Annotated in this window: 58 protein-coding genes and 3 pseudogenes (1 of these 61 running past the window's edge); 33 read left to right on the forward strand and 28 right to left on the reverse strand. The window is 72.9% G+C overall.

Annotated elements, in window-relative coordinates:
- Positions 1-93 precede the first annotated feature (93 nt).
- Positions 94-984: pseudogene (locus ABZX67_RS23185) on the forward strand (diacylglycerol kinase family protein); the annotation flags it as partial.
- Between the two features lie 19 nt (positions 985-1003).
- Here the strand turns inward: ABZX67_RS23185 and ABZX67_RS23190 are convergent.
- The 13 genes and pseudogenes from ABZX67_RS23190 to ABZX67_RS23250 all read right to left on the reverse strand — a co-directional run bounded on the left by ABZX67_RS23190 (position 1004) and on the right by ABZX67_RS23250 (position 10902).
- Entirely contained in the window at positions 1004-1774 is a 771-nt protein-coding gene (locus ABZX67_RS23190) for a hypothetical protein (RefSeq protein ID WP_355363132.1), read from the reverse strand.
- 264 nt (positions 1775-2038) lie between these two features.
- Positions 2039-2314 (reverse strand): gas vesicle protein K, encoded by a 276-nt coding sequence (locus tag ABZX67_RS23195; protein WP_355363134.1) that lies wholly within the window; start codon positions 2312-2314, stop codon positions 2039-2041.
- Positions 2311-2523, reverse strand: coding sequence for a gas vesicle protein (locus ABZX67_RS23200; protein WP_355363136.1), 213 nt, complete (start codon positions 2521-2523; stop codon positions 2311-2313). Before ABZX67_RS23200 ends, ABZX67_RS23195 begins: the two co-directional genes overlap by 4 nt.
- A complete protein-coding gene (locus ABZX67_RS23205) occupies positions 2523-3329 on the reverse strand; it encodes a GvpL/GvpF family gas vesicle protein (protein WP_355363138.1) in 807 nt (268 codons plus the stop codon). The genes ABZX67_RS23200 and ABZX67_RS23205 overlap by 1 nt, the downstream gene beginning before the upstream one ends.
- Positions 3326-3643, reverse strand: a complete 318-nt coding sequence (locus tag ABZX67_RS23210; RefSeq protein WP_355363140.1) for a gas vesicle protein — start codon at positions 3641-3643, stop codon at positions 3326-3328. The genes ABZX67_RS23205 and ABZX67_RS23210 overlap by 4 nt, the downstream gene beginning before the upstream one ends.
- A complete protein-coding gene (locus ABZX67_RS23215) occupies positions 3640-3876 on the reverse strand; it encodes a gas vesicle protein GvpG (RefSeq protein ID WP_355363142.1) in 237 nt (78 codons plus the stop codon). Before ABZX67_RS23215 ends, ABZX67_RS23210 begins: the two co-directional genes overlap by 4 nt.
- Positions 3877-3893: 17 nt before the next feature.
- Positions 3894-4610 carry a GvpL/GvpF family gas vesicle protein gene (locus tag ABZX67_RS23220; protein WP_355363144.1) on the reverse strand — a complete coding sequence of 239 codons (717 nt, stop codon included), beginning with the start codon at positions 4608-4610 and terminating at the stop codon, positions 3894-3896.
- Positions 4607-5008, reverse strand: a complete 402-nt coding sequence (locus tag ABZX67_RS23225; RefSeq protein WP_355363146.1) for a gas vesicle structural protein GvpA — start codon at positions 5006-5008, stop codon at positions 4607-4609. Before ABZX67_RS23225 ends, ABZX67_RS23220 begins: the two co-directional genes overlap by 4 nt.
- 26 nt (positions 5009-5034) lie before the next feature.
- Positions 5035-5280 (reverse strand): annotated as a pseudogene (locus tag ABZX67_RS23230) (gas vesicle protein); the annotation flags it as partial.
- Positions 5281-5377: 97 nt separating this feature from the next.
- Positions 5378-6295, reverse strand: coding sequence for a non-homologous end-joining DNA ligase (gene ligD, locus ABZX67_RS23235; protein ID WP_355363148.1), 918 nt, complete (start codon positions 6293-6295; stop codon positions 5378-5380).
- 91 nt (positions 6296-6386) lie between these two features.
- Positions 6387-8234 carry a transketolase gene (locus tag ABZX67_RS23240; protein ID WP_355363150.1) on the reverse strand — a complete coding sequence of 616 codons (1848 nt, stop codon included), beginning with the start codon at positions 8232-8234 and terminating at the stop codon, positions 6387-6389.
- Between the two features lies 1 nt (position 8235).
- Positions 8236-9633, reverse strand: a complete 1398-nt coding sequence (locus tag ABZX67_RS23245) for an NAD(P)/FAD-dependent oxidoreductase (RefSeq protein ID WP_355363152.1) — start codon at positions 9631-9633, stop codon at positions 8236-8238.
- A gap of 99 nt (positions 9634-9732) precedes the next feature.
- The gene (locus ABZX67_RS23250; RefSeq protein WP_355363154.1) at positions 9733-10902 is read right to left on the reverse strand and encodes an SDR family oxidoreductase; all 1170 of its coding nucleotides are present in this window, start codon (positions 10900-10902) and stop codon (positions 9733-9735) included.
- A gap of 54 nt (positions 10903-10956) precedes the next feature.
- On the opposite strand from ABZX67_RS23250, the gene ABZX67_RS23255 reads away from it, so the two are divergent.
- The 14 genes from ABZX67_RS23255 to ABZX67_RS23320 all read left to right on the forward strand — a co-directional run bounded on the left by ABZX67_RS23255 (position 10957) and on the right by ABZX67_RS23320 (position 18337).
- On the forward strand, positions 10957-11451 hold the full coding sequence (locus tag ABZX67_RS23255; RefSeq protein ID WP_355363156.1) for a hemerythrin domain-containing protein: 495 nt from the start codon (positions 10957-10959) through the stop codon (positions 11449-11451).
- A 63-nt stretch (positions 11452-11514) separates the two neighbouring features.
- On the forward strand, positions 11515-12318 hold the full coding sequence (locus ABZX67_RS23260) for a methyltransferase domain-containing protein (RefSeq protein WP_355363158.1): 804 nt from the start codon (positions 11515-11517) through the stop codon (positions 12316-12318).
- Between the two features lie 57 nt (positions 12319-12375).
- Positions 12376-12735, forward strand: a complete 360-nt coding sequence (locus tag ABZX67_RS23265; RefSeq protein ID WP_355363160.1) for a VOC family protein — start codon at positions 12376-12378, stop codon at positions 12733-12735.
- 129 nt (positions 12736-12864) lie between these two features.
- Entirely contained in the window at positions 12865-13236 is a 372-nt protein-coding gene (locus tag ABZX67_RS23270; RefSeq protein ID WP_355363162.1) for a gas vesicle protein, read from the forward strand.
- 9 nt (positions 13237-13245) lie between these two features.
- Positions 13246-13704, forward strand: coding sequence for a gas vesicle protein GvpJ (gvpJ, locus tag ABZX67_RS23275; protein WP_355363164.1), 459 nt, complete (start codon positions 13246-13248; stop codon positions 13702-13704).
- A gap of 5 nt (positions 13705-13709) precedes the next feature.
- Entirely contained in the window at positions 13710-14423 is a 714-nt protein-coding gene (locus tag ABZX67_RS23280; RefSeq protein WP_355363166.1) for a GvpL/GvpF family gas vesicle protein, read from the forward strand.
- 38 nt (positions 14424-14461) lie between these two features.
- A complete protein-coding gene (locus ABZX67_RS23285) occupies positions 14462-14710 on the forward strand; it encodes a gas vesicle protein GvpG (RefSeq protein ID WP_355363168.1) in 249 nt (82 codons plus the stop codon).
- The gene (locus ABZX67_RS23290) at positions 14707-15171 is read left to right on the forward strand and encodes a hypothetical protein (protein ID WP_355363170.1); all 465 of its coding nucleotides are present in this window, start codon (positions 14707-14709) and stop codon (positions 15169-15171) included. Before ABZX67_RS23285 ends, ABZX67_RS23290 begins: the two co-directional genes overlap by 4 nt.
- Entirely contained in the window at positions 15168-16175 is a 1008-nt protein-coding gene (locus ABZX67_RS23295) for an SRPBCC family protein (protein WP_355363172.1), read from the forward strand. Before ABZX67_RS23290 ends, ABZX67_RS23295 begins: the two co-directional genes overlap by 4 nt.
- A gap of 27 nt (positions 16176-16202) precedes the next feature.
- Positions 16203-16622, forward strand: coding sequence for a gas vesicle protein (locus tag ABZX67_RS23300; RefSeq protein WP_355363174.1), 420 nt, complete (start codon positions 16203-16205; stop codon positions 16620-16622).
- Positions 16622-17428, forward strand: coding sequence for a GvpL/GvpF family gas vesicle protein (locus ABZX67_RS23305; RefSeq protein ID WP_355363176.1), 807 nt, complete (start codon positions 16622-16624; stop codon positions 17426-17428). Before ABZX67_RS23300 ends, ABZX67_RS23305 begins: the two co-directional genes overlap by 1 nt.
- Positions 17425-17691: a gas vesicle protein gene (locus ABZX67_RS23310; RefSeq protein WP_355363178.1), complete on the forward strand. Its 267-nt coding sequence runs from the start codon at positions 17425-17427 to the stop codon at positions 17689-17691. Before ABZX67_RS23305 ends, ABZX67_RS23310 begins: the two co-directional genes overlap by 4 nt.
- Entirely contained in the window at positions 17681-18112 is a 432-nt protein-coding gene (locus tag ABZX67_RS23315; RefSeq protein WP_355363180.1) for a gas vesicle protein K, read from the forward strand. Before ABZX67_RS23310 ends, ABZX67_RS23315 begins: the two co-directional genes overlap by 11 nt.
- Positions 18113-18163: 51 nt before the next feature.
- A complete protein-coding gene (locus ABZX67_RS23320; RefSeq protein ID WP_355363182.1) occupies positions 18164-18337 on the forward strand; it encodes a CsbD family protein in 174 nt (57 codons plus the stop codon).
- 77 nt (positions 18338-18414) lie between these two features.
- Here ABZX67_RS23320 and ABZX67_RS23325 read toward each other — a convergent pair whose 3' ends face one another.
- Both ABZX67_RS23325 and ABZX67_RS23330 read right to left on the reverse strand, forming a co-directional pair.
- Positions 18415-18981, reverse strand: a complete 567-nt coding sequence (locus ABZX67_RS23325; RefSeq protein WP_355363184.1) for a GNAT family protein — start codon at positions 18979-18981, stop codon at positions 18415-18417.
- 150 nt (positions 18982-19131) lie between these two features.
- Positions 19132-20604, reverse strand: coding sequence for an MFS transporter (locus tag ABZX67_RS23330; RefSeq protein ID WP_355363186.1), 1473 nt, complete (start codon positions 20602-20604; stop codon positions 19132-19134).
- Between the two features lie 232 nt (positions 20605-20836).
- On the opposite strand from ABZX67_RS23330, the gene ABZX67_RS23335 reads away from it, so the two are divergent.
- From ABZX67_RS23335 to ABZX67_RS23345, 3 genes are all read left to right on the forward strand, one after another.
- Complete coding sequence (locus ABZX67_RS23335) at positions 20837-21586, forward strand: GntR family transcriptional regulator (protein ID WP_355363188.1); 750 nt, start codon at positions 20837-20839, stop codon at positions 21584-21586.
- 97 nt (positions 21587-21683) lie between these two features.
- Positions 21684-22769 carry an adenosine deaminase gene (locus ABZX67_RS23340; RefSeq protein WP_355363190.1) on the forward strand — a complete coding sequence of 362 codons (1086 nt, stop codon included), beginning with the start codon at positions 21684-21686 and terminating at the stop codon, positions 22767-22769.
- Between the two features lie 177 nt (positions 22770-22946).
- Positions 22947-23408: a MarR family transcriptional regulator gene (locus ABZX67_RS23345; RefSeq protein WP_355363192.1), complete on the forward strand. Its 462-nt coding sequence runs from the start codon at positions 22947-22949 to the stop codon at positions 23406-23408.
- 175 nt (positions 23409-23583) lie between these two features.
- On the opposite strand, the gene ABZX67_RS23350 is transcribed toward ABZX67_RS23345, so the two are convergent.
- From ABZX67_RS23350 to ABZX67_RS23385, 8 genes and pseudogenes are all read right to left on the reverse strand, one after another.
- Complete coding sequence (locus ABZX67_RS23350; protein WP_355363194.1) at positions 23584-24138, reverse strand: carboxymuconolactone decarboxylase family protein; 555 nt, start codon at positions 24136-24138, stop codon at positions 23584-23586.
- Entirely contained in the window at positions 24135-25367 is a 1233-nt protein-coding gene (locus ABZX67_RS23355) for a thioesterase domain-containing protein (protein ID WP_355363196.1), read from the reverse strand. Before ABZX67_RS23355 ends, ABZX67_RS23350 begins: the two co-directional genes overlap by 4 nt.
- A gap of 58 nt (positions 25368-25425) precedes the next feature.
- Positions 25426-26172: pseudogene (locus tag ABZX67_RS23360) on the reverse strand (beta-ketoacyl synthase N-terminal-like domain-containing protein); the annotation flags it as partial.
- A 217-nt stretch (positions 26173-26389) separates the two neighbouring features.
- Positions 26390-26674 carry a hypothetical protein gene (locus ABZX67_RS23365; protein WP_355363198.1) on the reverse strand — a complete coding sequence of 95 codons (285 nt, stop codon included), beginning with the start codon at positions 26672-26674 and terminating at the stop codon, positions 26390-26392.
- 79 nt (positions 26675-26753) lie between these two features.
- A complete protein-coding gene (locus tag ABZX67_RS23370) occupies positions 26754-27683 on the reverse strand; it encodes an LD-carboxypeptidase (protein ID WP_355363200.1) in 930 nt (309 codons plus the stop codon).
- Complete coding sequence (locus tag ABZX67_RS23375) at positions 27680-29659, reverse strand: prolyl oligopeptidase family serine peptidase (RefSeq protein ID WP_355363202.1); 1980 nt, start codon at positions 29657-29659, stop codon at positions 27680-27682. The genes ABZX67_RS23370 and ABZX67_RS23375 overlap by 4 nt, the downstream gene beginning before the upstream one ends.
- Before the next feature lie 27 nt (positions 29660-29686).
- Positions 29687-31048, reverse strand: a complete 1362-nt coding sequence (locus ABZX67_RS23380; RefSeq protein ID WP_355363204.1) for a M20/M25/M40 family metallo-hydrolase — start codon at positions 31046-31048, stop codon at positions 29687-29689.
- The gene (locus tag ABZX67_RS23385; RefSeq protein WP_355363206.1) at positions 31041-31874 is read right to left on the reverse strand and encodes a M55 family metallopeptidase; all 834 of its coding nucleotides are present in this window, start codon (positions 31872-31874) and stop codon (positions 31041-31043) included. The genes ABZX67_RS23380 and ABZX67_RS23385 overlap by 8 nt, the downstream gene beginning before the upstream one ends.
- Before the next feature lie 241 nt (positions 31875-32115).
- On the opposite strand from ABZX67_RS23385, the gene ABZX67_RS23390 reads away from it, so the two are divergent.
- From ABZX67_RS23390 to ABZX67_RS23400, 3 genes are read left to right on the forward strand one after another with little or no spacing between them, the layout of a single operon-like run.
- Positions 32116-32793 (forward strand): alpha/beta family hydrolase, encoded by a 678-nt coding sequence (locus tag ABZX67_RS23390; protein ID WP_355363208.1) that lies wholly within the window; start codon positions 32116-32118, stop codon positions 32791-32793.
- A gap of 16 nt (positions 32794-32809) precedes the next feature.
- Positions 32810-33490: a phosphoribosyltransferase gene (locus ABZX67_RS23395; RefSeq protein ID WP_355363210.1), complete on the forward strand. Its 681-nt coding sequence runs from the start codon at positions 32810-32812 to the stop codon at positions 33488-33490.
- Positions 33483-34232, forward strand: coding sequence for a 2OG-Fe dioxygenase family protein (locus ABZX67_RS23400; RefSeq protein WP_355363212.1), 750 nt, complete (start codon positions 33483-33485; stop codon positions 34230-34232). Before ABZX67_RS23395 ends, ABZX67_RS23400 begins: the two co-directional genes overlap by 8 nt.
- Positions 34233-34257: 25 nt before the next feature.
- Here ABZX67_RS23400 and ABZX67_RS23405 read toward each other — a convergent pair whose 3' ends face one another.
- Positions 34258-35385, reverse strand: coding sequence for a glutamate--cysteine ligase (locus ABZX67_RS23405; protein WP_355363214.1), 1128 nt, complete (start codon positions 35383-35385; stop codon positions 34258-34260).
- Between the two features lie 37 nt (positions 35386-35422).
- Positions 35423-35926, reverse strand: a complete 504-nt coding sequence (locus tag ABZX67_RS23410; protein ID WP_355363216.1) for a hypothetical protein — start codon at positions 35924-35926, stop codon at positions 35423-35425.
- A 118-nt stretch (positions 35927-36044) separates the two neighbouring features.
- On the opposite strand from ABZX67_RS23410, the gene ABZX67_RS23415 reads away from it, so the two are divergent.
- Positions 36045-36605, forward strand: a complete 561-nt coding sequence (locus ABZX67_RS23415; protein WP_355363218.1) for a hemerythrin domain-containing protein — start codon at positions 36045-36047, stop codon at positions 36603-36605.
- Between the two features lie 410 nt (positions 36606-37015).
- On the opposite strand, the gene ABZX67_RS23420 is transcribed toward ABZX67_RS23415, so the two are convergent.
- Together ABZX67_RS23420 and ABZX67_RS23425 are read right to left on the reverse strand one after the other, a co-directional pair.
- Positions 37016-39331, reverse strand: coding sequence for an MFS transporter (locus tag ABZX67_RS23420; protein WP_355363220.1), 2316 nt, complete (start codon positions 39329-39331; stop codon positions 37016-37018).
- 230 nt (positions 39332-39561) lie between these two features.
- Entirely contained in the window at positions 39562-40005 is a 444-nt protein-coding gene (locus tag ABZX67_RS23425) for an SRPBCC family protein (RefSeq protein WP_355363222.1), read from the reverse strand.
- Positions 40006-40125: 120 nt separating this feature from the next.
- Here ABZX67_RS23425 and ABZX67_RS23430 point away from each other — a divergent pair, with 120 nt between their 5' ends.
- Together ABZX67_RS23430 and ABZX67_RS23435 are read left to right on the forward strand one after the other, a co-directional pair.
- The gene (locus tag ABZX67_RS23430; protein ID WP_355363224.1) at positions 40126-41133 is read left to right on the forward strand and encodes an Rv2578c family radical SAM protein; all 1008 of its coding nucleotides are present in this window, start codon (positions 40126-40128) and stop codon (positions 41131-41133) included.
- Between the two features lie 115 nt (positions 41134-41248).
- Positions 41249-42838: an alpha/beta hydrolase gene (locus ABZX67_RS23435; protein WP_355363226.1), complete on the forward strand. Its 1590-nt coding sequence runs from the start codon at positions 41249-41251 to the stop codon at positions 42836-42838.
- Between the two features lie 21 nt (positions 42839-42859).
- Here ABZX67_RS23435 and ABZX67_RS23440 read toward each other — a convergent pair whose 3' ends face one another.
- Positions 42860-43447 carry an adenylosuccinate lyase gene (locus ABZX67_RS23440; protein WP_355363302.1) on the reverse strand — a complete coding sequence of 196 codons (588 nt, stop codon included), beginning with the start codon at positions 43445-43447 and terminating at the stop codon, positions 42860-42862.
- Positions 43448-43840: 393 nt separating this feature from the next.
- Here ABZX67_RS23440 and ABZX67_RS23445 point away from each other — a divergent pair, with 393 nt between their 5' ends.
- From ABZX67_RS23445 to pssA, 9 genes are all read left to right on the forward strand, one after another.
- Complete coding sequence (locus ABZX67_RS23445) at positions 43841-45622, forward strand: 3-hydroxybutyryl-CoA dehydrogenase (protein ID WP_355363228.1); 1782 nt, start codon at positions 43841-43843, stop codon at positions 45620-45622.
- 103 nt (positions 45623-45725) lie between these two features.
- Entirely contained in the window at positions 45726-46559 is an 834-nt protein-coding gene (locus tag ABZX67_RS23450; protein WP_355363230.1) for a TetR family transcriptional regulator, read from the forward strand.
- 414 nt (positions 46560-46973) lie between these two features.
- Complete coding sequence (gene ccrA / locus ABZX67_RS23455; RefSeq protein WP_355363232.1) at positions 46974-48311, forward strand: crotonyl-CoA carboxylase/reductase; 1338 nt, start codon at positions 46974-46976, stop codon at positions 48309-48311.
- Between the two features lie 17 nt (positions 48312-48328).
- The gene (locus ABZX67_RS23460) at positions 48329-50341 is read left to right on the forward strand and encodes a protein meaA (RefSeq protein WP_355363234.1); all 2013 of its coding nucleotides are present in this window, start codon (positions 48329-48331) and stop codon (positions 50339-50341) included.
- Positions 50338-51300, forward strand: coding sequence for a CoA ester lyase (locus ABZX67_RS23465; RefSeq protein WP_126884274.1), 963 nt, complete (start codon positions 50338-50340; stop codon positions 51298-51300). Before ABZX67_RS23460 ends, ABZX67_RS23465 begins: the two co-directional genes overlap by 4 nt.
- A gap of 5 nt (positions 51301-51305) precedes the next feature.
- Positions 51306-51818 carry a MaoC family dehydratase gene (locus ABZX67_RS23470; protein WP_355363304.1) on the forward strand — a complete coding sequence of 171 codons (513 nt, stop codon included), beginning with the start codon at positions 51306-51308 and terminating at the stop codon, positions 51816-51818.
- A 2-nt stretch (positions 51819-51820) separates the two neighbouring features.
- Positions 51821-53026 (forward strand): acyl-CoA dehydrogenase family protein, encoded by a 1206-nt coding sequence (locus ABZX67_RS23475; protein WP_355363236.1) that lies wholly within the window; start codon positions 51821-51823, stop codon positions 53024-53026.
- Between the two features lie 168 nt (positions 53027-53194).
- Entirely contained in the window at positions 53195-53851 is a 657-nt protein-coding gene (locus ABZX67_RS23480; protein ID WP_355363238.1) for a phosphatidylserine decarboxylase, read from the forward strand.
- Positions 53844-54371 carry the 5' portion of a CDP-diacylglycerol--serine O-phosphatidyltransferase gene (gene pssA, locus ABZX67_RS23485; protein WP_355363306.1) on the forward strand. It continues 336 nt past the right edge of the window, so 528 of the gene's 864 nt are visible here — the first part of the coding sequence; its start codon is at positions 53844-53846; the stop codon falls past the right edge of the window. Before ABZX67_RS23480 ends, pssA begins: the two co-directional genes overlap by 8 nt.

Raw genomic sequence — 54371 nt, forward strand, 5'->3', positions numbered from 1 at the left:
GGGAGAGGTCCAGCGACAGCTTGCTGAAGAGGTTCAGCCGGGTGAGGGCGGTGCCTCGCTTCACCAGCTCGTCCGCGAGGTCGCGGGCGTCGACCCGCGCTGCCGGGCGGCGCGGGCCTGGTGGTCGTGGTCAACGAGGAGTCGGGCTCGGACTCCTCGGCCGCCGCCGCGCTCGTCCGGGACGCGCTGCCGCGCGCGGAGGTGCGCACGTGCGCGCCGGAGGCCGTGGAGGAGGAGCTGGAGCGGGCGGCCGGGTGGTGCCGGGCGCTGGGGGTGGTGGGCGGCGACGGGACGGTCAACCGCGCGGCGGCGGTGGCGGCCCGGCACCGGGTGCCGCTGGCGGTCTTCCCCGGCGGGACGCTCAACCACTTCGCGTACGACCTGGGCGTGGAGTCCGTCCACGACACCTGCCGCGCGCTGGCCGCGGGCGACGCCGTACGGGTCGACCTGGGGCGGTTCACGCCCGGCCCGCGGGGCGCGGACCACGGCTACTTCGTCAACACCTTCAGCCTGGGCGTGTACCCGGAGCTGGTGCGGCTGCGCGAGCGCTGGGCGCCGCGGATCGGGGGATGGCCGGCCGGGGTGCTCGCGGCGCTCCGGCTGCTGCGCGGCGAGCACCCGCTGGAGGCGGAGCTGGGCGGCGAACGGCATGCGCTGTGGCTGCTGTTCGCCGGCAACTGCCTGTACCGGCGGATGGGCCCCACCCCCGGCCACCGCGCCGAGCTGGCGGACGGCCTGCTGGACGTCCGGGTCGTCCGGGCCGGCCGGTTGCCGGGGCTGCGGCTCCTGGCGGCGGTCCTCGCGGGGCCGCTGAGCCGCTCCCCCGTGCACACGGCGGTCACGCTGCGGCGGCTGCGGATCGCGGGGCTCGCACCCGGCACCGTCCTGGCGTACGACGGCGAGGTGACCCACGCGCCGCCGGAGCTGCTGGTCGACAAGGAGGACGAGGCGCTCACCGTCTACCGGCCGCAGGTACGCGCCTGAGCCCACCGAGCGCCGTGTCTCACCGGGCCAGCGCGGCCGCGTGGCCCATCACGATCACGGGCTCCTTCGCGGGGTCGAGCGCGAGCAGCAGCTCCCGCATCCGCTCCAGCGGCAGGGAGACGCAGGCCCGGGTGGGGCCGCCGTGGTCGACGTGGATCCACACGCCGCCGCCCTTGGCGAGGCCGAGCGGGCGGGTCTTGTTCAGCGGTGTGGTGCCGGGGACGCGGTTGTAGTCGATGGCCACGACGTGGTCGAAGGAGCCTTCGAGCGGCTCCCCGAGGAAGCCGGTGCCGGACATGTTGAACTCCTCGTCCTGGTCGTAGGGCAGCCGGGTGCCGGGGTCGGGCAGGCGGCCCCCGGCGTCGCCGATCCGGAAGACACCGATGGGCGTGCGCAGGTCGTCGGCGTGGTGGTCGTCGGTCCAGCCGCGCAGCGCGTTGTGCGCCTGCCACGGCTTGGTGACCGGGTGCCAGCCGCGCGTCGGCTCGTACGCGTACAGGACGGCGGTGGAGCGGGAGGAGTCGGGGCCCTCGCCCGTGACGACGAGCGCCTGCCGGGTGGCGGCCGGGATCCGCGCCCGGGTGAGCGGTCCGATGCCGGGGAGGTCGGCCGGACGGGGGGCGGTGGCGGGCGCCGGGTCGGCGGGGGGTCCGGCCGCGGGGTCGGTCGCGGCCTGCGCGGGGCGGGCGGCGGGACCGGTGGACGGCTCGGCGCATCCGGTGAGCAGGAGGCCGGCGCAGACCGTGGTCAGCAGCGCGGCGAGGAGGGGCATGTCCGATCTTGTGGCCATGAAACACGATGATCGGGCGATCGCTCCGCTCCCGCACGGCGGTAGCGGCAGACGGGCGGCGCCCCGACCTGCACCGTGTACGCGTTCGAATCGGGGGAACCCGAAAAGCGGAGGAGCGTCATGGTTCCCATCCTGCTGGTTCTGCTGCTCGCCCTCATCCTCTTCGGCGTCGGGTTCGCCGTGAAGGCGCTGTGGTGGATCGGCTGGCGGTCCTGGTGATCTGGATCCCGCTGGTACCGCTGGTAGCGGATGACGGTTCGGGGATCACAGCAAGGGGCCGAGCGGTCCCAGATCGATGTTCAAGTCCTCCGGCGCGAGTCCGAACCTCGTCCGGAGGACTTCCATGCGGTCCTCCAGCAGCATCAGCGTCAGGCCGATGCGCTCCTCCTGCTCCTCGGTCAGCTCGCCGCCCTCCACGCGCCGCAGCGCCTGCCGCTCCATGAGCTGGCGCAGGAGCTCGACGACGGTGAGGACCAGCCGGGCGAGGTCGCGCTCGACGGTGTCGGGGTCGAGTTCGACGCGGCGGCGCGGTTCGCTCATGCCCGCTCCCCCGCGATCTCCCCCGGCAGGGCCGTGCCCCAGGGCGAGGGCACCTCGGCGCTCACCGAGCTGACCAGCGCCTTCAGGTCGACGCGTACGAGGTCGACGTCGGCGATGCTCAGTGTGAGGTCGCCGCTGATGACGACACCGCCGGCGAGCAGCCGGTCGAGCAGGTCCACGAGCGCGATGCGCCGCTCTTCGATGGGCATTACGCGTCCTCCGCGATGCCGGCGAAGGAGTACGGCGCCCAGGGCCCGGTCAGCTCCACCCGGACGCCCTCCTCGGACACCCCGCGCACCAGCTGGACGAAGCCCTCGCCGCGCTCCCGGTCGACCAGGTAGGCGGCGTTGAGGACGTTGACGCCGCCGGCGCCGGACAGCTTGGCGTCCTGCGGTGGGTGGACCGTGGCGGCCTCCGCGTGCCGGGAGAGCTCGTCGTGCAGGCGGCGCGCCAGGTCCTCGGCGTGCCGCAGCCCGGCCTCGTGGCCGCGCCGCTCCTTGAGCCTGCGGCGGAGGTAGTCGCGGCCGCCGCCGGTGGCGGGCGCCGCCGCGGGCTCGGGTTCCGGCCGAGGCTTCGGCTCCGGCTCGGCGTACACCTTCACGCCCCACTCCACCCGGCCGTCCAGCCGCTCCAGGGCGCGTACGAACCGGTCGTGGCCCTCCTCCAGCAGCCGCCGCACCCCGCTGTCGTCGCGGCACACGGTGGCGAGCCGCAGCGGGAGCGGGCAGGTCACGGTGGTCAGCGCGGCGATCACCGCGTCGTGGGCGCGCGCGGTGGCGGACAGCCAGTCCAGGTCCTCCAGGTGCGCGCGCAGCGGGGCCTCGTCGAAGTCCTCGGCGGGGACGGCGCCCACCACGGCGACGAGGTCGCCGTGGCGGACGAGCCGGGGCGGCTGGTCCCCGACGGCCCGGAGCCCTTCGGGCAGGACGCCTTCGAAGGGGCGGCACACGGCGTAGACGTACCGCAGCCGCGGCGTACGGGGGGTGGCGGGCACGGGGGCGGTGGCGGGGGTCATGTGGTGCGCTCCTCCAGCTCGGCGATCCGGCGCTGCAGCTCCTCGTTCTCGCGGGCCAGTTCGCGCTGGCGGGCGCGCGAGGAGAGGGCGGGGTCGCTCTCCCACCAGTCGATACCCATCTCCTTGGCGCGGTCGACGGACGCGACGACGAGACGCAGCTTGATGGTCAGCAGCTCGATGTCGAGCAGGTTGATCTTGATGTCGCCGGCGATGACCACGCCCTTGTCGAGGACGCGTTCGAGGATGTCGGCGAGGTTGGCGCTGCTGCCCTCGGAGGCGTACGGGCTCGGAAGGCCCCGGCTGGGGGTCGTCATGTCGGTCTCGTGCCCTTCTCCAGGCGGTCGAGGAGCTCGTCCTCCCGGCGGTCGAATTCCGCCTCGTCGATCTCGCCCGCCTCCAGCTGTTCGGCCAGCCGGGCGAGTTCGCGCTGTACGGCGGCGGGGTCGTAGTACTGCCGCTCCGCCTCCGTCACCACCTGCCGCAGCACCCAGGCGGTGCCGCGCAGGGGGGCGGCGGGCAGCAGGAGCAGCTCACCCAGCAGGCCCATACCCGGAGCCCCTCCCCTCACTCCACGAAGCTGTAGGGCGGCAGCGGCCCGTTCAGGTGCAGCTGGAGGTGGCCGTGGTGCTTGGCGAGGGCCTCGCAGGCCGCGACGAAGCCGTCGGCGGCGTCCCGGTCCACGAGGAAGGAGATGTTCGTCAGCCAGCCGCTGCTCTCGGGCCCGGGGCGGATGTCCACCGCCTCGCCCTGCAGCGCCTCCTGGACGAGCACCGCGTCGCGCGCCTCGCGCTGCTTCACGGCGGCCGCCACCCGCTCGCCGAGGGCGATCTTCTGCTCGTACGTGCCACCGCCCGCCGCGCGGTTGGCCTCGCTGAGCGCCCGCAGGTCCGGGTCGTCGGTGAGCACCTGGTGCAGGACGGCGTCCTGGTCGTGGGCGGCCTTGACGTTGTACTCGACCTTGTTGTCGAGGGCGTCGAGCCGTTCGAGGTAGTGGTCCTGGCGTTCGCCGAGGACCGCGAGGACCGTGTCGTCGTCGGGCGAGACGCCGCCGAAGCGCATGGGCAGCACCGGGCCGTCCGCCCCGGCCGCGGCGAGCACGTTCTGGTGGGCGAGCAGGTCGCGCCGCTTGGGCCGCAGCTCCTCGGGCGCGTCGCTCACCAGCGCCGTCAGGCCGCCCGTCGTGAGGACGCGGACGGGCCTGGGCGGATCGCCGATGCCGCAGGTCCCCTTGGGGAGGCCTGGGTGTGAGCTGCGTGTGATGCCGTAGACGTAGGTGCTCACTGCTCCTCCTCCTGCTTCTTCCGGGACGACGAACGGCTGGACGAACGGCTGAGGGTGTCGGACAGGGTCTCCGCGGCGCCCTGGAGGGCGCCCTTCGTCTTGCCGCGCGCTCCGGACTCGGTCATGTCGTTGACCAGCTCGGGCAGGCCCGGGTTCTTGCGGGGACCGGCCTCCAGGTCGAGGCGGTTACAGGCCTCGGCGAAGCGCAGATAGGTGTCGACGCTGGCGACGACGACACGGACGTCGATCTTCAGGATCTCGATGCCGACGAGCGAGACGCGGACGAAGGCGTCGATGACGAGCCCGCGGTCCAGGACCAGTTCGAGGACGTCGTACAGGCCACTGGTACCGCCGGAGCCGCCTCCGGCCGGTCCGCCCGTCTGTGTAGCGACAGTCATGGTGTGGCTCCCTCCCTGAGGGGTTGTCAGCGCTGCCGGTCGGCCCGGCCGCGCTCGTAGCGGCGCACGCGCCGGTAGCCGGTGAGCTCGCCGTCCTGGTCGAGTTCGAGCTCGTACGAGGCGAGCAGGCTCATCGTCTCGGGGACACGCGCCAGTTCGAGGACTTCGACGGTCAACTGCCATCCCTCATCGGTTCTCTGGAAGGACGACACCGACTCGGCGGTCAGCCCGGTGAGTTCGGCGAGCTGTTCGCACGCGCGGCGCAGGGTTTCTGATGTGTTGGCCATGACTTCATGCGGGTTGCCGCCCCCGGGGCTCGCAAACACGGGAACGCCGATCCCGCAACTCGGGGCCGCATCTCGTGCCTGGTCAGCGCAGGGATTCGAGACGCCTGCGGGCCGCCGGGCCGAGAGCGCGCGGGCGGGCCGCCTCGGCGTCCCAGGGCCGGGTGCGGGCCTGTTCCAATGCGTCGCGCACGGTCCAGCGGCGGGCGTGCGTGGCCGGCTCGTCGAGCTGCTCCCACGTCAGCGGAGCGGCGACCGGGGCACCCGGCAGGGCGCGCACGGACCAGGGCGCGACGGCGGTCTGGGCGTAGCCGTTGCGCTGCACGTCGAGGTAGAGCCGGCCGCCGCGGGCCTGCTTGCGGGCGGCGGTGGTCAGCGCGTCGGGGTGGCGGGCGGCGAGGACGTCCGCGAGGTCCCGCGCGAAGGCGCGGACGTCGTCGTGGTCGGTGCGCCCGGCGAGGGGCACCACGACGTGCAGGCCCCGGGAGCCGGTGGTCATCGGCACGCCGGACAGGCCGACGGCGTCGAGCAGCTCGCGCAGCGCGTGCGCGGCGCGGCGTACGGCGCCGAAGTCGTCACCGGCCGGGTCGAGGTCGAACACCATGCGGTCGGGCCACCGGGGCCGGTCGGCCTTCGCCAGCCAGCGGTGCAGGGTGAGGGCGGCCTGGTCGGCGAGGTGGAGGAGCGTGGCGGTGTCGTCGCACACGGTGTGGGTGACGGTGCCGCCCTCCTTGGGCAGCTCGGCTCGGCGCACCCACTCCGGGTAGCCGGCAGGCGTGTCCTTCTGCATGAAGCGGGGCCCGCCGACACCGTCGGGGTGCCGCTCCAGCATCAGGGGCCGGCCGCGCAGGTGCGGCAGCATGAACGGCGCGACCGCGCGGTAGTAGGCGGCGAGGTCGGCCTTGGTGAGCCCGTCGTCGGGGAAGAGGACCTTGTCGGGCCGGTGGACCTCCACGGTCCTGCGCCCGGCCCGCAGCCTGGTGGTGCGGGGGTGCGTACTCATCGAGAGCCCGTACCCGGCACGCCGCCGCGTACACGGACGCCCCGACCGGTCGCCCGCAGGATGCGACCGGTCGGGGCGTCACAGGGGTGGGTCAGGGCGTCACGCCGCTCTCCACCGCCAGCTTCACCGCCGCGGCGATCGAGTCGGCGTCGATGCCCGCCGCGTGCAGCTGCTCCTCGGGGGTCGCCGAGGTCGGCATGGCGCGCACGCCCAGGCGCACCAGGCGCGGGGCCGGGCGGCCGTCGGAGAAGGCCTCGGCGACCGCGTCGCCCAGGCCGCCCTCGGGGTGGTGGTCCTCGACCGTGATGAGGCAGCCCGTGGCGGTCGCGGCGGCGGTCAGCGTCTCGGTGTCGACGGGCTTGACCGAGTACAGGTCGACGACGCGCACCGGGATGCCGTGTTCGGCGAGCAGGTCGGCCGCCTTGAGGGCTTCGTGGACGGTGATGCCGGCGGCCACGATGGTGGCGCGGTCGTCGTTGCCGCCTCCGCGCAGGACCTTGCTGCCGCCGACCGGGAACTCCTCGTCGGGCCCGTACAGGACCGGTGTGTCGCCGCGCGAGGTGCGCAGGTAGCGGATGCCGGGCAGGTCGGCCATCGTGGCGACGAGCCGCGCGGTCTGGTTGGCGTCGCAGGGGTACAGCACGGTGCTGCCGTGGACCGCGCGGAGCATCGCCAGGTCCTCCAGGCCCATCTGGGACGGCCCGTCCTGGCCGATGGCCACGCCCGCGTGCGAGCCGACCAGGTTGATCCCGGCGCGGCTGACGGCGGCCATGCGGATGAAGTCGTACGCCCGGGTGAGGAACGCCGCGAACGTCGACGCGTACGGGACGTACCCGCGCGTCTGGATCCCGACGGCCGCCGCGACGAGCTGCTGTTCGGCGATGTAGCACTCGAAGTACCGCTCGGGGTGGGCCTTGGCGAAGAACTCCGTGCGCGTGGAGTCGCTCACCTCCGCGTCGAGCGCCACCACGTCGCCGCGCGCAGAGCCGAGGGCCTCCAGGGCGTGCCCGTACGCGGTGCGGGTGGCGACCGTGTCGCCGACGTCGTAGCGCGGCAGCTCGACGGTGCCGTTGCGGGCGGGCCGGGGCGCGGCCACGTCCGGTGGGCTCTGTACGGACACGCGGTGGGGGTGCGGGCCGCCCAGCTCCTCGATCGCGGCCTCGGCGTCCTTGAGGGGCTTGCCGTGGAAGCCCTCCCGGTCCTCGACGGCGGCGACGCCGCGCCCCTTGCGGGTGGCGGCGAGGATCGCGGTGGGCTGCCGGACGGTGGAGCGGGCCTCGGCGTAGGCGCGGTCGACGGCCGCGACGTCGTGCCCGTCGACCTCGATGACGTGCCAGCCGAAGGCGTGCAGGCGGCGCTGGTAGGCGCCCAGGTCGTGTTCGTGGCGCGTGGGGCCGCGCTGGCCGAGCCGGTTGACGTCCACGATGAGCGTGAGGTTGTCGAGGTGGTTGTACGCGGCGTGCTCGACCGCCTCCCACACCGAGCCCTCCGCCATCTCGCTGTCGCCGGACAGGACGTAGACGCGGTACGGCAGCTGGTCGAGGCGCTTGCCCGCGAGCGCCATGCCGACGCCGACGGGCAGGCCCTGGCCGAGGGAGCCGGTGGCCACGTCGACCCAGGGCAGCCGGGGCGTGGGGTGCCCTTCGAGGCGGCTGCCGAGGGTGCGGTAGGTGGCGAGCTCGTCGTCGTCGACGGCGCCGGCGGCCCGGTACATGGCGTAGAGCAGCGGTGTGGCGTGGCCCTTGGAGAGCACGAACTTGTCGTTGCCGGGGTGGTCGGGCCGGTCGAAGTCGTAGCGCAGGTGGTGCGCGAGGAGGACGGCGCCGAGTTCGGCGGCGGACATCGACGACGTGGGGTGTCCGGAGCCGGCGGCGGCGGAGGCCCGGATGGCGTCGACCCTCAGCTGCTGGGCGAGGGAGGCGAGTTCTTCGTAGTGCATGTCACTCCTTGCGAGCGCCGGAACCGGTGCCGGCGCTGCTCTTGGCGCCGTTCCCGGCGCCGCTCTTGGCCAGTTCGGGCGAGGCGGTGTCCAGCGGTACCTGCCAGGAGCGGACCAGGCCCAGCTGGACGGCCTGCCGGGGCAGCGCCGCGTCCAGCAGCCAGTCCGCGGCGACCCGCACCCGGTTGCCCGGCATGGCGGCCAGGTGGTAGCCGCGGGTGACGGCGCCGGCGACGGGCCCGGACAGCGGGACGCCCATCGGGTTGGCGGCCGCCTTCACACCGCCGAGGTCGACGGCGAAGCCCATGTCGCTGTGCCGGTACGGGGCGGCCTCGCCGACGCCGAGCGACGCGGCGACGTTTCGGGCGGCGGTCTTGCCCTGCCGGGAGGCGTGCTGGGCGGTCATGGGCGTGTACTCGCCAGGCCGGTTCAGGTCGGGTACGGCGGCGGCGTCGCCGCACGCGAAGACGTCGGGGTGGCCGGGCACGCGCAGCTCGGGCGAGACGACGAGCCGGCCGCGTTCGACGGGCAGGCCGAGCTCGGAGACGAGTGGGTCGGGGCGTACGCCGACGCACCAGATGAGGGAGCGGGTCTCGACGAACTCGCCGTTGTCGAGGAGGACGCCGTCGGACGTGGACTCCTTGACGGAGGTGCCCATCCGCACGTCGACGCCCCGGTCGCGCAGCACCTGGTCGGCGGTGTCGGACAGCCGCTTGTCCAGCCCGGGCAGGACGCGGTCGGCGACGTCGAGGAGCATCCAGCGCGGGCGTACGCCCTTGGGCCAGGCGGGGTACTTGCGGGCGAGCGCGTCGGTGAACATCTTGCCGTGGGCGGCGACCTCCGTGCCGGTGTAGCCGGCGCCCACCACGACGAACGTGCAGCGGGAGGTGCACTCGGCGGGGTCGCCGGCGGAGGCGGCGAGCTCTATCTGGCGGGTGATGTGGTCGCGCAGGTAGAGCGCCTCGGGCAGGCCGCGGAAGCCGGTGGCGTGCTCGGCGACGCCGGGGATGGGCAGCAGCTTGCTGACGCTGCCGACGGACAGGACGAGCCGGTCGTAGCCGAGTTCGCCGGTGGTGCCCTCGGGGTCGGTGTAGTGGACCTTGCGCCCGTCGAGGTCGATGTGGTCGGCCTCGCCCAGCACCAGCCGGACGTGCCGCAGCGTGCCGGGCAGCGAGACGGTGACCCGGCGGGGCTCCAGGATGCCGGCGGCGACCTGCGGCAGCAGCGGCAGGTAGAGGAAGTAGTCGGTGGGGTTGAGCAGCACGATCTCGGCGCGGCCGCGCAGGCTCTTGCTGAGGCCGCGGGCGGTCTGGTAGCCGGCGAATCCGGCGCCGACGATCACGATGCGCGGTCGGCGGCGGGACGGCGTACCGGCGGGCGGATTGACGGACGGGGTCACAGCGCCTCCAGCGTCAGGTCGGGTGCTTCCATCGGTGCTATCGGTGCTATCGGACTATCGGTGCTTCACGTCGTGGGTCGGGTCGGTCGGTGGGCCGGGTCACGCGCCGGCGGGTCCGGTCGCGCGCCGGCGGGTCGGCGTCCGGCGGGCCGGCGTCCGGCGTCGCACGAACCTTCCCGGTGCCCGTGGGACCGCGTGCCAAACGCCGCCGCCCCGGCGGCGCAGCACCGCCCCGGCGCCCGCCGCCACCCCGGCCAGCGCTCCGGCCGCCGCGGTGGCCAGCACGGCCGGGTGGCGCAGCAGCACGGTGTCCGCGTACAGGTCGCGCGCCTCGGCGTCGAACCGGCCGTGGGCGCCGAAGTCCTGGCCCAGCGGCCCGTCGACCGGCGCCCACAGGTTGCTGGGGGCGGGCTCGTCCGCGTGCGGCGCGGCCCCGTCCCCGGCGCCGTCCCACGGCTCCTGCTGGGCGCGGTATCCGGTGCGGGCCAGGTAGCGGTCGAGCAGGGCGGGCGCGAGCGCGTTGGCGGCGAGGGTGAGCGCCGTACGGGCGCCGACGCGGTACTCGCGGCGGCCGGGGTGGTCGGCGGCGTGCACGACGGCGCGGGCGGCGACCTCCGGCTGGTAGACCGGTGGGACGGGGCGGGCGCGGCCCGGCATGCGGGACAGCACCCAGTCGAACTGCGGGGTGTTGACGGCCGGGAGCTGCACCATGGTGGTCCGCACCTTGCTGCCGGCGTGCAGCAGTTCGCAGCGCACGGACTCGTTCCAGCCCTGGATGGCGTGCTTGGCGCCGCAGTACGCGGACTGGAGCGGGATGCCCCGGTAGGCGAGCGCGGAGCCGACCTGGACGACGGTGCCGTGGTCGCGCGGCACCATGCGGCGCAGGGCGGCGCGGGTGCCGTTGGCGTACCCGAAGTAGGTGACCTCGGTGACGCGGCGGAACTCGTCGGGGTGGATCTCGGTGAAGGGCGCGAAGACGCCGACGAAGGCGTTGTTGACCCAGACGTCGATCGGGCCGAGCTCGCGCTCCACGCGGTCGGCGGCCTCCTCGACGGCCCGGGTGTCGGAGACGTCGACGGACACGGTCAACGCGGTGCCGCCGGCCGCCCGTACGTCGGCGGCCGCGCCCGCGAGTCCCTTCTCGCCGCGCGCGAGCAGCGCCACGCGGTCGCCGCGCGCGGCGAAGGCGCGGGCCGTGGCGCGGCCCACCCCGCCGCCGGCCCCGGTGATCACGACCGTGCGGGCGGCCTCCGGAAGGTTCGCGTTCATGGGCGGCGGGTACCCGGGCGTCCCGGCGGATAACGCCGGAGGGAGGAGGCCCGCATGCCCATGCCCAAGGCGCCCGGGGGCGGTGGCGGTCAGGACGTCGTGGAGCTCCTGGAGGAGCAGCACGCACGGCTGCGCCGCCTCTTCGACGAGGTGGTGCGGAGGGAGGGCGCGGCGCGCGAGGAGCGCTTCGGTGAACTGGCCGGGTTGCTCGCGGCGCACGAGGCCGCCGAGGAGGAGATGCTCCACCCGTTCGCGCGCGACCGCATCGAGGACGGCGAACGGATCATCGGGGAGCGGCTGGAGGAGGAGAAGCGCGTCCGGGCGGGGCTGCACGCTTTGGAGGAACTGGGCGTGGAAGCGCCGGAGTTCGCGGAGCGGTGCGCGGCGCTGCGGGACGACCTGCTGGCCCACGCCCAGGCCGAGGAGCGCGAGGAGTTCGCCCGGTTGCGGGAGACCTCGGAGCGCGACCAACTGGAGAACCTGGCGAAGGCGGTGAAGGCGGCTCAGGCGGTGGCGCCCGCGCGACCGGGCCGCAGAGCACCCCTGTGATCATTCCGCTCATATGTCGAGACAGGGGTCTCATCATCCGACACATCGGCGTACCGTGACGGCATGACGGACGCTGTGTACACCCATGGCCACCATGAGTCGGTGCTGCGGTCTCACCGGTGGCGTACGGCCGCCAACTCCGCGGCCTATCTGGTCGACCGGCTGCGGCCGGGCCTCGACGTACTGGACGTGGGCTGCGGCCCCGGCACCATCACGGCGGACCTGGCCGCGCTGGTCGCCCCCGGACGGGTCACGGCGGTGGACGCCGCCGGGGACATCCTGGAACAGGCGCGCGCGGTGGCCGCCGAACGCGGCCTGGACAACGTCGAGTTCGGCGTCGCCGACGTGCACGCGCTGGATTTCCCCGACGACTCCTTCGACGTGGTCCACGCCCACCAGGTGCTCCAGCACGTGGGCGATCCGGTGGCCGCGCTGCGCGAGATGCGGCGGGTGTGCCGCCCCGGCGGTGTCGTCGCGGCGCGCGACAGCGACTACGGTGCCTTCACCTGGTTCCCCGAGGTGCCGGCCCTGGACGGGTGGCTGCGGCTGTACCGGCGCGTCGCGCGCGGCAACGGCGGCGAGCCGGACGCCGGACGCCGCCTGCTGTCCTGGGCCCGGCAGGCCGGCTTCACCGACATCACCGCCACCGCCTCGACCTGGTGTTACGCCACCGCCGACGAGCGCGCCTGGTGGAGCGGGCTGTGGGCGGACCGTACGACCGCCTCGGTGTACGCCCGGCTCGCGGTCGAGGGCGGGTACGCGACCGAGGAGGAGCTGGCCGCGATCGCGGACGGCTGGCGCGCGTGGGGCCGGGAGGAGGACGGCTGGTTCCTGGTGCCGCACGGGGAGGTGCTGTGCCGCGCGTGACGCGATGCCGCGGCAAGCGGACCACACCCCCCGGTGCCGTCAACTACCCTCGCCCGCATGGAGATCCTCGGCGCCACGCTGCGCATCTGCCTCGATGACCCGAAGACCCTCGACGAGTCGGTCCTCTTCTACGAACGGCTCACCGGCAGCCGCGCGCTCCGCTTCGAGCGCGGCGGCGTGTCGGTGGCGGCCGTGGGGTGCTTCCTGCTGATGACCGGCCCGGAGTCGGAGCTGGAGGTGCTGCGCAAGGTGGCGGCGACGATCGCGGTGGACGATGTCGACGTGGCGCGGGACAGGCTCGCCGAGGTGGGTGCGCGGGTCGTGGCCGGTCCGGTGCCGACCCCGGTGGGGCGCAACCTGATCGCCGCCCATCCGGACGGCTCGGTCTTCGAGTACGTCGACCGCCGGCGCCCGTAGCCACGCTCCGTGTGCGCGCGGCGCCGGCCGCCCCGCCCGGCCGTTCCGACGGATTCCCGCCAGGACGGCCGGATCCACCCACATGTCCTATATGATTCATTTGATGCTTTTACGCAGCTTTGACAGTGGGTGAGCAGTGCGATGCCCTCCGAGCGACCGGCCCGTGAACCCGACCCCGACGACCCGCGCGACGAGCCCCGTGACAGCGGGCGCCGCGACGGAAGCGAAGGGCCTCGTAGGCGAATGTCCGCTCCCAAGGCGATGCGCTCCGCTGCCGATCAGCTGACGGAGCTGCTGGGAAGAGCCCCGGAGTCCATTTCGGCCCTCCGGCCCACCGAGGACGGGTGGGAGGCCGAGGTGGAGGTCCTGGAGCTCGAAAGGATCCCCGAGACGACCAGCGTGCTGGCCAGTTACCGGGTCACGCTCGACGCGGACGGCGAGCTGATGGCGTACGAACGGGTCCGTCGCTATACGCGGGCGCAGATCGACCCACGAATGTGAGGAGGCACCATGACCGTGGTGCCACAAGGCGGCGGAGGCGCCGTCGCACGCGGCGGGGGCGGTGGCTCCGCGTCATCGCTCTACGACGTGCTGGAACTGATTCTGGACCGGGGCCTCGTCATCGACGTCTTCGCCCGCGTGTCCCTGGTGGGCATCGAGATCCTCAAGGTCGACGTCCGTGTCGTGGTGGCCAGCGTGGACACGTACCTTCGCTTCGCCGAGGCGTGCAACCGCCTCGACCTGGAGACCGGACGGAAGGCCCCGGCCCAGCTGACCGACGTGGTCGGCGAGGTCACCGAGGGCGGTGCCCGGGGCAAGAGCAAGGGAGCGCTGACCGGGGCCGTGGAGGCGTTCTCCGAGTCGTTCCGCAAGGGCCGGGACGAGCAGTCCGAGCGAGAGCCCGAACCGGTCGAGGAGCGTGAGAGGTCCCGGTCCGAACGCAGGCCCCCCAGGCACCGGGAAGAGTGAGCCCCATGTCGGTCTACGTCTACGCGGTCATGGCGGCCACGCACCCGCTCCGGCTCGACGGAATGGCCGGGGTGGGAGACCCCCCGCGGCCGCTCCGCGTGGTGAAGGGGTCGTCGGTCGCCGCCGTGGTCAGCGACGCGCCGGACGGGCTGCGCGCCAAGCGCCGCGACGTGCTCGCCCACGAGACGGTCCTCGAAGAGCTTATGAGCCAGGCGACCGTGCTCCCACTGCGCTTCGGCGCCCTCGCCCCGGACGACGAGTCCGTCCGCGACACCCTGGAGGAGCGGGCCGACGCCTACCAGGAGCGGCTCGCGGCCCTCCACGGCTGCGCCGAGTTCCACCTGAAGGTCTCCTGCGACGAGGACGTACTGCTGCGCGAAGTGCTGCGGCAGTCCGACGACGCGCGCCGCATGAACGACGAGATCCGGGCCGGACGCGGCGGACAGGAACTGAAGCTGGCGCTCGGCGAGCTCGTCGCCCGCGAGGTCGAGGCCCGCCACGCGTCGTTCGGCTCCGGCATCGTCGAAGCGCTGCGCCCGCTGGCGCGCGAGACCAGGGTGTCGGAGGCGGCCGGGGACGACTTCCTCGGCGCCTCCTTCCTCGTCGAGCGGCCCCGGCAGCAGGAGTTCGCGGCCCGGGAGGCCCAGCTCGCCGAGGAGTACGGCGAGGACTTCGACTTCCGGATCCACGGACCGCTTCCCCCCTACAGCTTCGTCTAGGCGCCATCGGGGCGCCGTCGAGAAGAGGCCATCCGGTCATGGGCGTACTGAGTCAGCTGCTCACCCTCCCGCTCGCCCCCGTGCGGGGCGTGGGCTGGGTGGTGCGCCGGGTCGCCGACGCGGCGGAGCAGGAGTACTACGACGAAGGGCCCGTCATCCGGGCGCTCGCGGAGCTGGAGCGCGAGCTGCTCTCGGGCGGGATCGACCAGGAGACCTTCGACCGGCGGGAGGACGAGCTGCTGGACCGGCTCGACGAGATCCGCCGCTTCCGGGAGGGCACACGATGACGAACATGACGACCGGTGCGGCACTGCTCAGCGGCTACGTGCTGGGACGGACCAAGAAGGGCAAGCTCGCCCTCACGGTGGCGAGCTGGGTGCTCCGGAAGAAGATCGACCCCACCAAGGTCACCTCGCAGATCATGGGGTCGCCCGCCCTGGGGAACCTCGGCGGCCGGATCCGTGAGGAGTTGCTCACGGCCGGCAGGGAGGCCGCCGCCACCGCCGTGGCCGCCCAGGCGGACCGGCTGGCCGACACCCTGCACGAGCGCACCCTCAGCCTCCGCGAGCAGGTCCCGACCCCCGAGCGCGACCGGGGCCGGGACCGGGAGCCGGACCGGGACCAGGAGCCGGACGGGGGCCGGGAGCGCCGGGACCAGAAGCCGGACCGGGACCGGGACCGGGACCGGGAACCCGACCGGGACCGGGAACCCGACCGCGAGCGTACGAAGAGGAGGGCCGAGGAATGACCGGCAGCAGCGGACCCGCGGGCCTGACCGGCGAGGCCGGCAACCGGCTCATCGAGGAACTGCGGCAGTACCTGGAGGCCCGGGCGGAACACGCCGTCACCACCGCCGGAGAGCGCCTCGGTGAGGCGACCCGGCAGCTCGGCAACCCCGGGGGCATGGTGGGCTCGGCTGTGCTGTCGAAGGTGAAGGGTGGCGTGAAGGACCGGGTGTCCGGGCTGCTGGGCCTGGGCGGCAAGGGCGGCCGCAAGGGCGAGACCCGGTCCAAGAGCGTCGTCGTCATCGAGGACGTCGACGTGGGCGTACCCGTACGCCAGGCGTACGACCAGTGGACGCGCTTCCAGGACTTCGGCCGCTTCGCCAAGGGAGTGGTCAACGTGGACCGGACCGACGACACCACCTCGCAGTGGCAGGTGAAGGTCGCCAAGGCCAACCGCAGCTGGAAGGCGACCGTCGTCGAGCAGGTCCCGGACGAGCGGATCGTCTGGAGGTCGGAGGGCGGCAAGGGCACCACCAAGGGAGCGGTCACCTTCCACCCGCTGGGCGACAACCTGACCAAGGTGCTCCTGGTCCTGGAGTACTTCCCGAAGGGGCTGGTGGAGAAGACCGGGAACATCTGGCGCGCCCAGGGCAGGCGCGCCCGTCTCGACCTGAAGCTGTTCCGCAAGTACGTCACCCTCCAGGACGAGCCCGCCGAGGGGTGGCGGGGCGAGATCCGCGACGGCGAGGTGACCGAGGACCGCGGGGAGGACGAGGGGCCGGAGGACCGGGAGGACCGGGGCCAGGAGGGCCAGGAGGGCCAGGAGGATCAGGAGAGCCGGGACGACAGGGACGACCGGGCCGACCGGGACGACCGGGAACCGGAGAACGAGGAGCCGTACGAGCGCGAGAAGAGGTACGACGACGATGCGCCCGAGGACGACGATGCGCGTGACGACGAGACCTACGACGAGTACGAGGAGTTCGAGGACGAACGGCCGCGCCGCGGTGCCCCCTCGCGCCGCTGAACGGCGCCGGATCGAGGCCGGTCGGCCGTGAACGACCCCCTCCCCCGCGACCTCGGCTCCTTCCCCTCCCGCGCGGGATCGCCGTACGGGCAGAGCTCGTCGAGCAACCTGGCCGACATCCTGGAGCGCGTACTGGACAAGGGCATCGTCATCGCGGGGGACATCCGGATCAACCTCCTCGACATCGAGCTCCTGACCATCAAGCTGCGCCTGCTGGTGGCCTCGGTCGACAAGGCCAAGGAGATGGGCATCGACTGGTGGGAACACGATCCCGCGCTCTCGTCGCGGGCGACCGAGCGGCCCGGGCTCGCCGAGGAGAACCGGCGGCTGCGCGAGGAGATCGCGGAGCTGCGCACGGCCCGGCAGTCCCTCTCGGCGGCCGACGAGGAAGTCCGGGGCCGGGGCCGAGAGGACCCGGGCGGCGGGCGGCGCTCCGGAGGCCGGTGATGAGCGGAACGGTCCGCTATCTGTACGGGATCGCCGAGGCGGCACCCGGGCTGTCCGACGGCGTGGCCGGGGTGCGCGGCGTCGGCGGCGCGCCGGTGCGCGCCGTGGCGGACCGGGAAGTGGCCGCGGTCGTCAGCGACGTACCGGCCGCCGACTTCGAGGAGGAGCCGCTCGCCGCCCACCTGGAGGACCTCACCTGGCTGGAGGCCGTGGCCCGGGCCCACCACGGGGTCGTCGACGCGGTGGCGGCCCACACCACCGTGCTGCCGCTGCGGCTGGCCACGGTCTACCGCGACGACGCGGGGGTCCGCGCCATGCTGGCGGCGGGCCGGGCGGAGTTCCTGCCCCGCCTCGCGCGGCTCGCCGGTCATGTGGAGTGGGGCGTCAAGGTCTTCTTCGTGCCTCCGGCGGCCGCTCCCCCGGCGGCCTCGGCCCCGCCCGCCGAGGAGGGGCTGAGCCCGGGCCGGTCCTACCTGCGGACCCGCCGCCACGAACGGCACACCTGGGACAGCGCCTACCGCGAGGCCCTGGCGGCTGCCGAACGCGTCCACACCGCCGCCCGCTCCCGTGCCGTCGAGCACACACGGCACCGGGTGCAGCAGGGGCCGCTGGTGCAGGGGCCGCTCGAGAACATCGCCAACCACGCCTACCTGGTGGCGGCCGAGATGTCCGACGCGTTCCGCGCCGCCGTGGAGGAGGCGGCCGCGGGCACCGAGGTCGTCCACGCCGAGGTCACCGGCCCGTGGGCGCCGTACTCCTTCGCGGCCGCGCCGGCCGCCCCCGGGCGGGAGGCGAGCGCGGGATGACGAGCGCAGGCGGCGTGGAAGGAACGGCGCGGCCGCCCGGCCGGCAGATCGCGCTGATCGACCTGCTGGACCGGCTGCTCACCAGCGGTGTCGTGGTCACCGGCGACATCACGCTGTCCGTCGCCGACATCGACCTCGTACGGATCTCCCTGCGCACCCTGATCGTGTCCATCAGCGCGGAGAACCCGTCCCCCTTCGCGGAGCTCGCCCTGCCGGCGGTCCGAGGCGTCCCGGGTACCGGGCCGGTGCGGGATGTCCGCTGACCCTCGCGGCGGTGCCCCCCACGGGCCCGTCGACCGCTACCAGGAGCTCGCCGACGCGGCGGCGCGCGCCTTCCGGCTGCTCCCCGCCGCACCGCGCGAGCTGCCCCGGTCCGGGCGCGGGCGCCCGTCCGCGCCCACGCACCGGATCAGCACCGATCCCGACACGGTGGAGCGCGACCTGATGAAGCTCGTCCTGACCCTGGTCGAGCTGCTGCGGCAGCTCATGGAGCGGCAGGCCCTGCACCGGGTGGACGCCGGTGACCTCACGGAGGAGCAGGAGGAGCGCCTCGGGACGACGCTCATGCTGCTGCACGACCGGATGACCGAGCTGTGCGCGCGCTACGGCCTGACGATGGCGGATCTGAATCTGGACCTGGGTCCGCTGGGCAGTCTGCTCCCGCCCACGGAGGATCCCTTTTGACCTGATTGGTCAGCGCCGCAGCGGGCAGAAGCGTCACTGGAGGTGACAGACATGGCCACTGGGAAGAAGGCGAAGAACGCCGGCCAGACCGCCAAGGGGAAGGCGAAGGAGGTCGCCGGCAGGGCCGTAGGGAACGAGCGCCTGGAGATGGAGGGCCGGGCGGAGCAGGCCAAGGGTGACGCGAAGCAGACGGCCGAGAAGGCCAAGGACACGTTCAAGCACTGACCCCTGTCCCCACCCTTCCGGTCGCCGGCCGGCGGGAGACCGACCGCTCCTCGCGGTCCTTCTCCCGCCGGCCGCTTCTATGCGAGCGTGTCGACCATGTCCGCGGTGATCGCCCAGCGCTCGTGGTCGCGCCACTCCCCGTCGACGAAGAGGAACGCGGGCGAGAAGCCCTCCAGCCGGAAGCCGGCGCGGCGTACGAGCGCGAGGGAGGCGGCGTTCAGCGGCTGGATGTTGGCCTCCAGCCGGTGCAGGCCCAGCGGACCGAAGGCGTATCGCAGGACCAGCCCGAGCGCCTCGCTCATCAGCCCGCGCCCGGCGGCGTGGGCGAAGGCCCCGTATCCCAGCGCGCCGCTGAGGAAGCCGCCGCGCACGATGTTGTTGATGTTGACGAACCCGGCGATGGCTCCGCCCGCCTCCCGCTCGCAGACCAGGAAGGACTCGCGGTCGCCGCTCTCGATGAGGGGCTGGGCGTAGCGGGCGTACGCGTCGGCGCTCGCGGGCGGGAAGAGCCAGGGCTTGTGGAGGTCCCGGCTCTCTCCGGCCCGCGCGACGAACTCGTCGGCGTCGTCGTACGTCAGGTGGCGCAGGCCCACACGCGGGCCCTCGATCAGATACGGAGAGGCGGAAGAACGGGTGCCATGCATCCGCTCAGGCTAGCCGGGCGATCAAGGGCCCGGGAGTGACGCCTGGCTCGTGCCGAGCGGATCGACTGAGGCCCGGCCGAGACGGCGTGGCCGCCCGCGTACCCGGCGGGGTGCCGGGCAGGCGGGCGGCCACGTGCGCCGCGCGGGTGCTCAGTGGTGGGTGAGGACCACCTGGGGCTCGCCGTCCGCGTCCTCGGACTCCGCCGGGTCCGGGCGCTGGATGAGCAGTGCGGTGACGACACCGATGGCGAGGAGCGCGAGCGCCGCGTACATCGCGTGCTGGTAGCCGGCCTCGGTGACGCCGCCCGCGTCGCTGCCCGCCGTGATCATGGCGGACGCGAGGGCGATGCCGAGCGAGGCCCCGATGCCGAAGCAGGCGCCGTTGAGGCCCGAGAGGGAGCCGGGCTTGTCCTTGGGCGCGGTGGTGACGGCGAGGCCGTTGAGGCCGGTGAGCATGAAGCCGCCGTACGTGACGCCGAGCGCGGCGAGGGCCGCCACCAGGATCCACTCGGTGTGCAGGAACAGGGTGGCGAAGACAAAGATCGCGAAGTTGGCGATCGCGCCGGCGACCACCACCGTGCGCCAGCCGATCTTCGGGCCGAGGCGGCCGGTCAGCGGGGCCGAGACCACGCCGATCAGCTGGATCGGGGTCAGGAACAGGACTGCGGCGGTGACGGCGGAGAGGCCGAGGCCGACGCGCGCGTCCTGGGAGAAGAGCGGGATGGTGAGCGCGATCGCGCCGAAGGCGCCGCCGAGGGTGCAGATGGTGGTGAGCAGCAGCGGCCAGGCGCGGCGCGAGGCGAGCACGTCGAGGTCGATCACCGGGTTGGCGGCGCTCTTCTGCGAGACGACGAAGAAGACGAGGGAGGCGACGCCGCCGAGCAGGAAGCCGAGGGTGAGGGCGGAGGTCCAGCCCCAGGCGGCGCCCTGGGCGAGGCCGACGAGGATGCCGGTGAGGCCGAGGGCGAGGGCGGCGATGCCGCGCGAGTCGAAGCGGGCGTCGGCGTCGGCGGTGGGCGGGACGTCGGGGACGTACCGGCGTACGCCGAGGAGGCCGGCGACGGCGATCAGCGTGGAGCAGACGAAGATGCCGCGGAAGCCGATGGTGTCGGCGATCTGGCCGCCCGCGATGGCGTCGACACCGGCGAGGCCGCCGTTGACGGCGGTGATGATGCCTGCGGCCTTGCCGAAGCCGGCCGGGGTGAGCAGCTGGTTCAGGGTGAGGAAGGCGAGGGTGAACATCGCGGCGGAGACGCCCTGGAGGACGCGGCCCGCGATGAAGATCTCGATGTTCGGCGCGAAGACGCAGAGCAGGTTGCCGACGATCAGGACGACGGCGCAGATCAGCATCATCGGCTTCCGGCCGCGCTGGTCGCTCAGGCGGGCGAGGGTGACCTGGCCGATGGCCGCCATGAGGAAGAACAGCGTCTGGGAGAGGCCGGCCGCCGCGGTGGTGGTGCCGAGGCGCTCGATGACATCGGGCAGTGCGGGGCTGAGCATGGTCGCGTTGATCTGGTAGCCGAGGACGGCGAGGACCATCGCCAGCAGCATGGGGCCGCGCCCCGCCAGATCGGATGTGGCCGCTTCGGCTCCGGAACGCGTCCGGCCGAACGAGATGGACATGTCGGCCCCTTTGCCTTGGATGTCATGTCATGTCGGGAGATCGAAAAAGCGATGCGCATGCTTGTCAGACAAGCATTGCTGACACAGCCTGAGATCTACGCGCGTCGACGTCAAGACCTCCGGGCAAACTTTTGCTGTTTTCCCAGCTCACATGAGAGCGGGCAGGAGGGTGTGGCATTGCTTGCCCGGTCCGGCTCGCATAACTTGCTGACAAGTGAGCCGAGGAGGGGCAGTGGTGGTCAGCGCAGAGCAGCGGAGACCGGTCGTGGTGCTGTACGAGCGGATCGTGGACGCGATCCACGCCGGCACCTATCCGCCCGGCTCCACCCTCCCCTCCGAGCCGAAGCTCGCCGCCGAGCTGGGCGTCAGCCGCCCGGCCCTGCGCGAGGCCCTGCTGCTGCTCCAGGAGGACGGCCTGCTGTCGGTGCGCCGCGGGGTGGGCCGCACCGTCAACGACAGCCCGCCGCGGCGCGGCTTCGAGCACATCCAGCCCCTGGAGGAGCTGATCGGCGCGGGCGCGCCCGTACGCGTACGGGGCCTGCTGCGCACGGTCGAGGAGCCGACGGACTTCACCACCCAGCACCTGCTGGCGCCCGCCCGGGCGGAGCTGCGGTTCTGGGAGTCACTGCTGGCGGCGGACGGTACGGCGGCGGCGCTGAGCCAGGAGTGGGCGGCGGCCGAGGACGTCCTGCAGCGCGTGCACCCGGCCTTCGCCCGGGCCCTGGAGACCCAGCCCGACCCGGTCGGTACGTCGATGCTGGCAGTGCTGACCGGCGCCTCGCGCGGCGTGCCGCTGACGGCGCACAGCACCGTGACGGCGACGCTCGTCGGCCAGCGGCGGGGCGAGCAGCTGGCCCGCTCGGCCGACACCCCGGCGGTGCTGGTCACCCAGGTGGTGCGGGTGAACGACACCCCGGTCATGGCGGCCAAGCACATGCTCCCGACGGGCGCGGCGGCGCTGCCGGTCCTCCAGTCGTCCTGAGAGCACCCGGGCACCCGCGCCCGGCCCGCCCGGCGCCGGCACCGCTGTCACCCGCGTCACGGCGCCGCCCCGCCTTCGTGGCGTACACTCCCGCCCCATGCACTTGTCTGACAACCTCCCCGCCGCTTCCCCCGCTCCCGCCGACTGGATCGTGCGCGCCCCCAAGGCCGTCCTCCACGACCACCTGGACGGCGGCCTGCGCCCCGCGACGATCATCGAGCTGGCCCGCGACTGCGGTTACACCGGCCTGCCGACCGAGGACCCGGCCGAGCTGGCCGTGTGGTTCCGGGACGCCGCCGACTCCGGGTCGCTGGAGCGCTACCTGGAGACGTTCGCCCACACCTGTGCGGTGATGCAGACCCGCGAGGCGCTGTTCCGCGTCGCGGCCGAGTGCGCCGAGGACCTGGCGGCGGACGGCGTGGTCTACGCCGAGGTGCGGTACGCCCCGGAGCAGCACCTCGCCGCCGGCCTCACCCTGGACGAGGTCGTGGAGGCGGTGAACGACGGCTTCCGCGAGGGCGAGCGCCGCGCCGACGGCCGCATCACCGTCGGCACGCTGCTGACGGGCATGCGCCACACGGACCGCTCGCTGGAGATAGCCGAGCTGACCGTCGCGCACCGCGAGCGCGGCGTGGCGGGCTTCGACATCGCGGGCGGCGAGATCGGCAACCCGCCGGCCCGCCACCTGCCCGCCTTCCAGCACCTCAAGCGGCACAACTGCCACTTCACCATCCACGCGGGCGAGGCCGTCGGCGCCGAGTCCATCCACGAGGCGGTGCAGGTCTGCGGCGCCGAGCGGATCGGCCACGGCGTCCGGATCACCGACGACATCGCCGAGGACGGCACGCTCGGCCACCTGGCCGCGTACGTCCGCGACAACCGCATCGCCCTGGAGGTCTGCCCGACCTCCAACCTGCAGACGGGCGCCGCGAAGGACTACGCCACGCACCCCATCGACCAGCTGCGCCGCCTCGGCTTCCGCATCACGCTGAACACCGACAACCGCCTGGTCTCCGGCACCACGATGAGCCGGGAGTTCCAGCACATGGCGGACGCCTTCGGTTACGGGCCCGAGGTCTTCGAGGAGTTCACGGTCGCCGCCGTCGAGGCCGCGTTCCTGCCGCTGCCGGAGCGCCGCCGCCTCATCGACGAGGTGATCCGCCCGGGTTACGCGGCCCTCTGAACCGGCCACGGCGAGGTTGTGCAGGTGGGCGACGGTCCGGACCGCGTGGTCCGGGCCGTCGCCGCACGGCGTTGTCCTCTCGTTCCGCCTCGCGGCCGGTTACCATCGGTGCCGTAGCCGTGTCCTGCGTCCGGCCGCCGAGAAGACCACGCGACTCAGCTGGAGCGCTCACTCGTCATGACGCCCGAACGCCCCGGGAACGCCCTTCCCTTCCTGCTTCTCACGGCTTTCCGCGTGCTGATCGACGAGCTCCACGCCCGCCTCGCCGAGGTGGGGCACCCTGATCTGCGCCCGGCTCATGGCTTCGCGATGCAGATGATCAGCCGAGGCGGGAGCATCTCCGACCTCGGGCGGAGGCTGGGCGTGTCCAAGCAGGCCGCCAGCAAGACGGTGGCCGGGCTGGAGAGCCTCGGTTACGTGCAGCGCAGGCCCAGTGACCTGGACCAGCGGCAGATCGAGGTGTTCCTCACGCCCCGGGGCGTCGACGCCCTCACGGCGTCGGGCGAGATCCTCAACCAGTTGCGGGCCGAATGGGCGGACACGGTGGGCGAACGGGAGATGCTCCTCGTCGAGGACGTCCTGGCCCAGGTCGGTGGCCACGACGGACTGGACCGGTTCGTGGGGTGGCTGGGCGCCTGACGCGACGCCAGCCTGCGCCGGCTCCGCCATGACGCGAAGTGCCCGTACGACTCGTCGTGGTGAGCCGTACGGGCACGGGATGGGGCGCGGGTCAGACGCAGGGTGGCCCGTCTCATACGGCACCTTTCCTCGGGTTCGTCATGTCAGTTCCTGGTCAGTCCCGGTCAGTGCCCGGTCAGTGCTTGCCGTGCCACTCGAACGCCTTGAACGGCTCGTCCACAGGCGCCTCGGTCATGCGGTTCGCGTAGGTCGAGATGGTGTAGACGCCGAGCCCGAGGACCACTTCGAGGGCGTTGCGGCGCGTGTAGCCGGCGTCGAGGAAGCTCTGCATGACCTCGGGGGCGACGTTGCCGTGGCCCTCCATCACGGCCAGCGTGAACACCCGGATGGCCTCCAGCTTCGGGTCCTCCAGAGGCGTGCGCGTGCGCAGCGCTTCGATCAGGCCCTGGTCGGCGCCCTGCCGGGTGAGCATCGCGGAGTGCATCGCCACGCAGTAGTGGCACTCCACCGTGGTGGCCATGGTGAGGATGAGGACTTCACGCTCAAGCGGGCTCAGCGTGGTCTTGTTGAACAGCCCGTTGCCCGTCATGAAGCCTTCCAGCAGCTCCGGCGACTCGGCCATGAGGGCGACCGGGGCGGGGACGAACCCGAAGCCCTTGGCGGTGTTCTCGATGATGGGTCGCGCCTTCTCGGGGGCCGAGTCGATGTCGTGGCGGGTGAACTCGCTCATGATGACGTCCTTTCGGGACGGTGTTGGCCGGATGACGGGTTCGCCTTCCGGAAGTCGGGGATGTCCCAGGCCGCGCGGACCAGCGAGGTGAGGGCCTCGATCCGGTCCGGCCTGAGCACCGAGTAGTGGTCGCCGTCGAGGACGTGGACGGTCACCGGCCCGGACAGGTGCTCCGCCCACGCCGCCGTCACCTCCTCGGTGGCACCCTCGCGGGCGCGGATCAGGACGGCGGGCACCGTGTAGGTGCCCGGCCGGTGGGCCGCGAGAGCACGGGCGTTGGCGGTGAAGCGGGACAGCAGCGCGTCGAGGGTCTCGTCGTCGGTGTCGACGCCCAGCAGCCCGCACCCGCGGAGCCGTTCGGTCACGGCGTGCACGGGGTCGTCGGCCTGCTCCGGGTCGAAGCCCGCCAGGGGGTCGGGGACCCCGGCCACCTGAGCGACGTCCCGGGCGAACCAGGCGAGCAGGTCCGCGTGGGACGGCTCGTCCGTCCGTGCGTCGGGGTGCTCCATGAGGTCGAGTGCGATGACCGGCGCCACGGTGAGGCCTCGGGCGGACAGGCGTTCGGCGACCTCCAGGGCGAGCACCCCGCCCATCGACCAGCCGGCGATCCGCACCTCGGGCCCGGTGGCGTCCGCGGCGATCGCGTCGGCGTAGAGGTCGGCGAGCCCGGACAGTCCGGACAGTCCGGCCAGTCCGGTCCCGGAGGCCGGCCCGTCAGGCACCTGGACGCCGGTCACCGGACCCCCGAGCAGGCGGGCCACGTCGCGGTAGCACATCACGTCACCGCCGACGGGATGGATCCAGTACGAGGTGGGGCCGGTGCCGCCGGACGCCATCGGCACCAGCGTCGTACGCCCCGCCCGGCCGTCGCGGACGGCCTCGGCCATGGCGGCGACCGTGGAGTGGGTGAACAGCACGGAGAGCGGGAGCGTGGCGCCGAGGCCCTTGCGCACGCGGGACATCAGCCGCACGCCGAGGAGGGAGTTCCCGCCCAGTGCGAAGAAGTCGTCGTCCCTGCCGACGGGCGGGTTGGGCAGCAACTCCGCCCACACCTCGGCCAGGAAGCGTTCGATGTCGTCGCGCGGCGCCTCGGCGGCCGGCCGGGTGCCGGACTCCTGGGCGTACGCCTCCAGCGCGCCGCGGTCGACCTTGCCGTTGGCGGTGACCGGCAGGGCGTCCAGTCCGATGATCCGTCGCGGGACCATGTACGCCGGGAGCTGGGCGTGCACTTCCCGCTCCAGGGCGTCCAGCGGGGGTGCCCCGGAGTCGCGGACGACGCCCGGCCAGGCCGGTGCGCGGCAGCGAGGACGCCTCGACGGCCTCCCAGCACACTTCGAGGAACAGCCGCTGCACGGGGTCCAGGTCCGCCGTCTCGCGCGGGGTGAGATGGAAGAACCGGTGATCGAACGCGTCGAGTCCCTGCCGGAGATAGCCCGCGTGGGGAAGGGACGCGCCGGCCTCCGGGAACCGGTCGGGCGGCGGCGGACCGATGGCCTCCGCGCCGGCGGTCACCAAGTCCCACAGCTCCGCGAGGGAGTCGGCGCCCGGGAGCCGTACGGCCATGGAGACCACGGCCACCGGCTCGGCCGTGTGCCCGCCCAAGGACCGCTTCGCACTCGGCGGTTCGGGCTCCTCGGTCTCTCCCGCCGCTGCGGCGGCGAGGCCGTTCACCGTAGGGTGGGCCCACAGCAGGGCTATGGGCAAGGAGCCCCCCAGATACTGCCCCAGACGGCCGATCAGAGCGGCGGCGGCCTGGGAGCCGAGGCCGAGCGAGGAGAACGTCGCCGTGCGGTCGACTTGCGCCTCGGGCAGGGCGAGTTCCTCACCGAGCTGAGCGGCCAGCCAGTCCGCGATGTCGTTCGCGTCCGGACGCGCTGATGGAGCAGACAATCGAACACCCCCCGTGATCGTCAACTCGGTTGACCATATAGCGCCGATCGCCTCCGACGAAAGCGGAATACGCGGCCGCGGTGTCGGAGGGAGCGTCGAACGTGGTCCGTCGTGCGGATGTTTTATCGCCTCCCCCCGGACCACCGCGGTGACCTGCGGTCATGTGGGGCGGCGGGCAGCGGAAGCTCTCCCCCCGGCCACATGCCGCACCTCTGCTGTGTCCTCTGTCACACTCCTGCCCGCAGGCTCGGAACCGGCAGCCAAGGCCCGCACCAGGAATGGCCGGGCGTCAACGTGCACAACCGGGGCGGCTCGGTGCGGGCCCATCCACGGCGAGCGGTCCAGCCAGGTCTGCGCGGCGTCAGACGTCGTACCCCTGCGCCGCCAGCCACCGGTGCACGGCGGCCTTGTCGGCGACGGTCACGCGCACCGGGCCCCGCCGGGCGGGGCCCTCGTCCCTGTTGAAGGCCGTCTCGGTCACGCGCGCCGTGACCCAGTCGGCCAGCTCCCGGGCGGCATCGGGGGACAGCCGCCCCTGCTCCCAGCCGCGCCGCGCCTCCTCGGCGGCGCGCGGCTCGAACCGCGCGGCCTCCTCCAGCCATACGGGTACCAGGCGCTCGGCGACCTCTTCGTCGGTTTGGCTCATGGTGACAGGGTGACCGCCCGGCCCACCGGCCATACCCGGGTGCGCCCGAACGGAGTCCCGCGAGGCACCCCGCGAGGCCTCATCGCAGCGCCGGCACCTCCAGCGTCAGCGTGCCCGCCTCCGCGTCCAGGACGGCGGGCACGCCCAGCGGCACCGTGAGGTTCGTCGGGCCGTGCCCGAAGCCAAGCTCCTCGACGACCGGCACGCCGAGCCCGGCCAGCCGGTCGCACAAGGTCGCGCGGACCGCTGCGTACGGGCCGCAGTCCTGCCAGGAGCCGAGGGCGACGCCCGAGACGCCGTCCAGCCACCCGGCGCGCAGCAGCTGCGTGAGCGCGCGGTCCAGACGGTACGGCTCCTCGCCGGTGTCCTCCAGGAGCAGCAGGCCGCCCCGCGCGGACGGCCGCGCCCCGGGCGTGCCGAGCTCGGCGGCGAGAAGGGTGAGGCAGCCGCCCAGGGTCACGCCCCGCGTCCGGCCCGGCACCAGGGGGCGGGCGGTCTCCAGCCCCAGGGTGCGTACGGACTCGGGCTCGAAGAGCGTGGCGCGCAGCGACTCCTGCGTACGCGTGTCGTGCAGGAACGTGACGGCGGCGGCCATCGGGCCGTGCAGCGTGGCGAGGCCCCGTACGGCGAACGCCTCGTGGAGCGCGGTCACATCGCTGTAGCCGGCGAACACCTTGGGCCCGGCCGCGCGCATCGCCGCCCAGTCGACCAGGTCCACCATGCGCTGGGCGCCGTAACCGCCGCGCGCGCAGATCACCGCCGCGACGGACGGGTCGCACCAGGCCCGCGTCAGGTCGCGGGCGCGTGCGGCGTCGTCCCCCGCCAGGTAGCCCAGGTGCCGGTCGAGGACATGAGGCGCCACCACCGGATCGAGGCCCCAGCCGCGCAGGATGTCCAGCCCCGCCCGGAGCCGCTCCTCGGCCACCGGGCCGCTGGGCGCGACGATCGCGACGCGGTCCCCGGGCCTCAGCCGGTGCGGCCGCTCCAACGGCCGTATGCGTTCCGTCACTTCCGCAGCTCCAGCAGCGGCACGTCGAAGCGGGTCACGCCGAAGACCTGGACGTACAGCGCGAGTTCGGACTCCAGCGCCCGCGTCATGGTGTCGGCCCGCCGGAAGCCGTGCCCCTCCCCCTCGAAGGCGAGGTACGTGTGCGGCACCCCACGCCCCGCCATCCGAGCCAGGAAACGTTCCGTCTGGGCAGGCGGGCAGACGACGTCGTCGAGCCCCTGGAGCAGCAGGAACGGCGCGGTGATCCGCTCGGTCAGCTCGATCGGCGCGCGCTCGCGGTAGCGGCCGGGCACGTCACCGGGCGGGCCGATCAGCGACTCCAGGTAGCGCGACTCGAGGTCGTGGGTCTCCTCGGCCCAGCCTTCCAGGTCGAGGACGGGGTAGAGGAGCGTGCCGCAGGCGTAGACGTCGGTGACGGCGAGCGAGACGGCGGCGGTCCAACCGCCCGCGCTGCCGCCGCGGATCGCGAGGCGGGCCGGGTCGGCGGTGCCCTCGGCGGCGAGCGCCTCGGCGACGGCCGCGCAGTCCTCGACGTCCAGCACGCCCCACTGCTCGCGCAGCCGCTCGCGGTAGGCGCGCCCGTAGCCGGTGGAGCCGCCGTAGTTGACCTCGGCGACGCCGATGCCGCGCGAGGTGAAGTACGCGATCTCCAGGTCGAGGACGAGCGGGGCGCGGTCGGTGGGGCCGCCGTGCGCCCACACCACGAAGGGCGGCAGCTCGTCGTCGGGGGCGCTGCGGTCCGGGTTGTGCGGCGGGTAGATGTGGGCGTGGATCTCGCGGTTGTCGGGGCCGGTGAAGGTGCGGATCTGCGGTTCGGGGTAGTACGCGGGGTCGACGGGGTCGTCGTGCGCGGAGCCGATGACCCGGGCCCGGCCCGTGCCGGTGTCGAGCTCGACGACCTCGTACGCGCTGCGCGGGCTGGCCGCGACGCCGATGACGCGACTGCCGTGGGCGGCGAGGGTGGGCGCCCACTCGGTCCAGGGCCCGGCGGCGTCGACGAGTTCGCCGGTCTCGGGGTCGAGTATGCCGAGGGCGGTGGCGCCCCTGCCGTGGATGACGGCGACGAGGCCGCTGTCGAGCGGGTGGAACCAGCTCAGGCCCACCTTCCACAACGGCCCGCCGAACTCCTCCGCGGGGCCGGTGCACAGGGCGACCGGCTCCGACGAGCCGGACCGCAGCCGGTACGGCTCCCACCAGCCGCGCCGGTCGGAGACGTACAGCAGCGACCCGTCTGCCGCCCAGTCGGCCTGGCAGACCGACTCGTCGCCGCCGCCCGCGACCCGCCGTACGCCCGTGAAGGGCCCGTCCTCGCCCACCTCGCCGGTCATCAGGAGCGTGCCGTCCCACGGCATGTTCGGGTGGTCCCAGGCGAGCCACGCGACGCGGCGCCCGTCCGGCGAGAGGCGGGGTCCGGTGACGAACCGGTGCCGTCCGTCGGTGAGTTCGCGTACGGCGGCCCGGTCGCCGGCGGCCGACCCGTCGAGGGGGACGGCCGCGACGACGCGCCGCACCTCCCCCGGCCCCTCGCCGGTGAACTCCTCCAGGACGCACCACACCTCGCCGCGCTCCGGGTGGACGACGGGGTCGGCCCAGCGCAGCCCGCCGCCGACCGGGGAGAGGGGCGTGAGGGGGCGCGGCGGGGTGTCGCCGCCGGGTTCGTACGCGTACAGCCGCTGGTCCGGGAAGTGGCTGAAGACCACCATCGGCCCGGTCTCCCGCACCGTCCCCGCCCACGGCCGGCCGCCGTACTCGACGACCCGGGTGCGGACGTTCCAGGGGGCGGGCAGCACCGGCTGCTCGGTGCCGTCGGCGCGCCGGCGCACCAGGGCGCGCCGGCCGCCCTCGGTGGGCCGGGGCTCGGTCCACCACACCTCGTCGCCGACCACGCCGACGTACTCGGGACGGCCGTCGTGCGCGGCGGCGAGCGAGGCGTCGATGGGTGACGGCCAGGTTCCGTAAGCCCCCGTGGGTACCATTCCGGGTGCTCCCCCTCTGTACGGTCGTTACGCGGTCTGCAGATAGCGGTCGAGGACGCGGATGCCGAAGTGGAGCGCCTCGATGGGGACGCGCTCGTCGACGCCGTGGAAGAGCGCCTGGTAGTCGAAGCCGATGGGGAGCCTCAGCGGTGAGAAGCCGTAGCCGGTGATGCCGAGGCGGGCGAAGTGCTTGGCGTCCGTGCCGCCGGACATGCAGAACGGCACGACGTGCGCGTCCGGGTCGAAGTGCAGCAGGGCGGCGCGCAACTTGGCGTACGTGGGCGAGTCGACGGGTGCCTGGAGGGCGATCTCCCGGTGCTGGAACTCCCACTCGACGTCCGGACCGGTGAGCCGGTCCATGGTCGCGGCGAACTCGTCCTCGCCGCCGGGGACGAACCGCCCGTCGACGTGGGCGGTGGCGGTCCCCGGGATCACGTTCACCTTGTAACCGGCGTGCAGCATCGTCGGGTTGGCGCTGTTGCGGACGGTCGGCTCGACGAGGGCGGCGGCGCGGCCCAGCTTCGCGAGCAGCGCGTCCGCGTCGAAGTCGGGCGCGTCGACGTCGGCCTCGATGCCGTACAGGGCGGCGATCTCGGTGAGGGCCGCGCGCACGGTGGGCGTGAGGCGGACGGGCCACTGGTGCTCGCCGATGCGGGCGACGGCCGCCGCGACGCGGCTGACGGCGTTCTCCCGGTTGACCTTGGAGCCGTGGCCGGCCCGGCCCTCGGCGGTGAGCTTCACCCAGCCGGTGCCGCGCTCCCCCGCCCCGATGGGGTAGAGGGCGAGATCGGGCCCGGCGTGGAAGGTGTAGGCGCCGGACTCGCCGATGCCCTCGGTGCAGCCCTCGAAGAGGTGCGCCTGGTGGCGGGCCAGGTAGCCGGCGCCGTCGATGGCGCTGGCCTCCTCGTCGGCGGTGTACGCGATGACGATGTCGCGGCGCGGCCGGATGCCGTGGCGCGCCCACTCGCGGACGACCGCCAGGATCATCGCGTCCATGTTCTTCATGTCGACGGCGCCCCGGCCCCACACCAGCCCGTCGCGGACCTCGCCGGAGAAGGGGTGCACGTCCCAGTCGTCGGCGTCGGCGGGGACGACGTCGAGGTGGCCGTGGACGAGGAGCGCGTCGGCGGACGGGTCGGTGCCCTCGATCCGCGCCACCACGTTGGTGCGGCCGGGCGTGCGCTCCAGGAGGGCCGGCTCCAGCCCGGCCTCGGCGAGCTTCTCGGCGACGTACTCCGCGGCGGGCCGCTCCCGGCAGTCACCGCTGCCCCGGTTGGTGGTGTCGATCCGGATGAGCTCGGAGGTGAAGGCCACCACCTCGTCGAGCGCCTCGGAGTCGGTGTCGAAGGGCCCGTTCGCCGGGGTGCCCTGGGACGTCACGTCAGCCATACTGCTCCTCCACCGCGGCCGAGACGATCGTGGTGACCGCCTTGAAGGCGCGGATGCCCTCGTACATCGTCTCGCTGGTGTACGCCACGCGCCGCTCGCCGCTCACCGCCACGCCGGGTACGACGGTGGCGGCGGCCGCGAGGTGCTCGGCGTCGAACTCCAGCTCCACCGTGAACGGCCCGCCGCGCACCGGTTTGTACCGTACGGCGAGAGCGGTCGCCTCTTTGGCCGCGGCGCGGATGTCGGCGGCCGTACGGGTGGGGGTGCGGCACACGGCGGCGTACCGCGACACGTGGTCCTTGACGGCGACCTTGCGGGCCTCGGGCGCGTACCCGAGGGCGTCGTCGCAGGTCAGGTCGTCGCCGGTGACGAGGATGACGGGTACGCCGTACTCGGCGACGACATGGGCGTTGAGCAGGCCCTCGCTCGCGCGTACGCCGTTGAGCCAGACGCCGGTGATGGAGTTGGCGAGGTAGGTGTGGGCGAGGACGCCCTCGCTGCCGGCGCCCGTGTGGTAGCCGACGAAGGCGACTCCGTCGACGTCGCCGTGCTGGACGCCCTCCACCATGGACAGCGACTTGTGGCGGCCGGTGATCATTTCGGCGCGCTCGTCGAGCCGTTCCAGCAGCAGGTTGCGCATCGTCCAGTGGGCTTCGTTGATCAGGACGCTGTCGGCGCCGCCGTCGAAGAAGCCGAGGACCGCGGCGTTCACGTCGGAGGTGAACAGGGCGCGGCAGCGTTCCCACTGGGGGGTTCCCGGCAGCACGTCGGCCGGCCAGGTGACGCCGGTGGCGCCCTCCATGTCGGCGCTGATGAGGATCTTCAAGCCCACTGGCGTGCCGCTCCGTTCCGTGGTCCGTTCGGTCGTGCTTCCGTGCTGCGTTCCGTCGTGCGTACCGTGCTGCGTTCCCTGGTGCGTTCCGTGCTCCGTGGGGCGGAGAAGTCCGACCCTACCGACCGTCCCGGGGCGGGAAACAGACCCTGCGGGCCGCATGTCACGGGCGCCGGCGGGTACCCCGGGCGGCGGGAGAGGGGCTCGGCCGGGCCGGACGACGGAGGTGTGGGCCATGACGACGGCATCGCGGACCGCCCGTATCGACGCCGGTGACGCGACCCTGGTCGGCGACCTGGCGGTGCCGGCGGACGCGCGGGGCGTGGTGGCCTTCGCCCACGGCAGCGGCAGCTCGCGGCACAGCCCCCGCAACCGGGCGGTCGCGGAGGCGCTCCGGGAGGCGGGGCTCGGCACCCTGCTCCTCGACCTCCTCACGCAGCAGGAGGAGCGCGTCGACATGATGACGGCCGAGCTGCGCTTCGACATCCCGCTGCTGGGGCGGCGCGTGACCGCGACGGTGGACTGGCTGGGCAGGGAGCCGGGCACGGCCGGGCTGCCGGTGGGGCTGTTCGGCGCGAGCACCGGGGCCGCCGCGGCGCTGGTGGCGGCCGCCGAGCGGCCGGCCGGCGTCCGGGCCGTGGTGTCGCGGGGCGGGCGCCCGGACCTGGCGGGCGAGCAGGTGCTGCCCGCCGTGCGCGCGCCGGTCCTGCTGGTGGTGGGCGGCGAGGACGATGTGGTGCTGCGGCTGAACGAGGAGGCCGCCGAGCGGCTGAGGGCCCCGTACCGCATCCACGTCGTGCCGGGTGCCACGCACCTGTTCGAGGAGCCGGGCGCGCTGGAGGAGGTCGCCGTGGCGGCGCGGGACTGGTTCGGCCAGATGGCCGTGCCGGGCGCCGCGCCGGACGGGCCGTGAGGGGAGTGAGGGAGCCGTGCTTCTGCGGAACCGCACCGAGGCCGGGCGCGAGCTCGCCGCCCGGCTCGCCGACCGGCAGCGCGAGGGCGGGCTGACGGATCCGGTGGTGCTGGCCCTGCCCCGCGGCGGGGTGCCGGTCGCCGTCGAGATCGCCAAGGCGCTGGGCGCGCCGCTGGACGTGCTCGTCGTCCGCAAGATCGGCGCGCCGTTCAATCCGGAGCTGGGCGTCGGCGCGGTGGCCGGGGACGCGCCGCCGCTGTACGACCAGCGGACGCTGGCCATGCTGGACCTGACGGAGGACCGCCTCGGGCCGACGGTGGCGCGCGAGCGGACCGAGCTGCACCGGCGGGAGGACCTCTACCGGGGCGGCCGGCCGATGCCGGACGTCCACGGCCGTACGGTCGTCGTGGTGGACGACGGCCTGGCCACCGGTGTCACCGCCCGCGCGGCGCTGCGCTCCGCGCGGGGCCTGGAGCCGGCCGAGCTGATCATGGCCGTGCCGGTGTGCTCCCGCGAGGCGGCGGAGCTGGTGGGCGCGGAGGCCGACGAGCTGATCTGGCTGCACCAGCCGCGGCCGTTCTCCTCGGTGGGCCAGTGGTATCTGGACTTCGACCAGGTGAGCGATGACGAGGTGGTCAGGACGCTGAGTGCGGCGCGCGCGGATGCGCGGGACCGGGGGTCGTCGGACGATGGATGACGTGATCGGAGAAGACAGGACGACGAGCGCGGCGGCGGCCGTGGACGCGGCCCGGCGGGCCCTGGTGTCGACCGGGACGTACGCGATGGAGCCGGCCGAGGTGTCGGCGTGCGTCGGGACGGACGGGGACGGCTGGGCGCGGTTCGCCGCCCACTGGGACGACCTGGCGCCGGACCCGTACGCGGCCGAGAGCGGCACGGTGCGCCTGCGCCGCTACGGCACCTTCGCCCTGACGCGCGACGGACGGCTGACCCCGCGGCCGCACGACGCGTTCGTCCAGCCGGAGGCCTCCAACCCGATGTACGTCGGCGTGGACCGGCACTTCGAGCCGCTGACCGACGCGTTCACCGCCGACCCCCTGCTGGCGTCCCTGATCAGGATGCTCGGCCGGGTGGCCGGGTGTCTGGACGACCGGGACGAGTGGCAGGTGAAGGTGCACCCGTTCCGCGTGCTCGCCTCCGCCGGGCAGGACGGTCGGCCCACGCCCGAGGGGCGGCACCGCGACGGCGTCACGCTCGTCACCTCGCTGCTGATCGGCCGCGAGAACGCCGCGGGCGGCGCCAGCTCCGTGTACGGCGAGGACGGCGAGCACCTCCTGACGACGACGCTCGGCGAACCGGGCAGCCTGCTGCTGGGCGACGACCGGCGCACCCTGCACGAGGTGTCTCCGATCCGCCCGCTCGCCCCCGAGCGGCCCGCGCGCCGCGACGTCCTGGTGACGACGCTGCTTCCGCCGGGCTGAGGCCGTACGCCTTGGGCCCACAGGGTCACGGCCCGTCCTCCGGGCACGTCTCGCCAACCAGGCCCTCCACCACCGCGCCCAGGCGCGGCTCGGCGGCGAAGCGGGACCGCTGGCGCTCGGCACCGGACCCGCGCAGCTCCAGCCGCCGCAGGAAGGCCGTGACCTCCCCCTCGTCCCCGTACGCGCGCAGTGCGGGGCGTACGTGCTCCAGGAGGTTGCGCGCCTGGACGGACGAGGGCAGCACGCGCCCGGTCGGCGCGTCGACGCCGTGGCCCGGCCAGCCGTCCCGCGCGGCGCGCCAGTACGCCGCGCGCAGCAGCTCCGCGCCGGTGCGCGGCCCGGGATCGCCGGCCGCCGCGCGCCGGGCGGCCGTCACGACGAGCGCCCTGATCAGGGCGGTGAGCGCCACCGTGTCGTCCACGTCGGACAGGACGTCCATGGTGCGGACCTCGAGCGTCGGCAGGCGCGGGTTGGGCCGGATGTCCCAGAAGGGCATCCCGGGCTCCAGCATCGCCTCGGTGGCGGCCATGGCGGTGGCGAGCCGCTCGTACTCGGTGAGCGACTCGGCGTACGGCGGCGGACCGAGGCACGGGAAGCGGCCGCGGATCACGGAGCGCCAGCTGGCGTAGCCGGTGTCCCGTCCCCGGTGGAAGGGCGAGTTCGCGCTCATCGCGACGAGCAGCGGCAGCCAGGGCCGCAGGTGGTTGCCGACGAGGACGGCCGTCTCGCGGTCGGGCAGGTGGACGTGGGCGTGGAAGGCGCAGACGGCGAAGTCGTCGAGCATCGCGCGGTACTGCCATGCGCCCGCCCGGTAGCGCGGGTGGTCGCCGAGATCGGCGCGCCCGCCGTCGCCGCCGATGACCGGCGTGCCGGACGCGCACAGGCGCAGGCCCTCGGCCCGCGCGGCGGCGGCCAGGCCCGCGCGGACGCCGCGCAGCTGGGCGCGGAGCTCGTCCATGCGGTGGCAGGGCTCGGTCCGCCCCTCGACCTGGTATTCCGTGAACTCGCCCGAGGCGGCGTGCCCGAGCCGGGGTGCGGCGCGTGCGACCACGCGCGTACCGGCCGCCGCGGCCTCGCCGCTGTCCGGGCGGACGAGGAAGAACTCCTCCTCGACGCCGACGGTGGGCGGTTCACCGAATTCCTGGTCCTTCACGGATCCAGGATCACGCCGTCGTGCGGCGTTGTCCCCTTCAGACGGCCAGTTCCAGCCGGTCCAGCAGCTCCGCGCGGTGCAGGTCCGCTATCGGTGCGAGCAGGTCGGGGTGGCGCAGCAGTGCGGCGGCGCGGCGGTCGTGCTCGTCGGGGGTGACCAGCCGGCGGAAGTCGACGGGCGCCCCGGACAGGCGGCCGCAGGCGGCCAGCGCCTCCATGGCGGTCGCGGCCAGCCCCGGGGTGGAGAGCAGGACGGCGGCCCAGCTGGCGACGACCTCGTCGACCCAGGTGCGCCAGGCGTCTCCGGCGGCGTCGTCCGCGCCGGTGATCCAGTCGAGCCGGGCCGAGCCGCCGGGTCCGGCGATGGCGACGAGCGCGGCGTCGAGGTCGGTGGGGTAGCGCAGCCACGCCGCGACGGTCACCGCCTGTCGCGCCTGTACGCCGGCGAGGGCGGTCTCCAGCGCGCCGCTGCCGGACGGGTAGGCGCGGGTCAGCCACTGCGCGGTCGCCGTGATGAGCGGGGTGAGGTGGTCTGCGGTCACGCCGGAACGCTATCGCCGCCATTCGCGGCGACAAATGGCGTGGCTCACGGGAAGTGCGTGGCTTGAACCACATCATGGGCATCCGAATTCCCGCACAGGCGCGCAGAGGAGTGAGGTCATGGGACACGGCGGAGACGTGATCGCGGAGCTGACCAGCGACCACGAGGAGGTGGAGGAACTCTTCAGCACCATCGAGGAGCTGCCGTCCGGTGACGAACAGCGGAAGCAGTACGCGGACCAGGTCACGATGGAGCTGGTCCGGCACTCGGTGGCGGAGGAGGAGTACCTCTACCCGGCGGTGCGCGAGCACATCACCGGGGGTGACGCCCTCGCCGACAAGGAGCTCCGCGACCACGCCGCCGCCGAGCAGACCATGAAGGACCTGGAGGGCTGCGCGGCGGACGACCCCCGCTTCGACATGCTGATGAACAAGCTGATGACGGAGATCCGGGCGCACATCGTGGACGAGGAGAACAACCTCTTCCCGCGGCTGCGGGAGGCGTGCTCGCCCGAGATGCTGATGGAGCTGGGCGACAAGGTGCGCCAGGCGAAGAAGACGGCCCCGACCCGTCCGCACCCCTCGGCGCCGGACAAGCCCCCGGCCAACAAGCTCCTCGCCCCGGGTGCCGGGATGGTGGACCGCCTCCGCGACATGATGACCGGCCGCGGCAAGAGCTGAGCCGAGCGAGCTGAGGGCCGCCCGGTGGATCACCCGGCGGCCCTCAGCACGTCCCCCGCCGTAGGGGGCGTCGGGGACCAGAGCCGCCCATTCCGCACGGGTGAGGGGGGCGGGCACGCGGCGGCAGAGGGCCCGGACGACGGTCTCGGCGCCCAGGTCGTGCACGCGGGCCTCCGTGTGGGCGCCGGCGACGTGCAGCTTTGCGCCCGTCGGAGCGAAGGCCAGGTCCAGGACCGCGTCGCCCGGCCCGGGCAGCGGCGCGCCCACGGGCTGGTGGGACGGTACGTCCCAGAGCTGCACCGTTCCCGCCGTGTCTCCGACGGCGAGGGTGCGGCCGTCGGGCGAGAACGCCAGGGCGGTGATCGCCGCCGGGGGGCCTGCGGCACCACGCCCGCGGCCTGTTCCGCGCGTCAGCCCCCGTGTCCCAGCTGGAGGTCGCGCTCGGTGCGCCCGCCGCCCGCCACCTGGAGGACCGTGGCCACGGGCGGGTAGCCGGAGGCGATGACCGTGTACGCGCCGGACGACAGGTCCGCGAAGCGGAAGGCGCCGTCGGGGCCCGTGATGAGCGTGTCGACGACGTTGCCCGCGGCGTCGAGCAGCGTCACGCGGGCATCCTCCACGGGGCGGCCGCCGGTGGCCCGTACGGTCCCGCGCAGCAGCGCGCCGCCGGCCAGTTCGATGATCTGCCGCGTCTCGCGGGAGGCCTGCACGCTCACCGGCAGGGCGACGGGCCGGAAGGCCGGGGCACTGGCGGCCAGGGTGTACTCCCCCGCCACCAGGTCGGCCATCACATAGCCGCCGTCGCGCCCGCTGCGCGTGGCGGCCACGACCTCGCCGCGGACGTCGGTGAGGGTGACGGCGGCGTCCCGTACGGGCGTGCCGTCGGCGGTGACGACGGTTCCGGCGAGCCGCCCGGCGCCGCCGAGCACGATGTCGAGCTCGACGGGCCGGTCGCCGGTGGTGACGGTGACGCTGACGGCCTGCGGCTGGTGTCCGGGGGCCGCGGCGATCAGCACGTACGCGCCGGGCCCCGGCACGCTGAGCGCGTACCGCCCGTCGTCGCCGCTCGCCCCGCGCCCGATCTGCCGCCCGTGGTCGTCGACGAGCGTGAGGGCGGCGCGCGGTACGCAGCTGCCGTCGTGGTGCTGGACGGCACCGCAGACGGGGACCCCGGAGCCGTACGGCGCGGACGACGGCCACGCGGGTCCGTCGGGAGCGGGAGCAGAAGCGGGAGCGGCGGCGTTGGCGGGGGTGCGCGCCGCGGGGACGGAGGCCGTGGACGCGGTGGGGACGTTCTGGGACACCAGCGGTTTCTCCTTGAGGAAGCAGGCGAGCGACAGGCCGAGCACGAGGACGGGCACCAGGACGACGACGAAGAGCCGCGGCGTCACGCCCTCGTGTCCCTGGACGTGTCCGCCCCCGGCCAGGGTGGAGACGGCGGCGGCGCCCAGGCAGCCGCCGAGGAGTCGGACCTGGAGGTGCGCGGCGGTGGCGGCGCCGAGGTCGGCGGGGGGCGCGGCCTGCTGGACGGCGGCGACGAGCGCGGGCAGCACCAGGCCGACGCCGGTGCCGAGCACGGCCTGCCAGACGCTGTGGTCGAGGACCGGCGTACCGGGTTCGAGGCGGGAGAGCAGTCCCACGCCGACGGCCGCGACGGCGCTGCCGAACACCGGGTGGATCCGGTGGTGCCCGGTGCGGGCGATGAGCTGTCCGGAGACCAGCGAGCCCAGCACGATGCCGCCCGCGAGCGGGACGAGCGGCGGCAGAGCGCCCCCCGGCGGGAGGAGCGCGGGCAGCCAGCCGGCGGCGGCGTACAGCGCCGTGCCGGCCGCCGCCCCCACGAGGCCGGTCAGGAGGAGGGGGCGCGCGAGCCCGAACGGCACCAGGGGCTCGGCGGCGTAGTGCTCGGCGACGAAGAAGAGCAGCAGCGTTCCGGCGGCGCCGCAGGCGAGGCCGAGGATGACGCGGGAGTCCCAGGCGTACCGGGTACCGGCCCAGATCGCGAGCAGCACCAGAGAGGTGGAGGCGGTGGCCAGCAGCAGCGCGCCGAGGACGTCGAACCGGCGGCGCTCGTCCGCGTACGGCGGCCGGATCGGCCTCAGCGCGGCGCCGACGACGATCAGCACCAGCAGGCCGAGGGGGGCGTTGGCGTAGAACACCCAGCGCCAGGAGACCCGCACGGCCTCGCCGACCGCCGGCCCGGCCACGGTGGCGGCCCCGAGCGCCGCGCCGAGGACGCCGAGGAAGCGGGCGCGGGCCGGGGCGGGGACGAGGTCGGCGGTGAGGGCGTGGGCTCCGGCGAGCAGTCCGGCGCCGCCGATGCCCTGGAGGGCGCGGCAGGCGATGAGCTGGTCCATGGTGCGCGACCAGCCGGCCAGCGCGGATCCGGCGACGAAGAGCACGAGGGCGGTCTGGAAGACGCCCTTGCGGCCGCGGAGGTCCCCGAGCTTGCCGTGGACGGGCAGGGTCACGGCGGCGGCGAGCACCGGGGCGGCGATCACCCACACCGACCGCGCGGTGCCGCCGAGTTCGTCGGCGATGCCCGGCAGGAAGGGGGCGACGGCGGTCTGCTGGAGCGCCGCGAGGAGCAGCGCGAGCACGAGCGCCCCGAAGACGAGGCGGACGTGCCGCTGTGCGGGGGCGTCGGCCGGGTGGTCCGGACCCGGTGGCGGCGCGTCCTCGGGAGCGGCCGCCTGCTCGTCATCGGTCAGCGTGATCCCACCCACGAACCTGCTCCCCTCCGTCGCGTCCGCTCGGGCGCCCGCTCTGACGCCTGCGCGGCGCCATTCTTCGCATTACGCGCTCAGCGGGAGCAAGCCGCCCAACTGGGGTGACGGTGGGCGTGGGAGGGAGAGCGGCCCCCGGTCATCAGGGGCTTTGCCGCGCTCCCCGGCGTGCGCGACACCGGGGAGCGGACGGCAAGATCACCCGAATCGGTGACCTCTGCCGGTGGGCCCTACTTCTCGACCTCGGACGCCAGCTTGGCGAGCACCTCGTCGTAGATGCGGCCGAGGCCCTTGGGGGCGAAGGTGCGCTCGAAGAAGCCGCCGATGCCGCCGGCGCCGTTCCAGACGGTGGTGACGACGACCCGGGAGCGGCCCTCGCCGGCGGGGGTGACGGTCCAGGTGGTCACCATGGAGGAGTTGCGGTCCTTCTCCACGAGGCGGCCGTCGCTGGGCTCGGTTACCTCCAGCAGGCAGTCGCGGACGCGCTTGCTGGTGGCCTGGAGCTTCCAGTGGACGAGCGTCCCTTCACCGTCGCCGCCCTCGCGCACCTGGTACTCGCTGAAGTGCTCGGGCAGCAGCTTCGCGCGGGTGTCCTTGTAGTCGGCCAGCGCGTCGAACACCGTCTCCGCGTCCGCCGCGATGACCCGCTCCGTCGTGGCCTCGACCTGCGCCATGCCTTGTCCTCCAGCACTCGTTCCATAAGGGGGGACCCAGCCAACCACTTGGACCGGACACGCCCAAATCGATGAGCGGGGAGAAGCGATCATGGGAACGTTTGTTCTATTGTCTGCGTCATGCGCTGGGACCATCTGAGCGACCGCTCCCCCGACGCCGTGCTGTTCGGCACGGACGCCGTCACCACCCGTACCTTCGACACCCCCGAGTTCCGGGGCATCACCTTCCACGAGGTGCGGGCCCGTTCGATCGTCAACCGGGTGCCCGGCGCCTCCCGCATGCCGTTCGAATGGACGGTCAACCCCTACCGGGGCTGCACCCATGCCTGCGTGTACTGCTTCGCCCGCAAGACGCACAGCTACCTCGACCTCGACACCGGGCTCGGCTTCGACTCGCAGATCGTGGTGAAGATCAACGCCCCCGACCTGCTGCGCCGTCAGCTCGCCTCCCCGAGCTGGCGCGGCGCGCACATCGCGATGGGCACGAACGTCGACTGCTACCAGCGCGCGGAAGGCCGGTACCAGCTGATGCCGGGCATCATCGGCGCCCTGCGCGACCGGGCGAACCCCTTCTCGATCCTCACCAAGGGCACGCTGATCCTGCGCGACCTGGAACCGATCCTCCAGGCCGCCGCGGTCACCGACGTCTCCCTCTCGGTCTCGGTCGGCTTCACCGACCACGAGCTGTGGCGCACCGTCGAGCCGGGCACGCCCGCGCCCGAACGCCGCCTCGACGTCGTACGGACCTTCACCGACCACGGCATCGAGTGCGGGGTGCTGATGGCACCGGTCATCCCGTTCCTGGGCGACCACCCCGACCAGCTGCGCGCCACCGTCCGCGCGATCGCCGCCTCGGGGGCGACCTCCGTGACCCCGCTCGCCCTGCACCTGCGGCCCGGTGCGCGCGAGTGGTACATGGCCTGGCTGCAGCGCCACCATCCGCACCTGGTGGGCCGCTACGCGCGGCTGTACGCGGACGGGGCCTACGCCCCGAAGTGGTACCAGCGCCGGATCACCCGTCAGGTGCACGAGTTCGCCGACGAGTTCGGCATAGGGCCCGCGCGCCGCCGGGGCGGAGCGCCCCCCGTCCCGGTCGCGGAGGAGCCCACCCAGCTCACCCTGCTGTGAACGGTGTGTTGATCAGGTCCTCTGATCGGGTCAAGTCTGCCCGGAAGCGGACCTTCCGGGCCGGAATGCGGGGACGATCCGCCGAGGGACCGTTCCGTCCGGCTCGGGAGGCCATATGCAGAAACGCGCCGCAGTGCTGATCGCCGCCGGGGCGGTGATGGCGAGCGCCGTCACCGCCGCCCCCTCCACGGCGGAGCCCAGAACCACCGAGCCGCAAGCCGCCGCCCTCACCTGGAAGGCGTGCGCCACCAAGCAGTACCCCAAGCTCCAGTGCGCGACGGTCCGGGCACCGCTGGACCACGAGGACCCGAGGGGCGAGCAGGTCACGCTGGCGCTGTCGCGGATCCCGCACACCGCGAAGACCTCGCAGGGCCCGCTGCTCGTCAACCCGGGCGGCCCGGGCGCGAGCGGTCTCGACATGGCCGGGTTCGTCGCGGCGTCGCTGCCCGCCAAGGTCGCGGCGCAGTACGACATCATCGGCTTCGACCCGCGCGGCGTGGGCGCGAGCAAGCCTTCGCTCGACTGCAAGCCGGGCTACTTCGCGCCCGTACGCCCCGACTCCCTGCCCCGCGACGTCGACACCGAGCGCACCAACCTCACCAGGGCGGCGTCCTTCGCGCGGGCGTGCGACGACAAGTACGGCGCCCTGCTGCGCCACATGGGCACGGTCAGCGCGGCGAAGGACCTGGACGTGATCCGGCAGGCCCTCGGCGCGGAGAAGATCAGTTACTTCGGCTACTCGTACGGCACGTACCTCGGCGCCGTCTACGCCAAGCTCTTCCCGCAGCGCGTGCGGCGGGCCGTACTGGACTCCGTCGTCGACCCGCAGGCGGTGTGGTACCAGGCCAACCTCGCGCAGGACCTCGCCTTCGACGCCCGCCACAAGGCGTTCCTGGCCTGGGTCGCGCGGCACGACGCGACGTACCGCCTCGGCACCGACCCGGCGAAGGTCGAGGCCCGCTGGTACGCGATGCGCGCCGCGCTGGCGAAGGCCCCGGCGGCGGGGAAGGTCGGCCCGGCCGAACTGGAGGACACCTACCTGCCGGGCGGCTACTACAACGGCTACTGGCCCGCGCTGGCCGAGGCGTTCTCGGCGTACGTGAACGAGAAGGACACCGCCCCGCTCGCCGAGGCGTACGCGTCACTGGCGGCGTCCGACCCCACGGACGACAACGGCTACTCGGTCTACGCGGCGGTGCAGTGCCGGGATGCCGCGTGGCCCCGCGACTGGAGCGTGTGGCACCGCGACAACTGGGCCGTCCACGCCAAGGCGCCCTTCTCCACCTGGAACAACGCCTGGTACAACGCGCCGTGCGCCTTCTGGCCCGTCGGCTCGTCCACCCCGCCGGACATCGCCAACGACGCGCTGCCCCCGGTGCTGCTCTTCCAGGCGACGGAGGACGCGGCCACCCCGTACGGCGGCGGCCTCACCGTCCACCGCGCTCTGCGCGGCTCCAGCCTGGTCGTCGAAGAGGGCGGCGGCAACCACGCCATCACCCTGGCCGGCAACGCCTGTCTCGACGGCCACCTGGCGCGCTACCTGGAGACCGGCCAGGTCCCCCGCGCCACCACCGGCGGCGCGGACAAGGGCACCGGAACCGGCACGACCGCCGACGCGGACGCGGTCTGCGCCGCGACGCCCGAGCCGAAGCCCCGGACGACCCGCGCGGCCGCCCCGCTCCCCCACCCCGCCCACCGCGGCTGACACCCCTTACGCCCTGACGCCTTACGCCTCCGGCCGCAGCCGGGCCAGCGCCTCCGTGGCGGCCCGGGCCAGGCGCGGACGGAGGCGGGCGGCTTCCAGGACCGGGCGGGCGCGGGCGTCACCCAGGTCGCCCAGGCCCTCCGCGCAGGCGACCGCCACGCGCCAGTACGGATCGCCCGGGTCGGCGAGGCGCCGCTCCAACACCGTGACCAGCGCCGGTACGGACTGGGGCGCCCGCAGCCGGGCCAACAGCCGTACGGGAGTGAGCGCGTAGGCGACGCGCAGCTCGTTGGTGGCGAGCGCGGCGGCGGCCCGCGCCGTCCGCGGATCGCCCAGCCGCGCCAGCGCGTACGCGGCGGAGACGCAGCGCTCGGGGTCCCGGTGGTTCAGCAGCAGCACGAGCGCCTCGAAGGCGCGCCGGTCACCGGCGAGCCCCAGCCGGAACGCCGCGAGCTCGCGCGCCCAGAGCGGCTGGCCGCCCCGCGTGAGCACCGCCGCGAGCTCCTCGGGGTCCTCGACGGCGACGAGCCGTTCGTACGCCTCCGACGCGCCCGCCCCCTCCGCCTCGTCCCGCAACCGGTCCACGAGCGAGCGGAACTCCTCATCCACGGCCGTCATGGCCGTCAGCGTAGCGAGCGTCACATCGTCCGGGGAGTTCCCAGGGCTGGCGCGCTCGTTACCCGCCGGTTAATCTCAAGTGAGCGGGACACACCCGCGAACGCACTCACGGCGGCCTGGTGACGCAGCCGCCGCGAGCGCCGTGTCCGTCGGTTCGGCACACCTGGCACATCTGTACGACGTGGCTCCGGGACAGGGTCCGTCGCTTCTCCACCGCGACCCGCGCGCGACGCGCGGCAGCGCGAACGCACGCACGGCGGTGCCCACGCGCCCGCCCCCGCGTTCACGCTCACGCCGAGAACGCACGCGCTCCGCGAGGCGACGCACCGCACCCGTGCGCGCCCGCGCCCCTCATCAGTCGTCACTCATCCCTGGAGTCCCGTGATGGACACCCCTCTCTCCACCATCGCCGTCGTCGGTCTGGGCACGATGGGCTCCGGCATCGCCGAGGTTCTCGTCCGGGCCGGCCGTGAGGTCATCGGCATCGACGTCAGCGAGGCCGCCGCCCGCCGCGCCGTCGGCTGCCTGGAGGCGGCCACCGCCCGCTCCGTGGCCCGCGAGCGGATCACCGAGGAGGAGCGGCGCGACATCCTCGCCCGCTTCCGCACCTTCTCCGACCTCCGGGCCGCCGCCGACGCCGACCTCGTGATCGAGGTCGTGCCCGAGTCGTACGAGCTCAAGCAGCAGGTGTTCCGGGAGCTGGACGCCGTCGTCCGCCCGGACGCGATCCTCGCCACGGGCACCAACGCCCTGTCGGTGACCCGGCTGGCCGCCGACTCCGCGCGCCCCGAGCGCGTGCTCGGCCTGCACTTCTTCAACCCCGCCCCGGCGATGAAGCTTGTGGAGATCGTGTCCTCGGTGCTGACCGCCCCGCAGGCCGTCGCCGCCGTCACGGACCTCGCCCACCAGCTGGGCAAGGAGCCCGTCGCCGTCGGCGACCGGCCCGGCTTCGTCGCCGACGGCCTCCTCTTCGGCTACCTGAACCAGGCCGCGGCCATGTACGAGTCGCGGTACGCCTCCCGCGAGGACATCGACGCCGCGATGCGGCTGGGCTGCGGCCTGCCGATGGGCCCGCTCGCCCTGCTCGACCTGATCGGCGTCGACACGGCCCGTACGGTCCTGGAGGCCATGTACGCCGAGTCGGGCGACCGCCTGCACGCCCCGGCGCCGATCCTGCGGCAGCTGAGCGACGCGGGCCTGACGGGCCGTAAGGCCGGCCGGGGCTTCTACACCTACGAGGAGCCGGGCAGCGGTGTCGTGGTGCGCGACGCGCTCACGCCGTCGGAGACGGCCGCCACGGGTGAGGTCCGCGAGGTCCGCTCCGTCGGCGTCGCGGGCTCCGGCACCATGGCGAGCGGCATCGCGGAGGTCTTCGCGAAGGCCGGGTACGCCGTGGTGCTCGCCGCCCGCTCGCTCGAGAAGGCCGAGACGGCCAAGGGGCGCATAGGGAAGTCGCTCGCGCGCTCCGTCGAGAAGGGCCGGCTGACCGCCGAGGCGGCCGACGAGGCGCTCGCCCGCGTCACCCCGGCCGGCTCCCTCGACGCCTTCGCCGACGTCGACCTCGCCGTGGAGGCGGTGGCCGAGGACCTGGAGGTGAAGCGGCAGCTGTTCGCCACGCTCGACAAGGTCTGCAAGCCGGGCGCGGTGCTCGCCACCACCACCTCCTCCCTGCCCGTGGTCGCCTGCGCCCGCGCCACCTCGCGCCCGCAGGACGTGATCGGGATGCACTTCTTCAACCCGGCGCCCGCCATGAAGCTGGTGGAGATCGTCCGTACGGTGCTGACCGCCGACGACGTCCACGCCACCGTGCGCGAGGTGACCGCGAAGATCCGCAAGCACCCCGTGGACTGCGGCGACCGGGCCGGCTTCATCGTGAACGCGCTGCTCTTCCCGTACCTGAACAACGCGATCAAGATGGTCGAGAACCACTACGCCTCGCTCGACGACATCGACGCCGCGATGCGCCTGGGCGGCGGCTACCCGATGGGCCCGTTCGAACTGCTGGACGTGGTGGGCCTGGACGTCTCGCTCGCCATCGAGCGGGTGCTGCACCGCGAGTTCCGCGACCCCGGCCTGGCGCCGGCCCCCCTCCTGGAGCACCTGGTGGCGGCGGGCTGCCTGGGCCGGAAGACGGGGCGCGGTTTCCGCGAATATGCCCGGCGCTGAGCCGTACGGGGAGTGGGGCGGGCTGCTCGGCGGGGCGGCCGAGAGGTCGGGCGGCCCGGCCCCGCAGGCGCGGTCTCCTGCACCGATGCAGTACGTTCAGGTCATGTCCCAGCCCGCTGATGCCGCCCGCCGAACCGCTCGTGCCGCCTCCTCGTCCGACGCGCCGGAGAGCGCCGCGGGCAGCCGCGCCGCCGCGCAGCGGCTCAAAATGCGCCGCGAGCTCGCGGCCGCGGCCATGGAACTGTTCGCGACCAAGGGGTACGAGGCGACGACGGTCGACGAGATCGCCGCCGCGGCGGGGGTCGCCCGCCGGACGTTCTTCCGCCACTTCCGCTCCAAGGAAGAGGCGATCTTCCCCGACCACGACGACACCCTGGTGCGCGCCGAGGCGGTGCTGAACGCCGCCCCGCCGCACGAGCACCCGCTGGACACGGTCTGCCGGGGCATCAAGGAAGTCATGAAGATGTACGCGGCGTCGCCCTCGGTGTCGGTCGCGCGCTACCGCCTCACCCGCGAGGTGCCCACCCTGCGGGAGCGCGAGATCGCCTCGGTGGCCCGCTACGAACGGCTGTTCACGCGCTATCTGCTGGGCCACTTCGACGAGCGGGACCACCACGACGGCAACGACGACCCGCTGCTGGCGGAGGTGGCCGCGTCGGCGGTGGTCACGGCGCACAACCACGTGCTGCGCCGCTGGCTGCGGGCCGGCGGGCAGGGTGACGTGGAGGCGCAGCTGGACCACGCCTTCGCGATCGTCCGGGAGACCTTCGGCACCGGCATAGGCGCCGGCCGCTCCGGCGCCGGGAGCGCCCCGGCCCCGGCGCCCGCCGCGACGGCGAGCACCACCGGCGACGTGCTGGTGACGGTGGCCCGCACGGACGCGCCGCTGGAGGAGATCATGCGCAGCATCGAGCGGACCCTCAAGGAACACGGCTAGCCGTTCCCGGTTCCGCATCGCCCGCCGGGGCTCGACTTCTCATCGAGCCCCGGCGGGCGTTTTGCATGCCGGAAAAGCGCTGACCGATCGATCATCGCTCATCTGTGACCGGCAGATGACATCTGAGAGAAATTGTTGGCACTCAGTGTCTTGCGGCCTGGCACGCGGTGTCATACGTTGATGTTGTCCGGGCGGCCGGCGTGCAGAGAACTTCTCGTACGCCGGCTGTCCCCGCACAACATCGTTGTCGCGCGCCCGGACGCCTGCGTCACAGGCACTCTTCGCGCACCACCCAGCGCTGCCAAGCCGAGCATCACCCGCCGAACCGACGGCACACACCTCCCAGAGCAGCACTTCCCCGACGTTCAACCCAGCGTCTCCCCCTCAAGACGCTTCTTCGCCGGAGGCAACACCGTGAAGGAAATCCTGGACGCGATCCAGTCGCCGGACACCACCGCCGCCGACTTCGCCGCCCTGCCGCTCCCCGAGTCCTACCGCGCGGTGACCGTGCACAAGGACGAGACCGAGATGTTCGCCGGTCTCACCACGCGCGAGAAGGACCCGCGCAAGTCGCTGCACCTCGACGACGTGCCGCTGCCCGAACTGGGCCCGGGCGAGGCCCTGGTGGCGGTCATGGCGTCCTCGGTGAACTACAACTCCGTGTGGACGTCCATCTTCGAGCCGGTCTCCACCTTCTCCTTCCTGGAGCGCTACGGAAAGCTCTCGCCGCTCGCCAAGCGCCACGACCTGCCGTACCACATCATCGGCTCGGACCTCGCGGGTGTCGTCCTGCGCACCGGCCCCGGCGTCAACGCCTGGAAGCCGGGCGACGAGGTCGTCGCGCACTGCCTGAGCGTGGAGCTGGAGAGCCCCGACGGCCACGACGACACGATGATGGACCCGGAGCAGCGCATCTGGGGCTTTGAGACCAACTTCGGCGGCCTGGCAGAGATCGCACTGGTCAAGTCCAACCAGCTCATGCCGAAGCCGGACCACCTCAGCTGGGAGGAGGCGGCAGCGCCGGGCCTGGTGAACTCGACCGCGTACCGCCAGCTGGTCTCGCGCAACGGCGCCGGCATGAAGCAGGGCGACAACGTGCTCATCTGGGGCGCGAGCGGCGGCCTCGGCTCGTACGCCACCCAGTTCGCCCTCGCCGGCGGCGCCAACCCGATCTGCGTGGTCTCCAGCCCCCAGAAGGCGGAGATCTGCCGCTCGATGGGCGCCGAGGCGATCATCGACCGCAACGCCGAGGGCTACAAGTTCTGGAAGGACGAGCACACCCAGGACCCGAAGGAGTGGAAGCGCTTCGGCAAGCGCATCCGCGAGCTGACCGGCGGCGAGGACATCGACATCGTCTTCGAGCACCCCGGCCGCGAGACCTTCGGCGCGAGCGTGTACGTCACCCGCAAGGGCGGCACCATCACCACCTGCGCCTCGACCTCGGGCTACATGCACGAGTACGACAACCGCTACCTGTGGATGTCGCTGAAGCGGATCGTCGGCTCGCACTTCGCCAACTACCGCGAGGCGTGGGAGGCCAACCGTCTGATCGCCAAGGGCAAGATCCACCCGACCCTGTCGAAGGTGTACTCCCTGGAGGACACCGGCCAGGCCGCGTACGACGTCCACCGCAACCTCCACCAGGGCAAGGTCGGCGTGCTCTGCCTCGCTCCGGAGGAGGGCCTCGGCGTGCGCGACCAGGAGAAGCGCGCGCAGCACGTCGACGCCATCAACCGCTTCCGCAACGTCTGAGGTCTGAGGTTTCCTAGATGACAGAGCGTCAGAAGGACCGGCCGTGGCTCATGCGGACGTACGCCGGTCACTCCACGGCCGAGGCGTCCAACGAGCTGTACCGGCGCAACCTCGCCAAGGGCCAGACGGGCCTCTCGGTCGCGTTCGACCTGCCGACGCAGACCGGGTACGACCCCGACCACATCCTCGCCCGCGGCGAGGTGGGCCGGGTCGGGGTCCCGGTCTCGCACCTCGGTGACATGCGCCGGCTGTTCCAGGACATCCCGCTGGAACGCATGAACACGTCCATGACCATCAACGCCACCGCCATGTGGCTGCTGGCGCTCTACCAGGTGGTCGCCGAGGAGCAGGGCGCGGACATCACCAGGCTCCAGGGGACGACGCAGAACGACATCGTCAAGGAGTACCTGTCGCGCGGGACGCACGTCTTCCCGCCGGGTCCGTCCCTGCGCCTGACCACCGACATGATCACCTACACGGTGAACCACATCCCGAAGTGGAACCCGATCAACATCTGCAGCTACCACCTGCAGGAGGCGGGCGCCACACCGGTCCAGGAGATCTCGTACGCCATGTCGACGGCGATCGCCGTCCTCGACGCGGTGTTCGCCTCCGGCCAGGTGCCCGAGGAGCGCAAGGGCGAGGTCGTGGCGCGCATCTCCTTCTTCGTGAACGCGGGCGTCCGCTTCATCGAGGAGATGTGCAAGATGCGCGCCTTCGGCCGCATCTGGGACACGATCACCCGCGAGCGGTACGGCATCGAGGACCCCAAGCAGCGCCGGTTCCGCTACGGCGTGCAGGTGAACTCGCTCGGACTGACCGAGGCGCAGCCGGAGAACAACGTCCAGCGCATCGTCCTGGAGATGCTGGCCGTGACGCTGTCGAAGGACGCCCGCGCGCGTGCCGTGCAGCTCCCGGCGTGGAACGAGGCCCTGGGCCTGCCCCGCCCCTGGGACCAGCAGTGGAGCCTGCGCATCCAGCAGGTGCTGGCGCACGAGAGCGACCTGCTGGAGTACGAGGACATCTTCGCGGGCTCGCACGTCATCGAGGCCAAGGTGGACTCCCTCGTCACCGAGTGCCTGGCGGAGATCGAGCGGATCCAGGGCATGGGCGGCGCGATGGCCGCCGTCGAGTCGGGCTACCTCAAGTCGCAGCTGGTCGCCTCGCACGCCGAGCGGCGGGCCCGGATCGAGGCCGGCGAGGAGAAGATCGTCGGCGTCAACATCTTCGAGACGACGGAGCCCAACCCGCTCACCGCCGACCTGGACACCGCGATCATGACGGTGGACCCGGCCAACGAGGCGCGGGTCGTGGCCGGGCTCCACGAGTGGCGCGACAACCGCGACGAGGGCCGGGCGCAGGAGGCCCTCGCCCGGCTGAAGGCCACGGCCGCGGGGGACGAGAACCTCTTCCCGGCGACCCTGGAGTGCGCCCGCGCGGGCGTCACCACCGGGGAGTGGGCCTGGGCGCTGCGGGACGTCTTCGGCGAGTTCCGGGCGCCGACGGGCGTGTCGTCGGCGCCGGTCGCGATCGCCGCCGAGGAGGGCACCCCGCTCGCCGCCGTACGCGAGAAGGTGGCGCGGACGGCGTCCGAGCTGGGCGCCGGGCGGCTGCGGCTGCTGGTCGGCAAGCCGGGCCTGGACGGGCACTCCAACGGCGCCGAGCAGATCGCGGTCCGCGCCCGCGACGCCGGCTTCGAGGTGGTCTACCAGGGCATCCGGCTGACGCCCGAGCAGATCGTGGACGCCGCCCTGGCGGAGGACGTGCACTGCGTGGGACTGTCCATCCTGTCCGGCTCGCACGCCGAGCTGGTCCCCGACGTGCTGGCCCGGCTGCGTGAGGCCGGCGCGTCGGACATCCCGGTGATCGTCGGCGGGATCATCCCGAACGCCGACGCCGCCGAACTGAAGCGGGCGGGCGTGGCCGCCGTCTTCACACCGAAGGACTTCGGTATCACGGAGATCATCGGCCGTATCGTCGACGAGATCCGGAAAGCGAACAAGCTCGACCCTGTGGAGGTCCCCGCATGACGACCGTCAACCGTCTCCGCCCGCGCCGCTCGTGCCTGGCGGTCCCCGGTTCCAACCCGCGCTTCCTGGAGAAGGCCCAGGGCCTCCCCGCCGACCAGGTCTTCCTGGACCTGGAGGACGCGTGCGCGCCGCTCGCCAAGCCGGAGGCGCGGCACACCATCGTCAAGTTCCTCAACGAGGGCGACTGGACGGGCAAGACCAGGGTCGTGCGGGTGAACGACTGGACCACCGAATGGACGTACCGCGACGTGGTCACGGTCGTCGAGGGCGCGGGCCCGAACCTGGACTGCATCATGCTGCCGAAGGTGCAGAACGCAGAGCAGGTGGTGGCGCTGGACCTGCTGCTGACCCAGATCGAGAAGACGATGGGCTTCGAGGTCGGCCGGATCGGCATCGAGGCCCAGATCGAGAACGCCCAGGGCCTCAACAACGTCAACGCGATCGCGCAGGCCTCCCCGCGTATCGAGACGATCATCTTCGGCCCGGCCGACTTCATGGCGTCCATCAACATGAAGTCGCTGGTCGTCGGCGAGCAGCCGCCCGGCTACCCGGCCGACGCGTACCACTACATCCTGATGAAGATCCTGATGGCGGCCCGCGCCAACGATCTCCAGGCGATCGACGGCCCCTACCTTCAGATCAAGAACGTGGACGGCTTCCGCGCCGTGGCCGGCCGCGCCGCCGCGCTGGGTTTCGACGGCAAGTGGGTGCTGCACCCGGGTCAGGTCGACGCGGCGAACGAGGTGTTCTCGCCCTCGCAGGAGGACTTCGACCACGCCGAGCTGATCCTGGACGCGTACGAGTACTACACGTCCGAGGCGGGCGGCAAGAAGGGCTCCGCGATGCTCGGCGACGAGATGATCGACGAGGCCAGCCGCAAGATGGCGCTCGTCATCTCCGGCAAGGGCCGCGCCGCCGGCATGACCCGTACGTCGAAGTTCGAAGCCCCGGAGGCGTGAGCACGATGCAGTTCGGACGTACGTACGAAGAGTTCGAAGTCGGTGCCGTCTACAAGCACTGGCCCGGGAAGACGGTCACCGAGTACGACGACCACCTCTTCTGCCTGCTGACGATGAACCACCACCCGCTCCACATGGACACGAACTATGCGGAGAAGACGACCGATTTCGGGAAGAACGTCGTCGTCGGCAACTACATCTACTCGCTGCTGCTGGGCATGTCCGTGCCGGACGTCTCCGGCAAGGCGATCGCCAACCTGGAGATCGAGTCGCTGCGCCACGTGGCGCCGACCTTCCACGGCGACACCCTCTACGGCGAGACGACCGTCCTCGACAAGACGCCGTCGAAGTCGAAGAGCGACCGCGGGATCGTGTACGTCGAGACCAAGGGTTACAAGCAGGACGGCACGCTGGTCTGCGTCTTCCGCCGCAAGGTGATGGTGCCGACCGAGCAGTACATCAAGGAGCGCGGCGGCGAGCAGCCGGGCCGCCCGGAACTCAAGGCCCAGGAGAAGTAGCCATGGCCCGACTCGCCCAGACCCACGGTCTGACCGATGTCCAGCAGGAGATCCTCTCCACGGTCCGTGACTTCGTCGACAAGGAGATCATTCCGGTCGCCACGGAGCTGGAGCACCGCGACGAGTACCCGCAAGCGATCGTCGACGGGCTGAAGGAGCTGGGTGTCTTCGGCCTGATGATCCCGGAGGAGTACGGGGGCCTGGGCGAGTCCCTGCTCACGTACGCGCTGTGCGTGGAGGAGATAGCGCGCGGCTGGATGTCCGTCTCGGGCATCATCAACACCCACTTCATCGTCGCGTACATGCTCAAGCAGCACGGCACCCAGGAGCAGAAGGACACCTTCCTGCCCCGGATGGCGGCCGGCGAGGTGCGCGGCGCCTTCTCGATGTCGGAGCCGGGGCTCGGCTCCGATGTGTCGGCGATCACATCGAAGGCGGTCAAGGACGGCGACGAGTACGTCCTGAACGGCCAGAAGATGTGGCTCACGAACGGCGGAACGTCAACGCTCGTCGCCGTCCTCGTCCGAAGTGACGAAGGACACCCCGAGGGCACCGCCCCCCACAAGTCGATGACGACCTTCCTGGTGGAGAAGGAGCCCGGCTTCGGAGAGGTCCGGCCCGGCCTGACCATCCCCGGGAAGATCGACAAGATGGGCTACAAGGGGGTCGACACCACCGAGCTCATCATGGACGGACTGCGCATTCCGGCCAATCGTGTGCTCGGCGGGGTCACCGGCCGAGGGTTTTACCAAATGATGGACGGCGTCGAGGTCGGGCGCGTGAACGTGGCGGCGCGTGGCTGTGGCGTCGCTCAGCGTGCCTTCGAGCTGGGTGTCTCGTATGCCCAGCAACGTCACACTTTCGGCAAGCCGATCGCTCAGCACCAGGCGATCCAGTTCAAGCTGGCCGAAATGGCTACCAAGGTCGAGGCCGCTCATGCCATGATGGTCAACGCAGCTCGCAAAAAGGACTCCGGGGAGCGAAACGACCTGGAAGCAGGGATGGCGAAGTACCTCGCCTCCGAGTACTGCAAAGAGGTCGTGGAGGATGCCTTCCGTATCCATGGTGGCTACGGGTTCTCCAAGGAGTACGAGATCGAGCGTCTCTACCGAGAGGCTCCGATGCTGCTGATCGGTGAAGGTACCGCCGAAATCCAGAAAATGATCATTGGGCGTCGGCTGCTCGAGGAGTACCGGTTCCAGGGTTGATTGTCGCTTTTAGGTCGGTTCGGCCGCGAAGAAGATCACACCCTGTCATCTTCTTCCGGCCGTCGACTCGGCTTCTGGCTTGCCCAGTTGCGGCCCGCAACCGATAGCATCGCCGAAAAGCCGCCGTCCCCCGCATCCGCGCGGCATCATCCGCTACGAAGGTCATCCATGCCCCACAGCCAAACCTCTGCACCTCGCGACAGCCGATTTGGCGTGCGTATCGCTCGCGGAGCATCGCCGTGGCTTCTGCCGACCGTCGCCACCGCAGCACTCAGTCTTGCCCGCGCGCGCCGTTCCAAGCGTGCCGCGGCCATCGCCGTGCCCACCACCGCGCTGGCGGCGGGCATGCTGTGGTTCTTCCGCGACCCCGAGCGCGAGATCGCGCAGGGCAGGGTCATCTCGCCGGCCGACGGGGTGGTGCAGAGCATCATGCCGTGGAAGGACGGGCGCACCCGGGTCGCCATCTTCATGAGCCCGCTGAACGTCCACGTGAACCGCGCCCCGCTGGCGGGCACGGTGACGTCGGTCGAGCACATCCCCGGCGGCTTCGTGCCGGCGTTCAACAAGGAGAGCGAGAACAACGAGCGCGTTGTCTGGCACTTCGACACCGAGCTCGGCGACATCGAGATGGTGCAGATCGCGGGCGCGGTCGCCCGCCGCATCGTGCCGTACGTGCCGCAGGGGACCAAGGTCGAGCAGGGCGAGCGCATCGGTCTGATCCGCTTCGGATCGCGCGTTGACATCTACCTTCCGGAAGGTGTCGACGTCGCAGTCGAGGTCGGTCAGACCACGACCGCGGGGGTGACTCGAATTGACCGTGATTGATCCCGACACACGGGCCGACTGGGTCGCCGACGCCGAGGCGGACATCGTCGAGGAAGCCGAGGAGATGCCGCTGTCGCTGCGTCTCTCAATAGCGGACACGCTCACGCTGGGTAACGCCACGTGCGGCTTCATGGCGGTGTACTTCACCACCACCGGCATCCTGATCCCGCACCTCACGGGCAGCCAGGAGACCGGCATGGCGCGGCACAGCGCCGCCACGGCCGTGATCCTGATGCTCCTCGCGGCGATCTTCGATCTCTTCGACGGGCTCGTGGCGCGCAAGCTGCGCAGCTCGCCGATGGGCGCGGAGCTGGACAACCTGTCGGACCTGATCAGCTTCGGGCTCGCCCCGGCGTACTTCGTACTCGTGTACGGGATGGTCGCGGACGACGCCCACCAGAAGGTCTCGGCCGTGGCCGCGATCGTGGTGCTGCTCGCGGTGGTGCTGCGGCTCGCGAGATTCAGCTGCGTGACCATGAAGGACGGCATGTTCCAGGGCATGCCCTCCCCATTCGGCGCA

The sequence above is a fragment of the Streptomyces sp. NPDC003036 genome (assembly GCF_040611175.1).
Classification (GTDB): Bacteria; Actinomycetota; Actinomycetes; order Streptomycetales; family Streptomycetaceae; genus Streptomyces.

Bases quoted from the DNA above. Each gene is read 5' to 3' on its own strand.
- ABZX67_RS23190 (WP_355363132.1), bottom strand. From the start codon at position 1,774: ATGGCCACAAGATCGGACATGCCCCTCCTCGCCGCGCTGCTGACCACG.
- ABZX67_RS23195 (WP_355363134.1), bottom strand. From the start codon at position 2,314: ATGAGCGAACCGCGCCGCCGCGTCGAACTCGACCCCGACACCGTCGAG.
- ABZX67_RS23200 (WP_355363136.1), bottom strand. From the start codon at position 2,523: ATGCCCATCGAAGAGCGGCGCATCGCGCTCGTGGACCTGCTCGACCGG.
- ABZX67_RS23205 (WP_355363138.1), bottom strand. From the start codon at position 3,329: ATGACCCCCGCCACCGCCCCCGTGCCCGCCACCCCCCGTACGCCGCGG.
- ABZX67_RS23210 (WP_355363140.1), bottom strand. From the start codon at position 3,643: ATGACGACCCCCAGCCGGGGCCTTCCGAGCCCGTACGCCTCCGAGGGC.
- ABZX67_RS23215 (WP_355363142.1), bottom strand. From the start codon at position 3,876: ATGGGCCTGCTGGGTGAGCTGCTCCTGCTGCCCGCCGCCCCCCTGCGC.
- ABZX67_RS23225 (WP_355363146.1), bottom strand. From the start codon at position 5,008: ATGACTGTCGCTACACAGACGGGCGGACCGGCCGGAGGCGGCTCCGGC.
- ligD (WP_355363148.1), bottom strand. From the start codon at position 6,295: ATGAGTACGCACCCCCGCACCACCAGGCTGCGGGCCGGGCGCAGGACC.
- ABZX67_RS23240 (WP_355363150.1), bottom strand. From the start codon at position 8,234: ATGCACTACGAAGAACTCGCCTCCCTCGCCCAGCAGCTGAGGGTCGAC.
- ABZX67_RS23250 (WP_355363154.1), bottom strand. From the start codon at position 10,902: ATGAACGCGAACCTTCCGGAGGCCGCCCGCACGGTCGTGATCACCGGG.
- ABZX67_RS23255 (WP_355363156.1), top strand. From the start codon at position 10,957: ATGCCCATGCCCAAGGCGCCCGGGGGCGGTGGCGGTCAGGACGTCGTG.
- ABZX67_RS23260 (WP_355363158.1), top strand. From the start codon at position 11,515: ATGACGGACGCTGTGTACACCCATGGCCACCATGAGTCGGTGCTGCGG.
- ABZX67_RS23265 (WP_355363160.1), top strand. From the start codon at position 12,376: ATGGAGATCCTCGGCGCCACGCTGCGCATCTGCCTCGATGACCCGAAG.
- gvpJ (WP_355363164.1), top strand. From the start codon at position 13,246: ATGACCGTGGTGCCACAAGGCGGCGGAGGCGCCGTCGCACGCGGCGGG.
- ABZX67_RS23280 (WP_355363166.1), top strand. From the start codon at position 13,710: ATGTCGGTCTACGTCTACGCGGTCATGGCGGCCACGCACCCGCTCCGG.
- ABZX67_RS23285 (WP_355363168.1), top strand. From the start codon at position 14,462: ATGGGCGTACTGAGTCAGCTGCTCACCCTCCCGCTCGCCCCCGTGCGG.
- ABZX67_RS23290 (WP_355363170.1), top strand. From the start codon at position 14,707: ATGACGAACATGACGACCGGTGCGGCACTGCTCAGCGGCTACGTGCTG.
- ABZX67_RS23295 (WP_355363172.1), top strand. From the start codon at position 15,168: ATGACCGGCAGCAGCGGACCCGCGGGCCTGACCGGCGAGGCCGGCAAC.
- ABZX67_RS23305 (WP_355363176.1), top strand. From the start codon at position 16,622: ATGAGCGGAACGGTCCGCTATCTGTACGGGATCGCCGAGGCGGCACCC.
- ABZX67_RS23310 (WP_355363178.1), top strand. From the start codon at position 17,425: ATGACGAGCGCAGGCGGCGTGGAAGGAACGGCGCGGCCGCCCGGCCGG.
- ABZX67_RS23315 (WP_355363180.1), top strand. From the start codon at position 17,681: ATGTCCGCTGACCCTCGCGGCGGTGCCCCCCACGGGCCCGTCGACCGC.
- ABZX67_RS23320 (WP_355363182.1), top strand. From the start codon at position 18,164: ATGGCCACTGGGAAGAAGGCGAAGAACGCCGGCCAGACCGCCAAGGGG.
- ABZX67_RS23325 (WP_355363184.1), bottom strand. From the start codon at position 18,981: ATGCATGGCACCCGTTCTTCCGCCTCTCCGTATCTGATCGAGGGCCCG.
- ABZX67_RS23330 (WP_355363186.1), bottom strand. From the start codon at position 20,604: ATGTCCATCTCGTTCGGCCGGACGCGTTCCGGAGCCGAAGCGGCCACA.
- ABZX67_RS23340 (WP_355363190.1), top strand. From the start codon at position 21,684: ATGCACTTGTCTGACAACCTCCCCGCCGCTTCCCCCGCTCCCGCCGAC.
- ABZX67_RS23345 (WP_355363192.1), top strand. From the start codon at position 22,947: ATGACGCCCGAACGCCCCGGGAACGCCCTTCCCTTCCTGCTTCTCACG.
- ABZX67_RS23350 (WP_355363194.1), bottom strand. From the start codon at position 24,138: ATGAGCGAGTTCACCCGCCACGACATCGACTCGGCCCCCGAGAAGGCG.
- ABZX67_RS23365 (WP_355363198.1), bottom strand. From the start codon at position 26,674: ATGAGCCAAACCGACGAAGAGGTCGCCGAGCGCCTGGTACCCGTATGG.
- ABZX67_RS23375 (WP_355363202.1), bottom strand. From the start codon at position 29,659: ATGGTACCCACGGGGGCTTACGGAACCTGGCCGTCACCCATCGACGCC.
- ABZX67_RS23380 (WP_355363204.1), bottom strand. From the start codon at position 31,048: ATGGCTGACGTGACGTCCCAGGGCACCCCGGCGAACGGGCCCTTCGAC.
- ABZX67_RS23390 (WP_355363208.1), top strand. From the start codon at position 32,116: ATGACGACGGCATCGCGGACCGCCCGTATCGACGCCGGTGACGCGACC.
- ABZX67_RS23400 (WP_355363212.1), top strand. From the start codon at position 33,483: ATGGATGACGTGATCGGAGAAGACAGGACGACGAGCGCGGCGGCGGCC.
- ABZX67_RS23415 (WP_355363218.1), top strand. From the start codon at position 36,045: ATGGGACACGGCGGAGACGTGATCGCGGAGCTGACCAGCGACCACGAG.
- ABZX67_RS23425 (WP_355363222.1), bottom strand. From the start codon at position 40,005: ATGGCGCAGGTCGAGGCCACGACGGAGCGGGTCATCGCGGCGGACGCG.
- ABZX67_RS23430 (WP_355363224.1), top strand. From the start codon at position 40,126: ATGCGCTGGGACCATCTGAGCGACCGCTCCCCCGACGCCGTGCTGTTC.
- ABZX67_RS23435 (WP_355363226.1), top strand. From the start codon at position 41,249: ATGCAGAAACGCGCCGCAGTGCTGATCGCCGCCGGGGCGGTGATGGCG.
- ABZX67_RS23445 (WP_355363228.1), top strand. From the start codon at position 43,841: ATGGACACCCCTCTCTCCACCATCGCCGTCGTCGGTCTGGGCACGATG.
- ABZX67_RS23450 (WP_355363230.1), top strand. From the start codon at position 45,726: ATGTCCCAGCCCGCTGATGCCGCCCGCCGAACCGCTCGTGCCGCCTCC.
- ABZX67_RS23460 (WP_355363234.1), top strand. From the start codon at position 48,329: ATGACAGAGCGTCAGAAGGACCGGCCGTGGCTCATGCGGACGTACGCC.
- ABZX67_RS23465 (WP_126884274.1), top strand. From the start codon at position 50,338: ATGACGACCGTCAACCGTCTCCGCCCGCGCCGCTCGTGCCTGGCGGTC.
- ABZX67_RS23470 (WP_355363304.1), top strand. From the start codon at position 51,306: ATGCAGTTCGGACGTACGTACGAAGAGTTCGAAGTCGGTGCCGTCTAC.
- ABZX67_RS23475 (WP_355363236.1), top strand. From the start codon at position 51,821: ATGGCCCGACTCGCCCAGACCCACGGTCTGACCGATGTCCAGCAGGAG.
- ABZX67_RS23480 (WP_355363238.1), top strand. From the start codon at position 53,195: ATGCCCCACAGCCAAACCTCTGCACCTCGCGACAGCCGATTTGGCGTG.